At 50.2% G+C, this 57,671-nt stretch carries 9 protein-coding genes (2 of these 9 cut by a window edge); 3 read left to right on the top strand and 6 right to left on the bottom strand.

Annotated elements, in window-relative coordinates:
* The 6 genes from QGP82_RS01620 to QGP82_RS01595 all read right to left on the bottom strand — a co-directional run.
* On the bottom strand, positions 1-6,844 hold the 5' portion of the coding sequence (locus QGP82_RS01620) for an amino acid adenylation domain-containing protein (protein WP_499056779.1). The gene continues 758 nt to the left of window position 1, outside the view; the window shows 6,844 of its 7,602 coding nt (coding positions 1-6,844); its start codon is at positions 6,842-6,844; its stop codon lies off the left edge, out of view.
* A 44-nt stretch (positions 6,845-6,888) separates the two neighbouring features.
* Positions 6,889-11,709 carry an SDR family NAD(P)-dependent oxidoreductase gene (locus QGP82_RS01615; RefSeq protein ID WP_499056777.1) on the bottom strand — a complete coding sequence of 1,607 codons (4,821 nt, stop codon included), beginning with the start codon at positions 11,707-11,709 and terminating at the stop codon, positions 6,889-6,891.
* A gap of 52 nt (positions 11,710-11,761) precedes the next feature.
* The gene (locus QGP82_RS01610) at positions 11,762-25,324 is read right to left on the bottom strand and encodes an amino acid adenylation domain-containing protein (RefSeq protein ID WP_499056775.1); all 13,563 of its coding nucleotides are present in this window, start codon (positions 25,322-25,324) and stop codon (positions 11,762-11,764) included.
* A 3-nt stretch (positions 25,325-25,327) separates the two neighbouring features.
* Complete coding sequence (locus tag QGP82_RS01605; protein WP_499056774.1) at positions 25,328-43,210, bottom strand: SDR family NAD(P)-dependent oxidoreductase; 17,883 nt, start codon at positions 43,208-43,210, stop codon at positions 25,328-25,330.
* A gap of 495 nt (positions 43,211-43,705) precedes the next feature.
* Positions 43,706-44,995, bottom strand: coding sequence for a lysine 2,3-aminomutase (kamA, locus tag QGP82_RS01600; RefSeq protein WP_163665656.1), 1,290 nt, complete (start codon positions 44,993-44,995; stop codon positions 43,706-43,708).
* A gap of 55 nt (positions 44,996-45,050) precedes the next feature.
* Positions 45,051-50,999, bottom strand: coding sequence for an amino acid adenylation domain-containing protein (locus tag QGP82_RS01595; RefSeq protein ID WP_499056773.1), 5,949 nt, complete (start codon positions 50,997-50,999; stop codon positions 45,051-45,053).
* 460 nt (positions 51,000-51,459) lie between these two features.
* Between QGP82_RS01595 and QGP82_RS01590 the strand changes: the two genes are divergently transcribed.
* The 3 genes in view from QGP82_RS01590 to QGP82_RS01580 are tightly spaced (at most 48 nt apart) and all read left to right on the top strand, a layout consistent with a single transcriptional unit that may run on beyond the window.
* Entirely contained in the window at positions 51,460-53,556 is a 2,097-nt protein-coding gene (locus tag QGP82_RS01590) for an AMP-binding protein (RefSeq protein ID WP_499056771.1), read from the top strand.
* 3 nt (positions 53,557-53,559) lie between these two features.
* Positions 53,560-54,786: a cytochrome P450 gene (locus QGP82_RS01585; RefSeq protein WP_499056770.1), complete on the top strand. Its 1,227-nt coding sequence runs from the start codon at positions 53,560-53,562 to the stop codon at positions 54,784-54,786.
* A 48-nt stretch (positions 54,787-54,834) separates the two neighbouring features.
* Positions 54,835-57,671: the 5' end (the start) of a choline/carnitine O-acyltransferase gene (locus QGP82_RS01580; protein WP_499056768.1), read on the top strand. The gene runs 4,321 nt beyond the window's last position; only the first 2,837 of its 7,158 coding nucleotides appear in the window; its start codon is at positions 54,835-54,837; its stop codon lies off the right edge, out of view.

Below are 57,671 nucleotides of genomic sequence, written 5' to 3'. Positions count from 1 at the left end.
AGTCTGCCCCTAGCTGCTGACTCAGGGCGGCATAGCAAAAAACATTTCCACCGATGGGGTGGATACAGAACAGCGGTGTTTTGTTCCCTTGTGCCTGAATCGGAACTAGAACCGTATCTGAAACGTTATCAATCCCCCCATCCCGCTCAAGATACATGGCCAACTGTTCAATCGTGGGAGATTGGAACAGGATAGCCAAGGGCAGATCGGCCTGAAATTCTTGCTGTAGCCTGACCATCAGCTGAACTGCCAGGAGGGAGTGCCCGCCCAAATCAAAGAATGTACTCTGCACACTTATGGGGCGAATCTCCAGGATTTCTGACCAGATTTTGGCCAGCCGCAATTCAATCGGCGTGCGGGGTGCAATGTAGGTTTGGGAGGAGAGAGACTGTGCTAAAGCCCCATCAGGAGCCCTTAAGGCATGGCGATCTACTTTTCCGTTAGGGGTGAGTGGCAGGGTATCCAAGGGGACTACCAACTGAGGGACCATATAGGGGGGTAAGGACTGTTTCAGATAGTCTTTTAAGGCACTGGTCTCAATCGCTCCATTTGTTTCATTTTTTGCTTCATTGTCTGTCTCGTTACTGATAGCCTGGACAACAACATAGGCGATCAATGTCGAGTGACCCAGGGAATCAGTCTGGGTAACAACAACACATTGCTGCACCTGGGGGTGGCTATGGAGCACCGCTTCAATTTCCCCTAGCTCAATACGAAAGCCACGAATTTTTACCTGGTCATCCAGACGACCCAAATAGTCAATATTGCCATCAGGGCGATACCGCACACGATCGCCTGTTTTATAGAGTCGTCCTGTGCCAAAGGGATGGGGTATAAAGTTCTCTTTTGTTAATGCTGGCTGGTTTAGATAACCTCGGGCCAGTCCGGCTCCGCCAATGTACAATTCACCAGGAATGCCCATGGGCATCGGTCGATGGTGAGCGTCCAGGACATAGGTTTGGACATGGGCCAGGGGTCGCCCTATGGGTACTTCGACTAACCGGGTTCCTTCAGAAGTCTTATTGGTGGAAAAATTGTAAGTGGTGGCCACAACGGTGGTTTCTGTGGGGCCATAGCTATTGATCAGCTGGGGAAACTGCCCGACATTTTGCTGCCAATGGTTAACCTGCCTGGGGTCTGCCCGTTCTCCTCCAATAATGACTAACCGCAGAGGCTGCAAAGATTGGGGGATAAATTGGGAAACCAGTTGATGCCAGTAGGCCGTGGGTAAATCGAGGACGGTAATTTGCCAGTTCTGGCATTGGGACCAGAATCGGTCTAAAGCCAGCATTTCCTCAGTTCTTAGCACCAGGGTGGCTCCGACGCTCAAGCAGGGATAAATTTCTTCGACAGCAGCATCAAAGCTAATGGAGGCAAACTGTAGTACCCGGTCTGTGGGGGAAAACCCATAGGTGGTGATGGCCGTTTGGGTAAAGGCTATCAAGGCCTGGTGCTCAATCAAAATGCCCTTAGGTTGGCCAGTGGAACCGGAGGTATAGATGACATAGGCCAAATTCTCAGCACCCACCTGACTGATGGGATTGTTAGAGGGGCAGGTGGCAATGGTTGACCAGTCGCTATCTAAACACACCGTTTTTGCCCCGTGGTCTGGCAATGCTGTCAGCAAATGGTGCTGGGTCAGCAGAAGAGATAGGCCAGTATCCTGTAGCATAAAGGCAAGGCGAGCTAGGGGATTGGTGGGATCGATGGGAACGTAGGCTGCGCCAGCTTTGAGGATGCCCAATAGCCCCACTACCATGTCGAGGGAGCGGTCTATACAAATGCCCACAAGGGTTTCGGGACCTATGCCCAAGTCTTGGAGATAATGTGCTAGCTGGTTAGCTCGCTGGTTTAAGGCTTGATAGCTCAGGTGTTCCGATTCCAGGCTGACGGCGATCGCATCTGGTGTGCGTTGCACCTGGGCCTCAAACAGGTGATGAATACAGTCGTAGGTCTCTCGGGTTTGAGCATCAGAGACCAACTCACTGACTAACTCACTATGGGCACCACTCCATTCCATCAATAGCTGGTGTCGTTCTGGCTCCGTCAGGAGGGATAGCTCACTGATGGGGCTGGATGCACTGGTCACCATGCCCTGCAGCAGGGTGATAAATTGCTGGGCCATGCGCTCAATGCTGTCGGGGTTAAATAGGTCGCTGTTGTATTCCCAATGGGTGACCAGGGCAGGGGTGGTGTCTGTGATCGACAGGGTGAGGTCAAATTTTGCGATCGCACTATCCACAGCCAGAGGCGTCAGGGTAAGTTCCGATGGGCCAGCGGGCAACGAAGCCAGGGGAGCAATCTCAGCATCCAGGGCAAACATCACCTGGAAAAGGGGAGAATAGGCCAGGCTACGCTCAGGCTGTAGGGCTTCCACGATTTGTTCAAATGGCACAGTTTGATGGTCGTAAGCCTCCAGGGCCATCTGTTTCACCCTGGTTAGAAAGGCAACAACCGTATCTGTTTCATCCACACCAAGGCGAAGCACCAGCGTATTTACAAAAAAGCCGATCAAAGGTTCCAGTTCAAACCGCTGACGATTTGCCACAGGGGTACCCACTGCAATATCCCGTTGCCCACTGTAGCGATGGAGCAGAAGTTGGAAGGTGCCTAGCAACAGCATAAATAGGGTGACATCCTGCTGCTGGGCAAAAGCACGCACCTGCTGGCTTAAGTCTGGCGGCAAGCTGATCCTATGGGTCCGCCCCTGAAATGTTTGGACGGCAGGACGGGGGCGATCGGTAGGCAATTCTAACAACGGTGGTAGATTGGCCAACTGTTGTTGCCAGTAGCTTAACTGGGTGGCTAAATCTTCCCCCTGTAACCACTGGCGCTGCCAGAGGGCATAGTCAGCATATTGAATTTTTAACGGCGGCAGGGTCGCAGGTTGGCCCTGGGCATAGGCTGTGTAGAGGGTGCTCAGTTCCTGAATCAGCACCTGCATGGACCAACCATCGCTAATAATGTGATGTATTGTTACCGCTAGCACCGCAGCCCCGTCATCGAGATTGACTAACGCCATCCGTAGTAAGGGACCTTGTTCCAGGTCAAAAGGTTGTTGTGCCCTTTGCAACAACCAATCCTCCAGGGGAATCTCCAACGTTGGGATAACCACTAACGGAATTTGCACTGTAGGCTTAACCACTTGCCTGGCCACACCCTCAACAACGGGAAATCGAGTACGCAGACTCTCGTGACGATGCACCAGGGTATCCAGGGCCCGTTGCAAAGCGGCGGCATTGGGTCTGCCACTGATGCGAACGGCTGCAAAAATGTTATAGATGGCCAATGGCTCCGCCTGTTGTTGTACCTGATTTTCCTGCTGCTCCAGCTGAGCCAAAAACCATAATCGTTCCTGGGCAAAGGAGAGGGGGATAGGAGAGTCATTCTGGGATCGAGGCGTAATGGGAGGGACAGACCGAGAAGGGTAGGCAGCCTTATCCAGAGCAGCATCCAGGGCATCTATAGTAGGAGATTCAAACAGGGTGCGCAGGGGCATTTCCAGATCTAATGTGCTACGAATACGAGCAACTAACTGGGCCGCAAGGAGAGAATGACCCCCCAGGTCAAAAAAGCTATCGTGGAGACCAATGGTATTAATGGGTCGGGATAACACATCAGCAAAGAGACTGGCCAGGTGTTTTTGTCGCTCTGTAATCGGGGCAATATAGGTGGCTGCGGGACTCGCTCCATCAAATACAGGCAGGGCCTGACGGTCAATCTTGCCGTTGTCAGTCAAGGGGAATGCGGTAAGAGACATGATCCCTGTTGGCACCATATAGTCAGGCAAATGCTCCTTCAAATAGGCTTTCAGAGCATAGGTATCTATATCGCCCGTCTCTGTTGCATCAGTCTCTGTTGCGCCAGAGTTTAGATCGCTATTGGGCACCATATAGGCCACCAGACAGGGATCGCTAGAGGCATTGGCCTGGGAAATAACAATACATTGTTGTACTTGCGGGTGCTGACTGAGAACCGTTTCGATTTCACCTAGCTCGATGCGAAAACCGCGAATTTTTACTTGATGGTCCAGCCGTCCCAGATACTCAAGACTGCCATCGGTGTGATACCGCACCCAGTCGCCTGTTTTATACAGTCTCCCTGCTCCAAAAGGGTTGGCAATAAATCTCTCTGCCGTTAGCTCTGGTCGATTGAGATAGCCACGAGCAAGACCGGCACCACCAATGTGTAATTCCCCTGCCACCCCAATGGGCACTGGCTGTAGACCATGATCCAATACATAAATTTGAAGGTCAGCTAAGGCTTTACCAATGGAATTACAAGATTGTTGTGAGTGCTCAGCCGTTAACGCTTGATGGGTAACATGGACCGTTGTTTCGGTGATGCCATACATGTTGATTAATTGGGGCTGATTCTCACCATGGCGATTAAACCAGGGTAGGAGACTTTCCACCTGTAGTGCCTCACCGCCAAAAATGATGTAGCGCAGCCCAAGGGAATCAACAGCGTGGTCTTGATCAACCTGCATCAATTGCTGAAAGGCTGAAGGGGTTTGATTAAGCACTGTGACCTGATGACGCACCAATAAATCATAAAAGTCTTGGGGAGAGCGACTCACCCAATAGGGCACAATCACCAAGCGACCACCGTGGCATAATGCCCCCCAGATTTCCCACACTGAAAAATCAAAGGCATAGGAATGGAACAGGGTCCAACAGTCTTGTTGATTAAAGTGATAAAGGTCCTGGGTAGTCCGTAATAAGCGAATAACATTGCGATGGGGAATGATTACTCCCTTAGGGTTGCCAGTGGAGCCCGAAGTGTAGATCACATAGGCGAGATTCTCGGCAGTCCCATTTCTGGGAAGATTCTCTGCAGGATACTGGGCAATTTTCGATGTATCATCCTGCCCACAGTTATCCAAACAGACTATCTTGCCGTTATAGTCTGAGAACAACTCCAGATGCTGGTTTTGAGTCACCAGAACGTTCACCTGTGAGTCCTGAAGCATAAACTGCAGACGTTGGGACGGATAGGTGGGGTCCAGGGGAATATAGGCCCCACCCGCCTTCAAAATTGCCAACAGCCCTACCACCAGGTCTATTGAGCGCGACATACAGAGACCCACTAATGACTCAGGGCCAACTCCCAGGCTGCGGAGATAATGGGCCAGTTGATTAGCCCGATTGTTTAACTGGCGATAGCTGAGTTCTTCTCCCTCAAACACCAGTGCGGTGGCATCGGGTGTGCGGGTGACCTGGGCTTCAAATAGCTTATGAATACAGGGATAGGCTTCTATCTCTGGAGGCACAACCGCAGGCTGATTCCAGTCCACTAACAATTGATGCCGCTCCGTTTCACTAAGCATGGGCAGAGCGCTCACCGGTTGGGATATATCTGCCACCAGGCCAGTCAACAAGCGCTCAAAATGGCTGGCCATCTGTTTAATGGTGGTAGTTTCAAATAGATCACGGTTATACTCCCAGGTTGCCATCAGCCCCTGGTCTGTCTCACGGATTGAGAGAGTTAAATCAAACTTTGCGATCGCAGCATCCACAGACAACGGTGTCAGACTCACCTGATCCAAAGCCAATGTTGTTAGCGGAGTATTTTGCAACACAAACATCACCTGGCAAATGGGGGAATAGGCCAAACTGCGTTGGGGTTGCAACGCCTTCACCACCTGTTCAAAGGGCACATCCTGGTGGGCATAGGCCTCTAATGCCATCGCTTTCACCGTTTGCAACAGCTCGGTACCTGTGGCGGTCTCATCAATGGGTGTGCGCAGCACCAGGGTATTCACGAAGAACCCTAGTAATGACTCCAACTCAGGACGCTGGCGATTGGCAATGGGGGTGCCCACCAGGATATCGGGCTGACCGCTGTAGCGATGGAGCAGAATCTGAAAGACTGTTAATAACAACATAAACAGGGTTACCCCCTGCTGCTGGGCCAGGTCTCTCACCTGGGCACTTAAAGCAGGAGACAGATGAACCGTGTGGGTGCACCCGTTAAATGCTTGCACTGGGGGACGGGGATAATCGGTGGGCAATTCCAACAAGGCTGGAGCCTGGGCCAGTTGTTGTTGCCAATAGTCCAAATGCTGGTTAAGCCTGTCTGTTTGTAGCCAATGGCGTTGCCAGCAGGCATAATCCACATACTGTAGGGAGAGCGGTGGCAGCTGGGGGGATTGTTCCTGGCTATGGGCGCGATACAGGTGGGCTAATTCCTGGCTAAAGCAGCCCATGGACCACCAGTCCCAAATAATATGGTGCAGATTTAACACCAACAATGCGTCGGTGGGCGATCGCTGCATCAGGCTGGCCTGCACCAGTGGCCCCGTGGCTAAATCGAAGCACCTGGCAGCTTCTTGCTGAATCCAGGTTTGCAGACCTGGGGCAAGGTCGGCAACAGAGTTTAGGGGGGCAGGCTTGTCATTCTGAAAATCTGAAGTTGTTTCCCCATGGGGCCAGTTTTCCAGAGAAAGGGGCCAGAAACCGCTGGCATGGATCACCTGTCTGGGTTCACCATCAATGGATTTAAAGGTGGTGCGCAAAATCTCATGGCGCTGCACTAGCGTATTGAGTGTCTGCTGCAGTGCATCAATCTTTAATGGCCCCTTCACCTGCATCACCACCAAAAAGTTGTAGGTGGGGCTGGGACCTGCTAACTGATCCACTAACCAGAGCTGTTCCTGGGTCCAGGAGAGGGGGAAATGGTTGGTGGTGCGATCGCAGGACCAGATCGGCAAATTAGCCGGGTCAATCCCTTGCTTTTGCAGCAGCGTAAGCACAGCATCACGCTTTTGTGGCGGTAGATTTGCGAGCCGTTTGACAATGTTCTTGATGGTGGCCTGTTGCTGAAGCTGATGGTTCTCTGGCATGGGTCTTTCCCCTCTCTCTGGCTAGTGCTGGTGTTGATGGCCCATTAAGACCCACTTAATGCATTGAGTTCTGCATCGGATAGGGCGTCTACCTGGTTTAAAATGTCTTCTAGCTGATCCAGGTCGGCGGTGGAGGAGCTAGCTATAGCAGACGGCTGCTTAGCCTTAACTACAGTGGCCAGTTGGGCAATGGTGGTGGCTTCAAACACGGTGGCAATGGATAGATCGATGGCAAAGGTTTGCCGCAGGTGGGCTAAAAACTGCATGCCGATAAGCGAATCTCCCCCCATTTCAAAGAAGTTGTCGTGGATGCCAATGGTGTCGCGGCCCAGCAGGGCCTGGAGAATTCCAATAATTTTATTTTCCACTGGGTCATCAGACACATTGACCACGGGAAATTTGATCGAGGGGGTAGCGGCTGGCTGATGGTGTTCTGGACGGTCACCCATCCGCCGTTGGGTCGTCAGGCGGGAAGTTAACTCTCGTGTGGAAACGATCACCTGGGGTTCCGGTTGCCCCAACAACTGCTCTAGCACTTGACCACAGTCAGTGGGGAAAAGACCAAGGGCTAGCTCTGAGCGCATCTGGTTCAGCAGCCAGTGGTTGGATGGATCGCCTGCGAGACGTTCAGACAAGGTTTCCATTGCCTTTGCTGCCATGCCCACCTGTTGTAAACTCTCCCAGTTAATGGCCAGGTAACGGGTGGGGGAGTTTACATTACGAGCCTGGGCATAGGCATCGAGAAAGGCGTTGGCGGCACAGTAGTCGATTTGTCCTACGGCCCCCGTAATGGCGGTCACAGAAGAACAGAGCACCATAAAATCTAGGGGGTGATGGTTTAAGTCCTGCAATGTTTGGTCTAGAGTTAGGGTGCCTTGCAGCTTGGGCTGGAAAACGGCTATTGTCTCTGCCTGGGTACGCAGATCGATTACCCCCCCACCGGGAATACCTGCTGCGTGAATAACGCCGTGGATAGGACCAAATTGTTGAATGGCTTTGGTTATCTCTTGCTGGAGAGCTGTGCGATCGCAAACATCCGCCGTGACCACTAAAACCTTTGCCCCCGCTTCCTTCAAAGCCTGTAGGGCAAGAATTTTAAGGCTAATGGAATCATCTGAAGGGTGGGTTTCCAGCCAATTTTGCCAGTCTGACTCCTGAGGAAAGAAGGACCGACTCATCAACACCAGCCTGGCTTGCCAATGTTGAGCCAGATGTTGAGCTATAGTCAGTCCTAACCCGCCTAAACCTCCCGTGATCAGATAGATACCCTCTGGTCGCAACAGCGTCTCTCCCTGGTTTTCTAATTCCATCGGAAAAGACTGAAATTGTTGGACCCAGCGATAGGGACCCCGATAGGCAATTGCCTGGTTTTCGGGTTCTCCTGCTGGTGCTTCCATCTCTGTAACGAGTTGATGGATAAGGTTTGATGATGGCTCTAAAGCAAGGTCAGGCTGGGATGCTGAATCAGGCAACAGGATATCCACACAGCGACAGGTTAACCCAGCGATTTCTTGAGGGATAGTCCGGATGGCTCCCCACAGGGTGGCCTGGTTGGGAAGCAGATGTTCTTCTCCAGTGACCCTCTGGAGATGCTGAGTAATCACAACGAGATCACAGGAATGGTCAAACTCCTGCTTGTTCCAAGCTTGAGCTAAGAAGAGAAGACCATAGAAGCCCAGGGCCAGAGACTGATCCGTAGATTGAACTGGTTCAGATACCTGTGGAACTAACGTCCAAAGATGGAGAATTTTATCGGGCTGTTGTTCCAAACGTTGCAACGCCTGGAGTAGATGGTCATAGTCCTCTCGCTGCTGGGGATTAAGGCTGTAATGATTCTCTCCTAGAGATTGAAACGTTTCGCCAATTTGGACTTGGATAATCGTGCGATCATTTCGCCCTAGCTGCTTAATCAGGGGAGTCGCCACATTGAGATCATCAACAAAGACAAGAATCGTATCTGTAACAGTCTGGGTTTCTCGCTTAACTGGGGGAATGGGACAACGGCTCCAAGAGGGGACATAAAACCAATCTTTAAACTCTCTTCGATGTAAGCCTTGGGACTGATTTGATTGGGCAGCCAGAGAACCAGAGGTCCCCATGGGCGCATCAGACGCCTCGATCCAGTAGCGTTGATGTTCAAAGGGATAGGTGGGTAGGGCCAGACGATGGCGACGTTCATGACCATAGACGGCAGGCCAATCAATCTCCATCCCTTGGAGCCAAAGCTGTCCCAGGGCAGATAACAACGTAGCCCTATCAGATTTATCTTCCCGAGGGTGGCGCAGGGTGGCAATCACTGCCTGACCCTGACCGGCTGGATGCCTCTGGACCAGGGAACTAAGGGCACGACTAGGGCCTACTTCCAATAGGGTATGTGGTGGGTCCGCATCCTGACAAAGCTGGGTTAGGGCCTGGGAAAATTGGACGGGTTGGCGCAGATGTTGGACCCAGTAGTCAGGATCCGTTGCTTGGGCGGTGGTGATCCAGGTGCCGGTGAGGTTGGACAGGTAGGGGCGTTGGGGAGGTTGGAAATCAACCTGCTGGCACTGCTGGCGAAACGCATCCAGGATGGGCTCCATCATGGGGGAATGGAAGGCATGGGAGGTGTGTAGACGACGGCCTTCGATGTCCTGACTGGTAATGTATTGTTCAAAAGCTGATATGGCTGTCTTGGGGCCTGATACTACGCAGCGGTTGGGTTCATTGATAACTGCGATCGCAATCTCTTTAAACCTAGAATCTTTATCCAACAGAGATTGCACCGCCTCTGCTGCCAGAGGTACCGCCACCATTGCCCCTGGCGACAATTGTTGCATCAGTTGCCCCCGCTTAGCCACCAGGGCCAGTCCCGCCTCCAGGCTAAATACTCCGGCAAGGCAGGCCGCCACATATTCTCCAATGCTGTGGCCCACCATGGCCGTGGGCTGTAACCCCCAGGTTAACCAGAGTTGGGCCAGGGCATACTCCATCACGAAGAGAGCTGGTTGGGCAATTGCCGTCTGCTGCAGCTGGGCCGCAGCGGTGGCCTCCTGTTCTGGAGCTGGATAAAGAATTTGGCGCAAATCTAGTTTTAACAGGGGTTGTAACAGGTCAGCACAGCGATCTATCTGTTCCCGAAAAATGGGTTCGGTTTGATAGAGGTCTCGACCCATGTTGACATGTTGGGAGCCCTGGCCTGGAAAGAGAAAGGTCAAAGATTTCCCCTGTGGTTTACCCGATCCAGTAACAACCTGAGGCCCGCTTGGCAGAGCTAGCATCTCCTCAGCGTTCTCTGCAACTGCCCGTAATGCCTGGATGGCCTGGTCAATGTCCTGACAAACCAGGATACGGCGATAATTAAATGCCTGCCGTCCACAGCTCAGGGTATAAGCAATATCGGCCAGATTTAATTCAGTTGCCGATTGTTCCTGGAAGAAATCAGCCAGGTTGGTGGTCATCTGAGCCAAGGCCGATGGGGTTTTGGCCGACAGTAACAACAACTGCCAGGGGCGCGCAGGACCTGATGGTTCTAATGGCGGTGCTTCTTCGAGAATCACATGGGCGTTGGTGCCACCAATGCCAAAGGAACTTACCCCCGCCCGTCGGGGCTGGAGCGCATCAGCACGGGACCAGTCCTGCAGTTTGGTGTTGACGTAGAAAGGCCCCGTTCCAAAATCAATATTGGGATTGGGGGTTTCAAAATTAAGGCTGGGGGGAATGGCCTGGTGCTTCAAGGCCAGGACAGTTTTGATTAGACCCGCCACACCCGCTGCCGTATCTAAATGGCCCACATTGGTCTTAAGGGAGCCGATGGCGCAGGTGGGTTGTTCAGGGTGCTCAGGGTGGCAACGAAATACCCGATTGAGGGCGGCAATTTCGATGGGATCTCCCAGTTCTGTGCCGGTGCCGTGGGCTTCTATATAGCCAATGGTATCGGCGTCCACATTGGCCACTGCCAGGGCTTCATTGATCACCGCTGCTTGACCGGCGACACTGGGGGCCGTGTAACCCACCTTCAGGGCACCGTCGTTGTTAATGGCTGAGCCACGAATTACCGCATGGCAAGGGTCGCCGTCTGCGATCGCATCTTCCAACCGTTTCAGCAGCACCACCCCTACACCGCTACCGCCAACGGTTCCTTTGGCCTGGGCATCAAAGGCCCGACAATGGCCATCGGGGGCCAGAATCATGCCCTCTTGATAGAGATAGCCCGTACCCTGGGGAATCGCAATAGACACCCCGCCCGCCAGGGCCATATCGGTTTCTCCATTCAGGAGACTTTGGCAGGCCAGATGGACCGCCACCAGGGATGTGGAACAGGCCGTTTGTACCGCCACCGCCGCCCCGGTCAAATTGAGCTTGTAGGCCACCCGACTGGGCAAAAAGTCCTTGTCATTGGCAATAAAGAGGGGATACAGACCCACCGTCCGCAACAGGTCTTGACGCTGGGCCAGATGATGCAGCAAATACCCATTCACCCCCACCCCAGCGTAAACACCCATCAGTCCCTGATAGCGTTGAGGGTCATAGCCCGCTGCTTCAACCGCCGTCCATGCACATTCCAGAAACAACCGGTGCTGGGGATCGAGAATTTCTGCTTCCCGAGGAGAGATATCAAAAAATGGAGCATCAAACCCAGCCACATCATCTAAAACAGCCTTGGCCTTGACATAGTTTGGGTCGGCCAATAGCGCTGGATCCACCCCTGCCTGCAACAGTTCCTGATCTGAGAATTGGGAAATGGATTCCACCCCTGCCTGCAGATTTTGCCAGAATGATGCCACATCCGGTGCTCCAGGGAACTGGCCAGCCATGGACACAATGGCAATATCCGCACTAATATCTCTGGCGTCAGGATTAAAATTGTCGTGATTCTGTTGCACCATTGTTTTTCCCCTGTTCTGCTTGCATTAATCCACATGTAGAGAGCGTGAATGTCTAACGTTCTCGATGTCGCCGTCGGGCCTGTCGTCGTTGCCGGGTCGCCGTCTTTACCTGATCTCGCTGATCAGAATTTAATCGTTCAGGAGGTGACAGCTGGCCCTGAGATAGATTCGTCAGATAATCTCCCAGAGTCTTGATGGTGGGATAGGCAAATAGATCCACCAGGGGAACAGAAAGCTGTAAATCTGTCTGCAGAGCATGGTATGCCTGAATCAGCAGCAGAGAATTCCCCCCCACATCAAAGAAATTGTCGTGGATGCCCACCCGTTCCATCGATAACACCGACTGCCAGATAACCACCAGTTTTTTCTCCATCTCACTTTCGGGCTTAACGTACTGCACATCGCTCACCCGCAGTTGCCCCGGTGCAGGCAAGGCGCGACGATCTACCTTGCCATTGGGAGTTAAGGGTAATTTTTCCAAGGGGACAAAGGTACTGGGTACCATGTAGGCTGGCAGCCGCTGATTTAGATAGGCTTTTAAGTCACTCAGGGCTAGTTCCGGTGCATCACCCACAATATAGGCCACCAGGCGCTTATCACTGGGGGTATCACCATGGACAACCACCACCGCCTGCTGCACTTGCCCATGGTGACGCAGCACCGCCTCAATCTCTCCTAGCTCAATGCGGAAGCCACGCACCTTAGTCTGATGATCGAGACGTCCTAAATACTCCAGATTGCCGTCTGCACCATAGCGAGCCAGGTCTCCAGTTTTATAGAGACGGCCTTCACCAAAGGGATTAGAGATAAATTTCTCTGCCGTTAAATCCGGCTGATGCAAATAGCCCCGAGCCAGCCCAGCACCACCGATGTGTAACTCCCCTGGCACACCGATGGGAACAGGCTGGAGATGGTCATCCAAAATATAAACCTGGGTGTTGCCAATGGGACGACCGATGGAGACTAGAGAGTTGCCTCCATTAGATTTGACCTGATCAAAAGTCTCCACCCGAAAACGAGTGGACCAAATCGTCGCCTCCGTCGGGCCGTACAGGTTCCATAGGTCTGCTCCTGACGCTGACAGCTGTTGCGCTATAGTTGTCGGCAATCCTTCACCGCCACAGAGCATGGTCATGGGTGCTGACTCCCCAGACCAGCCCGCCGCTAACAACAGTTGCCAGGTGGCTGGAGTGGCCTGCATGATGGTCACTGGTTGGTCAGATTCCTGATGTGAGGCTGGGTTTAGAGGCTGTAATTGGCGCTGTAATTGCTGACCATCCCGAGTTACCGCTGTGGGCAGAATGACCACCTCTGCGCCGATGGTCAACGGTAGGTAAAGCTCCAGGGCAGCAATATCAAAGGCCAGGGTGGTGACGGCGGCTAAGCGATCGCATTCCCTCAATCCAGGTTCATCCTGCATCGTAGTGAGGAAATTCACCACAGACCGATGTTGAATTTGCACCCCTTTAGGAGTCCCCGTGGATCCAGATGTGTAAATAACATAGGCCAAATTCTCCGCCGTCACGTCCGTAGGACAGCTATCGACACTGGCCTGGGCGATAGTCTCCCCATCCCGGTCCAAACACACCACCTGTTCCGGCGCAATCTCTAACCCTAACGCCTTAAAACAATCGGCCTGGGTCACCAAGAGAGCAATTTGGGCATGGTCCACCATAAACTGCAGCCGCTGTTGCGGGTAGCCAGGATCCAACGGCACATAAGCTGCCCCTGCCTTCAAAATCCCCAACAGACCCACCATCATATCCAGGGAGCGTTCCACACAGAGACCAACTAAAACCTCAGGTCCCACCCCCAACGTTCTCAAATGATGGGCCAGCTGATTGGCCCTGGTATTTAATTCCCGGTAACTCAGCTGGTTATCTAAATAGGACACTGCCACCGCATCCGGCGTACGCTCCACCTGGGCCTCAAATAAGTCATGGATGCACTGGTGTTCGGGATAGGGCATCGCCGTATCGTTCCACTCCACCAACAGCTGATGCCGCTCTGCCTCACTCAGCAACGGCAGGGTGACCACCCGTTGAGACTCATCCAACACAAATCCGGTCAACAAAATCTCAAAATGGCTAGCCATTCGTTCAATCGTAGCCATCTCAAACAGATTGCTGTTGTACTCCCAATCCGTAATCAATCCTTGTTCTGTTTCTTCCACTGAAAGGGTCAAGTCAAATTTGGCCGTAACTGTTTCCGTGGCCATGGGGGTGAAGGTTAATCCAGGTATTTGGGTAGAGGCAACGGGGACATTTTGGAGAGAAAACAGTACCTGGAAAATGGGGGAGTGGGCCAAACTTCGTTCAGGCTGTAGGGCTTCAACAATTTGCTCAAAGGGCACATCCTGGTGGGCATAGGCTTCTAGAGCAACCTGTCTCACCTGATGCAGTAATGTGGCCACCGTGTCTTCCGGATGAATTTGGGTACGCAGGGCCAGGGTATTGACAAAGAATCCAATCAGCGGTTCTAACTCTGGCTGTTGACGGTTAGCGATGGGTGTGCCCACCACGATATCGGACTGGTTACTGTAGCGAGATAACAGCAGCTGAAAGGCCGTCAATAAGACCATAAACAGGGTTACCCCTTGCTGTTGTCCTAGCTGGTTTAGCTGCTGACTTAACGCCAGGGGTAGAGTGAGGCGATGACGCTGCCCTTGGAAGGTTTGTACGGCAGGCCGAGGATAATCTGTAGGTAGCTCTAAACGGGCTGGACTATCGGCTAACTGCCGTTTCCAATAGCTGAGCTGGGACTGTAGTATCTCTCCCTGGAGCCATTGCCGCTGCCACAGGGCATAGTCAGCATACTGAATTGTCGGTTCGGGTAACGGTGAAGGGTGCCCCTGGTCATAAGCAGTATAGAGCGCCGCCAACTCTTGCATCAGCACCCCCATGGACCAGCCATCGCTGATCAGGTAATGGGTAGTAATAGAAAGAACTGCAGTCGGCTCAGAATTCCGCCTTCCGCCTTCCGCCTTCCGTCTTCCGCCTTCCGCCTTCCCTAATCTGTTGATATCTGTTGAATCAAAACAGATTAGCTTAATCCTAAATAGGGGACCTGCAACCCAGTCAAACGGCTGCTGGGCCTCTTTCACCAACCAATCAGATAAGGACAATTCCAGGTCATCGGCCTGAACAATTTGCAACGGTGTTGGGGGAACGGGATTAATCTGTTGTACCGCCATGCCATCTTTCCAAGGAAAGGTGGTGCGCAGGGCTTCATGCCGTCGGACGATTTCACGGATCGCCTCCGTCAGGGCAGTAAGATTTAGATTCCCCTGAATGCGCAGGGCTGTATGGGCATAGTAGGCGGTAGACAGACCCTCTAGCTGGGTGAGAAACCACAGCCGTTCTTGGGCATAGGAGAGGGGGATGGGGGCATGATCCTGTAACCTTGGAGTGATGGCAGCGATCCCATGGGTTGTCAGGTTCTGATTGAGAACAGCATCTACTCCAGCCACCGTGGGAGCTTCAAACATTGCCTGGAGGGGAAGTTCCACCTCAAAGGTTTGGCGCAGGCGGGCCACCAGCTGAGTTGCCAATAGAGAATGGCCGCCCAACTCAAAGAAGCTGTCGTAAATACCAATCTTTTCCAGGGGCAGGGATAGCACCCCAGCAAAGAGGGTGGCAATCAATGTTTGTCGCTCGGTTTGAGGGGCAACAAAGAGGGCGGATATGGCGGACTGTTCCTGGTTTAGATCCAGGGCGAGTAAGGCCCGACGATCTATTTTGCCATTGGGGGTAAGGGGAAATTTCTCCAGGCAGGCAAAGTGGCTGGGTACCATATAGGCTGGCAACTGAGCTTTTAGGAATTGCCGCAGTGCGTCAGGTGTGGTAGCGGTATCCGTTATCGCTTGTTGTTTCGGTTTCTTTGATGGGTGGGCGGGGGCGGGGGCGGCATGGGATCGCGATGGATGTACCGCGTATACCATATACACCTCCAAATCAGATTCTGATTTCGTTGTTTGTAAGGTTGTTAGGGAATGACTCCCATTGTCCTCCTGGCTATTTTCATCACTGAAATAACGACCAGCCATGGGAGATTGTGCATCCGAGGAGACAATATAGTCGTCAATTTCCAGACCATAACCATGGGACTCTAGTAGTTGACAGACCTGTTGTAGCATTTCGGCCCCTTCCACCTCCAGGGTCAGTTGCTTAATCTTCGGCCAGTCTTGAGGTTGGATTCCTTCCAGCACCAACAGTTCACTCTTTTCCACATCGACCTTGAGCAAATCAATTTGGTCTACCTCATAGTGTTGAATTAGGTCTGATAAGGTGGTCAGCTGACAGGCATAGGTTTCAGACCGATATCGCTCGTCTACAAACTGACGCACGTGATCAATGTCATAGTTCATCAGTACGGCTTCAGCCACCTGTTTATCCTGGTCTGGATCCGCAAACCGCCCCGAAACACCCGACATTTCAGGGTAGAAGGTGAACTCCAGTGTCTCCGCCTGATTAGACAGACCCTGGGGGATGACAGTCACCTGATCACCATAGGGTTGCACATTGGCCTGTAGGCGCTCGAATGTGGGGGGAATTGGTTCAAAGGCATAGACTGTCGTTTCAGGGCAGGTTTGTTGAACAAATAGGGTAAACATACCAATGTTGGCCCCCACATCAAACACACAGTCCCCCGGCTGAATCGTAATGCCGTGGCGCAGGTAAATCTGTTGCTCAAAAATCTCGTCATAAATGGCGCGGGTTTGATGGGCACTAAAGTGGGCCACCGTGAGACCATTGGGCAACTGCATCCTGGGCAAGGTGGGCGATGGCACAAAATAGGCCACCAGTTGTTGTTGGGCAGCCACCATCACTACTGCTTCCTGTACACCAGGATGGTGACTGAGGGCTGTTTCAATATCTCCTAACTCCATTCGGAAACCGTTGAGCTTGACCTGATGGTCGATCCGACCCATAAACTCCAAATTGCCGTCCGGTCGCCAGCGGGCTAAGTCCCCTGTTTTATAAAGACGTCCTGCCCCAAAGGGATTGGCAATAAATTTTGCTGTCGTGAGTTCCTGTCGATTCCGGTAGCCCCTGGATAAACCATCTCCACCGATGTGTAGTTCCCCTGGCAGACCCATGGGTACCGGCTGAAGATGGGTGTCTAGAATATAAATTTGGGTATTGGCAATGGGGCGACCAATGGCAACTGCTGGGGCTGTTGAGCCAGCCTCCTGCTCAATCGCCTCAATACCGAAACTGGCGGACCAAATGGTGGTTTCAGTGGGGCCATACATATTGTTGATTTTGCCCTGCATTGCCCCTCGAATTTGCTGAGCTAATGCTGGAGGCAGGGCTTCTCCCCCCACCAACAGATGCTGCAGACCACTCAGGTGATTTAAACCATCGGGCGTTGTCATCAGCATCCGCAGCCAGGAGGGAGTACATTGTAGATGGGACACTTGATGGGTCTGGATCTGATTGAGAACGGTTTGTTCCGGTTGTCGAGATTGATGGGCTAAGTTACTCCGATCTTTCAGGGTTTTGAGATATTCCAGGCTAGCAAGCACCGGATCCACATCCACCCCAAAATCAATCAGGCAGGCCACTTCATTCACTCCAGTCATCTGCAGCCGATCAAGCATCTCCAGGCATTTCTCTGGGGTACCCAGCAAACCACTGGTCTCAAAATAGCGATCAAAGGCAGCGGACAATAACGCATCTCGATCTGCCTCGTCAAACGAGTCAGCCTGGACCGTCACTTCAGCCTCTGGCAAAACTTTGAGCATGAGTTCCAGAGAACTGTTTAGATAGGCGCATAGGGGCTGACGCACCTGCTCCCGTACGGTGTCGAGATCCTCTCCGATAAAGGTGTGAAGCATCAGGGTGACCTGGCCAATGCCTGAATGTCCCTGCTGTTGCCAAGCCTGACGATAAATTTTAATGTTCTCGGCCAGGTCTTCAATGGTTTGGCCCAGCAGATGGGTCAAGAGATTTGTGCCCAATTCCCCGGCCAGGCGAAATGTTTCTGGATTGCCTGCTGCGGTAATCCAGAGGGGGAGTTCTGGCTGGATGGGTCTGGGATAGGTGCGAACCTGAATGGTGTCATCGGTGCCGTTGGGGCGAGGGATCGCCTCCCCTTGCCAAAGTTGTCGTAGAGTGGTGATACTCTCGGCCATAATGGCTTTGCGATCGCAATAATTCTCCGGAGCCAGCACAAAATCATTGGGATGCCAGCCGCTAGCCACCGAAAGACCGACCCTGCCGTTGGATAGGTTATCCACAAAGGCCCACTCTTCCGCCACCCGCAACGGATCATGGAGAGGCAGCACCACGCTCCCGGCCCGGATTTGAATCCGTTGGGTGGCAGTGGCAATCGCCGCACTGGTCACCGCCGGATTGGGGTAAGTCCCGCCAAATTCATGGAAGTGGCGTTCTGGGGTCCAAACAGCGGTAAATCCATTGTTATCAGCATACTTGGCCCCTTCCAGCAACAGTCGATACTGGTCTGCAGCATTAATGGTCTGACTGTTGTTGGCAAAGTAAAACAGACTAAAGTCCAGGGGCTGGGACGGAAGACTCGGGCTAGCGGCAGCTGAGATATATTTAGAATCGGTTTGCAGGATGACCTGAAAGCCCGCCGTCAAGGTCCAGAAAATTTCTAGCACCGAAATATCGAAGGAAATGGTGGTCAATGCCAGCCAGATCTTGCGATCGCCTGACTCCACCAGATCATCCATCGCCATGAAGAAATTAATCACCTGGCGATGTTCAATCATCACTCCTTTGGGTTTCCCCGTAGAGCCTGAGGTGTAAATCACATAGGCTAAATTGTTGGCGGTTACCGGTGTTGCCTTAGACAGTTCGGAACCATGCAGGGAATTTTCTGCATCAGAATTTTCTGCATTAACCGTCGCCTGTTGAATAGTATCCCAATCTCGATCTAAGCAAATTACCTGTGTTTCAGGATTTTGCGCCCCCTGGTTGGGTAACACAGACAGCAGCCGTTCCTGGGTTAAGAGCACCGATATCTGCGCATCGTCCAGCATACAAGCAAGGCGTTGCTGCGGATATTCAGGATCTAGCGGCACGTAAGCGCCACCCGCTTTGAGGATCCCCAGCAGCCCCACCATCATCTCCAGGGAGCGTTCTACGCAAATGCCCACCAATACCTCCGGCCCCACCCCTAACCGTTGCAGGTGATGGGCCAGTTGATCGGCGCGGGTATTTAAGTCCCGATAGCTCAGTTGTTCTAGGCCAACGACGAGTGCGATCGCATCCGGTGTACGTTCTACCTGGTCCTCAAACAGCTGATGAATGCACGTATGCTGGTCATAGTCCACCGCCGTATCATTCCACTGCACCAACAGTTGATGTTGTTCTACCTCAGTCAGTAGCGGGAGCTGGTGAATGGGCTGCTGGGGATTGGTAGCGATCGCCGCCAACATAGTTTGAAACTGTCCCAACATGCGCGTGATTGTATCTTCCTCAAACAAATCACTGTTGTACTTAAATGCCCCCGTTAACCCCGCACTGCTTTCCACCATTTCCAGGGACAAATCAAACTGTCCCTCAAATTGCGGCAGATCATAGGGAAGCACATTAATCCCGCCCCAGTTTTGGAGACTATCGCCATCCAGGGCAGCCAGCACATGTCCCTGGGGGAAATTTTGCAAGATAAAAATCGTTTGAAAAATAGGAGAATAACTAGGATCTCGCTGGGGCTGTAATCGCTCCACCATCAACGCAAACGGAAAATCTTGATGGTCTAACGCCTGCCCCAATGTGCGTTGGGTCTGGGTTAACATTTCCGTAAAACTGGCCGTTCCCTGTAGCACCGTCCGAATGGGCAACAGATTGAGAAAATAGCCAAAGATCTGCGTAAAGTCTGAACGTGTGCGCCCGGCCACTGGGGAGCCCACAATAATGTCCTCCTGCTGAGTATAGCGGTGAAGAAAGACTTGATAGGCCGTTAGCAGCAACGTATACAGGGAAACTTTTCGGGTCTCCGCCAGGGCCTTTAGCTGGCCCGTTAGTTCTGCGGACAAGTGCAATGGACATGAGCCGCCACGGTAGGTTTGCACTGGCGGTCGGGGCCGATCCAACGGCAGCTGTAGCACCGGCAGTTGCCCCTGAAGTTGAGTTTGCCAGTAGTGCCACAGTTGTTCTCCCTTAGCACTGACCAGTAGCTGTTGCTGCCACTGCACAAAGTCTTGATAGGTATGACTGGGGGGAGTTAGAGAAAGCGATTGCTGAGTTTGTTGAACTCGATAAAGAATGGGCAACTCATCGAGCAACAGACTGAGGGACCAGCCGTCATAGACAATATGGTGCATGGAGATCAGCAGAAGGATTTCCTGCTCCGCCAACTGAAAGCACCTGACTCGGAACAGAGGACCCGCCTTTAGATCAAATGGGGTGCGATGGGCGGCAGTCACCTGTTGCCGCAGCTCTAGTTGATCCCAACCCGTGGCATCCATCACCTGGAAGTCCAGGGTATTTGCATCCAGTATCTGTTGCTGGGGCTGGTCATCTAAGCTGGGAAAACAACTACGGAGAATGGCATGGCGCTCCAGAAACTGTTGAAATGCACCGCGCCAGCTGGAAATGTTATTGGCATCCATTAGCCGCACTGGAAAAGACACGTTATAGGCATAACTGTCGGGGGCCAGGTTCCAGATAAACCAGAGCGCCTGTTGATTGAAGGATAGGGGATACTGTTTCTGGGTAAGGGCATCAGATGTCAATGTCTCACCAGAGGCATCAGATCGGGTCGCAATCGCCAACTCAGGCTGTGGTCCTGCCGTATCCACATTTAAATCAAGTAAATCAAGGTCTTCCCACTGCTGACGAATAACATCTTCTAAAGTGGCCAGGTTCACCCCACCCATAAATTTAGAAACCGGAATCTCCACCCCAAGTTGTTGCTGGAGCCGATTTCTTAGCTCTACAGCCATTAATGAATCCATACCCAGTTCAAATAAATCCTGGGTAGGCTTTAGCTTTTTGCCATCCGGCAAACCCAGCACCTGGGCAATGCCCTCTGCCAAGTTTTGTTGTAGGGATTCATCGCGCTGGGCTGCAGGTAAGGCCCGTAGGTGTTGGATTAAATGTGTACGGGATTGGGGTGTACTTTGTGCAACCGGTTTCGCCACCAGCTGCTCTAGCAATTTTCGGGGTCGCCCAACTTGATATACGGCATCAAATTTCGACCAATCCACAGCGGCTACCACCCGCTGAGTGCCGCTACTGCCCAGCAATACTGATAAGGCAGCGGTCATCTGTGGCAGTGTTAAGGGGGTGACCCCTAACTGGGATAGTCGCTGGATAAGCTGGTCTTCCACATCTGTTAACATGCCTGCTCCTGCGATCGCAGACCAGTTCACCGTCAGAATCGGCAAACCCTGCACCCGACGGTAATGGGCCAACAAATTCTGAAACTCATTAGCGGCCCCATAATGGGCCTGTTGAGCTGAGCCCCACACCGAAGCAATGGAACTAAAGTTAACAAAAAAGTCCAGATCCCACTTCAAACTTAGCTGGTGCAGGTTCCAGGTACCGGCTACCTTGGGGCGCAATGTTTGCTGCAGTGTGGTGGGTTGCAGCTCAGCGATGGGATGGGCTCCGCCCCCGATACCGGCGATATGAATCACACCCTTTATTGAAGAGAACTCAGGCAGTTTCTGTAACGCTAAAGTGAGAGCCGCTTCATCTCCCACATCTGCGATAGGCGTGACAACGTTTGCCCCGGACGACTGCAACTGGGCCACTGCCACTTGTTTTTGGGGTGTATCCGCCCCCCGCCGACTCAGCAGGATCAGGTGTCGGGCACCCTGCTCTACTAACCATTGGGCAACAACAAGACCCAATCCCCCCAGTCCGCCTGTAATCAGGTAGCTACCCTCAGATGAAATTGAGAGTTGCGTCGTTTTCTCGGGGATACTCTGACTCAAACGAGCCACATAACGAGTCCCAGTGCGATAGGCAACCTGTTCTTCTGTTTGATTCCCTAAGACTTCTGAGATCAGAATATCAGCCTGCTTTGCCACAGTCATAGAACCATCCAGATCCACCATGCCCCCCCACTGTTGAGGATGCTCCAGGCCAAAAATTCGGCTCATCCCTCGCACAGGGCCTTGGGCCAATGTGGGTAATTCTGTTCCCAGAGAAACCGCATTTTGGGTAATCACCCAAAGCTTGGCATTGGATAACGCCGGTTGCTGCGTCAGGCTCTGCATTAAAAATAGCAGGGGCTGACAGAGAGAATTGATGGCCGATTCCAATGCATTAAGATTTGGGGTGTCTCCCGTTGTATCCCCAAGCCAGATAACCCCTGCAATGGGATGAGAATCTATCTGTTTCACCTGATCCCAGAGCGATTCGAAGTCAGCAGGATTCTCAGGCTGCAAGGTGTAGACTGAGTTGTTGTCCTGGTTTGCAATGGTGTGGTCTAAAACAACCCGACTACAGGTTTGACCCAAGGTTTGCAATTGCTCCACTAAGGCAGCGCTTGACTCTGTTGAATCGCTAACAATGATCCAATGACGGGGTGAGATTCCATCATTGGGCAAGTCCTGGCTATTTAAATCTTTGACAACCCACTGTAATTCATACATTAAATCCTGAACAGATTGAGCCGCCAGCTGTTGTTGATGGACCTGCACCAGGCGTTCCAAGATCCCGGTATCTGAATCTGGCTGGCCAGCCAATAGCTGAGTCAGCTGAGCCACATCGCCTTGATGCAGTAGCTCTGTTATCTGTGACGTTAGGACGGGACTAGCCTGGGGAGTTGGTTCTATAGTCTCTTCTACCCAGTAGCGTTGTCGTTGGAAAGGGTATGTGGGCAACGCCACCTTACGCCGCTGGGGATAGTCTTGATCAAACCGTTCCCAATCAATATCGACACCCCTGATATACAGATCACTCAGGCTGCTTAGCATCTGTTGCCAATCCGTTTGATTGGGTCTCAGACTAGGTAGCCACAGGTTACTTTTATGGTCGGGAAAACATTGTCGCGCCATGCCCATCAGAACCGGCTTAGGACCACATTCTAAAAAGATACCGTCTTGTTGTCGTAAGCACTGTTGATGAAGAGACTCTATCCCTGCTACAAGGTTGACAGGGGCGAGAATATGCCGACACCAATAGTCTGGTGTGGCAATTTCTTCGTTAATCACCTGCCCGGTGACATTGGAAATTAGTTTGAGTTTGGGTAGGGAGTAGGAGATTTGCTGCGCGACTTGTTTGAAGTCGGCCAGCATAGGCTGCATTAAGGGAGAATGAAAGGCATGGGAAACCTGTAACTGTTTGGTTTTGATCCCCTGGTCTTCAAGCTGTTGGGCAATGGTTTGAACGGCGGTTGCGTCACCTGAAATCACAGTGCTTTCAGGCCCATTGATGGCGGCAATGGTGACGTCGGCCTGATCTGCAATTACAGCCTTAACTTGCTTAGCTGAGGCCATCACTGACACCATAGCTCCCCCTGCAGGTAGCTGCTGCATTAGCTTGCCCCGCATGGCAATAAGTTTCAGGCCATCTTCCAGGCTGAAGACTCCAGCAACACAGGCGGCGACATATTCACCGATGCTGTGGCCTATAACAATGGATGGCTTAATGCCCCAGGATTGCCAGAGTTGCGCAAGGGCGTATTCGAGGGCAAATAGGGCTGGTTGGGTGTAGGCAGTTTGGTCAAGGGGTGAGGTGTAATCAGACTGTAGGGGCTGGCCTTGTGCCTGCCCTGGATCAATGCGTAGGGGCTGGCCTTGTGCGGTTCGGCTGAGCTCACCGTCGAAGCCCTGCCCTTCTTCCGCAATATCTGGGTAGAGAATATTGAGAATATCTAGATCCAGATAGGGGCGGAGAATATTGTTACAGTGGTCGAGGATTTGTCGGAATAGTGGCTGGGTTTCGTATAGCTCTCGGCCCATATTTATGTACTGTGCTCCCTGGCCGGTAAACAGGAAGACAATTGCAGGTGGGTTAAGGGAATCCCGTGATGCTTCAATATCCCTAATTGTTATCTCGTTGTTTTCTAGTTGATAGAGCGTTTGACTGAAGTCATCCACTGACCTACCTACAAGCGCAATACGCTCGTTGAAGTGGGTGCGCCCTTGGTTGGTGGTGTGGCAAATATTGGCAATGGCTAGCTCTGGATGGTGATCTAAGAATTTTCTGTAGTGGGTGATCAGCGATCGCAACCCTCCTCTAGTTTTGGCTGACAAGGTCAGCACATGCCAGGGCCGCTCTGGCTGATTAGATGTTTGATCAGAGATGGGGACAGCCGGAGCTTCTGCCACAATCACATGGGCATTGGTGCCACTTACTCCAAAGGAACTCACCCCTGCTAGCCGAGGCTTGTCTCCCCGTACCCAGGGCGTTACTGACGTAGGAACGGTCACCGGCATTTCTTCCCAGTCAACCCGTGGATTAGGCTGCTTAAGATGGAGATGGGGAGGGATTTTCTCCTGTTGCAACGACAGAATTACTTTGATTAACCCAGCAATCCCGGCAGCTCCTTCGGTATGGCCGATATTGGTTTTGACCGAGCCAATCATCAGGGGAGAATCTTGAGGACGCTGGGAACCATAGACATTGGCCAGGGCCTCCACCTCAATCGGATCGCCCAGGGGGGTGCCGGTGCCATGGCACTCGATATAATCCACCTGGGATGCCTCTAGCTTGCCGCTGCCTAGGGCCTGACGGATAACAGATTCCTGGGCCAATCCATTGGGCACCGTCAACCCACTACTGGCCCCGTCATGGTTAACGGCTGATCCTCGGATAACAGCAAAAATTTGATCGCCATTGGCCTGGGCATCTGATAACCGCTTGAGTACTACTACACCGCATCCTTCACCCCGGCCATAGCCATCAGCCGATTGGTCAAAGGTTTTACAACGACCATCCACAGAGTTCATGCGGGTTTGCGCCTCAAACACACTGACCTGGGGCGTCAGCATCAGATTCACCCCACCCACCAGGGCCAGGTTACATTCCTGGTTGCGTAAGCTCTGGCAGGCCAAATGACAGGCCACAAGAGAAGAAGAACAGGCTGTTTCCAGGGTTAACGTGGGTCCATTTAAACCTAAGGTATAGGCAATGCGTCCAGCTGCAAGGGGAGCACCGGTACCAAAGGCAGATTGCAAATCAGTAGAATGGGCCACCAGCTGTTGATAGTCATGGGTCATCATGCCGATGAATACACCGGTTTGACTTCCTTTTAACGCCAGGGGCGACAACCCTGCATACTCAAGACTCTCCCAACAGACTTCAAGCAACAGACGATGCTGGGGATCCAAGTTTTTAGCTTCCCGAGGAGAGATTCTGAAAAACTCAGGATCAAACTGATCCACATCGGTGATGAAGCTGCCATGGCGGGTATACATTTTTCCAGCCACTCCGGGCTCTGGATCATAATATTGATCAATATCCCATCGCTCCTTAGGTACCTCGGTGGCGGCATCAACACCCTGTTCAAGTAACTGCCAAAAGGCTTCTAAATTAGGAGCTTTGGGAAAACGACACCCGACACCAACAATGGCAATGGGTTCTATCCTGGCCTGCTCTGCCACCTGTAACTTGGTTTGCATCCGTTTCAACTCAAGCAGAGAATTCTTGAGCAAGGAGCGATGGTTGTTTGTCGATTGTTGTTGGTTCATCCCCTATACCTCCGCTTGAATTTCGCTGAGTGTTTGGCCGAGCATGGCCGCCAGTTCGTCTTCTGAAAGATCATCCAGCGCCTCAGCATAGTTGTCTAAGTCATCTGGCCCCGCTGCAGCAGGTGGTGGATCGTCGGGTATCTCATCCTTCGCCAATACCGGTAGCTGTTGGGTCAGGTATTCGACTAAATCCTCAATAGTGTTGTAGTTAAACAGGGCTGTTGCGGACAGTCGATAGCTTAAGCCTGTCTGTAGCCATTGTCTGAGTTCGGCAATCATGAGTGAATCGATGCCTAAATCAAACAGGCCGGCCTGTGGTTCGATTTGGGTGGGATCTGATATACCGAGGACCTGGGCTAGTTGCGATCTCACCCGTTCAATCAAAAACTGACGACGCTGGGCCCGAGGCAACGCTTCCAACTGCCGAATCAACCACCCTTCCTGGAGACCTGGAGACTTAAGCGGGGCTACATCCTTAAGCACGGGCATTGTTGTTCCCACTGTTGCTCCCATTGAGGTTTGGCCGAACCATTGGGACCAGTTCACAGAGATCACCCCAACTTGAGGCTGATTCAACTGGAGGGCTATCGCCATGGCTCCCATGCCCCGATCAATATCAATGGACTGGAATCCTAAATGCTGTAAACGGTCTAGTTGAGGTTTTTCCAGATGCTGTGCCATGCCCCCCGTCGCCCAGGGTCCCCAATTCAGGCTTAAGGCAGGCAATCCTTGACCATGGCGATAATGGGCCAACCCATCCATAAAGGCATTTGCCGCTGCATAATTTCCCTGACCAGGGGCACCCAAGAGGGACGCCGCCGAAGAGAACAGAATAAAAAAGTCCAGCGGCTTATCTTGAGTTAAACAATGGAGATGCCAGCTGCCTTTCACCTTGGCCGCCATCACCTGTTCAAAACGTGACCAGGTTTGATTCTGTAGCAAGCCATCGTCCAAAACTCCAGCGGCATGAACAATACCTCGTAAAGGTGGCAGCTGTTGATCAATCTCACCCAGAATATTCGCAAGAGACTCTTTCTGAGCAATATCTCCCTGCACAATAGATACTTTAATGCCAGTTTTTTCCAAATCCTCAATCATCGCTTGAGCCATCTCCGATGGAGACCGTCGCCCCATCAGCACCAGCGACTCTGCCCCCTGCTGTGCCAACCACTGGGCCACTTGCAACCCCAGAGCTCCCAAGCCTCCTGTAATTAAGTAACTGGCTTGGGGTTGAAAAATCTGAACTGCGCTGTCAGGCGATTTCGCGTTTAATTGCCTCAGTCTTGCCCCATGGCGCTGTCCCTGGTGATAGGCAATGCGGTTTTCGGAGTCAGCATTTAACAATTCCTGAATCAGCACAGACCAATTGCCTTCTTTTAACGAAGCCGTTTCTAAATTCAGCAGTCGACAATGCAACTCGGGCTGCTCTAACGCAACCACCTGTCCCAATCCCCACAGTGGAGTCTGCTGAACTTGATGGGTATTGCCCAAACTTTGAGCATTTTGAGTCACTAGCCATAGTGGGGGCGGCTCATCTATCAATTCAGATGCTAGCGCCTGCACCAGATACAGCGCACTTTCACAACTCAACTGTAGACTCGCAAATACATCTTCTGAATCCTCAAGGTTTTCTAAATCACTCTCTAAACTCCACAGGTGGACAACCCCTTTGAGATTAGGGTTAGCCTGGGCAATCGTCCTTAGTAACTGTTGAAATGACTTAGCCTGGGTTGGGCATACCTGATAGTGGTCTGTTGCTAACTGCTGAAAATCGTCTCCTGGTGAAACACAAATACAGTGCTGTTGCTGTTGCGCCATCACAGCGGTCAACTGTTCTCCCCAGGTTCCTGCAGGCACAAACATTAGCCAGGTCCCTGACTCTTGGCTAACAGTAATCTCCTCTATCTTTGACGGTTGCCAGTCGATTTCATAGAGCCAGTCCTGAAGATTGTCTTGTAACGTTCCCAGAATCACCTCTCGGCTGGCTTGCCTCACCTCAAATCCGTTGATGCGAGCCACCACCTGCCCACTGGTATCCAACAGCTGCAAATTCCAGACCTGCTGATCAGCCGATATCTCTTTTTCCGGATCCAACTGACCATGACACCATAACCGCTCTCCCTGGGGACGGGCAAAATAGGAGAATCGCTCCATCTGAAATGGCACCCACGTTCCTTGCATAGTTTCCTCCGCACCTTCAGCGATGCCAACGGCAACCAATGCCTGGAAACAGGCATCCAGCAATCCTGGATAAAGCTCATAGCCATCATCCTGCACTCCGTCGGGGCGGACTAACTGCCCTAACACCTCACCCTGGCCTACCCAGGCTGTTTCCATCCACTGAAAACGTGTTCCCAACTGAATATGTCGTTGATCCAGGCTTTCATAGATGGCAGCCCCGGCTACCTGCTGGGTACATCGGTCCTGAATAGCCTGAATTTCAATCCAGCTAAATTCGCCATTGGTACTGGACGTCGATAAGATTCCGGTTGAATGAATCCCATGGTCATCGCCCTGTAGGGCACTGGGGCTATCGCTGGACGAAGGGTTAAAGCTAATGACTTGAAACTCCCAACCTTCCTGGTGAGGCGTCAAAACAGTTTGCACGGTGCGCGCTTGCTCCTCAGCAATGGCCAGGGCTTGGGGAAAGAGCACCTGGGTCATCTGGAATGTTCCTTGGGGAAATGTGAGGCGGGCAGCCGCTAACAGGAGTGAGAGATAACACGCCCCAGGCACAACCACTTGCTGAAATACTCTGTGGTCAGCTAGGAAAGGAATTGATTCAACACTAAAGTGCGATTCGAAGAAGATATCCTTGCTTAAGGGAGATTGGAATTTTTGAGCAATTAGCGGATGGTGTGTCCCTAAAGAAGCCGCTGATTGAGATAGTGAACTGCCATGGACAGTCGCATTTATAGCGGTCTCTACCCAGTAACGTTGTCGTTGAAATGGGTAGGTGGGTAAGGATACTTTGCGCCGTTGGGGATAGGCTTGATCAAAGCCTGCCCAATCGATGTCCCAACCTCGGACATACAATTCTCTCAGACTGGCTAGCATTTGCTGCCAATCACTTTGGCTAGATCTAAGGGATGGCAACCAAACCTTCGCACTATCGTCCGACAAGCATTGACGTGCCATCCCTAACAGGATCGGTCGAGGTCCACATTCAAGGAAAATATCAATCTCCTCTTGCCGTAAACGCTCCATGCCAGCAACAAAGTTGACGGGGACCAGGACATGGTCACACCAGTACTCAGGGGTAGCGACGTCATCAGTAACCACCTGGCCAGTGACATTGGAAATTAGTTTAAGCTTGGGCAGCGAATAGCTGATCTGCCGGGCCACCTGCTCAAATTCAGTCAGCATCGGAGCCATTAGTGGGGAGTGGAAAGCATGGGAGACCTGTAGCTGTTTAGTCTTAATGCCCTGGGTTTCTAACTGGTGCGCAATGGCAAGAACAGCTGACTCTTCTCCTGATATCACCGTACTCTCCGGTCCATTGATGGCGGCAATGGTGACATGCTCCACCATCAGTTTATTCACCTGTTCGGGAGAGGCCATCACCGAAACCATGGCCCCACCTGAAGGCAACTGCTGCATCAACTGCCCCCGCATTGCAGTCAGCTTCAAACCATCTTCCAGGCTAAAGACATCCGCAACGCAGGCGGCCACTATCTCACCGATACTATGGCCCATCACCACAGATGGCTTAATTCCCCAAGATTGCCACAGTTGATACAGGGCATATTCAATCGCAAACAGGGCCGGTTGAGTATACGCCGTTTGATTCAGCAAATCATTGTCTTGAGCATTGTCTGGAATATTGCCCTGATCCGGATAGAGCACATTCAATAATGGTCTCTCTAAATAGGCATTAAGAATTTCACTACATTGATCAAGACTTTGTTTGAATGTCGGTTGAGTCTCATATAGCTCACGAGCCATATTGACAGACTGTGCCCCCTGGCCAGTGAACAACATGGCCAACCGTGAAGCCTTACTATTGCCAGATTGTCCTAAACGGATATCGTCTCTCTGATTTGATTCTCTCAGCTGTTTCAGTTGATCAGACACCTCAACTAAAGACGTCCCAGCTACAGCCAGACGGTATTTGAAATGGGCTCGTCCCGTGTTCACCGTGTAACAAATGTCTGACAGTGTTAACTCTGGACGATGGTTGATATATGTCTCATATTGTCCAACCAGGTCCTGTAAGGCTCTCTCTGTTTTGGCTGCCAGGGTCAGTATATGCCAAGGGCGCTCCATGGATTCTGACACGGGCACAGTATCAGGTGCTTCTTCCACAATTACATGGACATTGGTACCACTGAGACCAAAGGAACTCACCCCTGCTAGTCTAAATTTCTCTCCACGCTGCCAGGACTGTATTGTTGTTGGTACAACAACAGGGATTTCGTCCCAGGCAATGCGTTGATTGGGTTGCTTTAGATGTAGATGGGGCGGAATCTTCTCATGCTGTAAAGAGAGAATCACTTTGATTAACCCAGCAATGCCCGCTGCCCCTTCGGTATGGCCAATATTGGTTTTAACCGAACCAATCATTATCGGAGAGAACTGGTCACGATGTTTGCCATAGGCTTTCACCAACGAATTGATTTCAATGGGATCTCCTAACGCGGTTCCGGTCCCATGGCATTCCACATAGTCGACTTGAGTGGCTTGCACATTGGCATTGATAAGGGCCTGTTCTATCAACGTTTTTTGAGCTAATCCGTTGGGTACCGTCAAACCACTGCTAGAACCATCGTGATTGACGGCAGAGCCCCGAACTAGAGCCAAAATTTGATCGCCATCCGCTTGGGCATCACTCAGGCGCTTAAGAACAACAATGCCGCAGCCTTCACCACGCCCATACCCATCGGCACTATTATCAAAGGTTTTACACCGACCATCCGGTGAATTCATCTGGGCTTGGGCTTCGAGCACACTCATCTCGGGTGTCAGCATCAGGTTAACCCCACCCACTAAGGCCAGGTTACTCTCCTGATTACGTAAACTCTGACAAGCTAGATGACAGGCCACCAGAGATGAAGAACAGGCTGTTTCGACGGTCAATGTGGGGCCATTGAGACCCAAGGTATAGGCAATCCGACCTGCCGCTAAGGGTGCACCGTTGCCAGAACCAGTATGAACGTCTACGGTCTGAGCAGCCAACTGGCCATAGTCATGGGTCATCATGCCAATGAAAACACCGGTTTGAGTCCCTTTCAATGAGATCGGCGACACTCCGGCATCTTCTAGACTTTCCCAACACACTTCCAACAGCAATCGATGTTGAGGGTCAAGACTCCTGGCTTCACGGGGAGAGATTTTGAAAAATGTGGCATCAAATTGATCGACATCGGAGAGAAAGCTGCCATAGCGGGTATACATTTTGCCAGGGACATCCGGGTCAGGATCGTAATATTGTTCAATGTCCCACCGATCTACAGGCACCTCAGTGACGGCATCAATTCCCTGTTCTAGCAACTGCCAAAAATCAGCTGGATTGGTGGATTGTGGGAACCGACACCCCAAGCCAATGATGGCAATGGGTTCAGTGCTATAGTGTGCCGCACCATCAGATGCGGCCACATCTCTCCTGGATGTCTCGGCTGAAGTCTGACGTTGATTCTCCAGGTTATCCTCACTCCATTGCAAAACATCTTGAACGAGATAATTTACCAGGTCATCCAGGGTGTTGTAGTCAAACAGATCTGTCGCCGACAATTGACAGCCCAAGCAAGCCTGTAGTCGATTGTTCAGTTCCAGGATCATCAGGGAATCTATCCCCATGTCAAATAAGCCGGTGTGAGAATCCAGGGTGGTTGAATCGGTAATACCGAGGATCTGAGCTACTTGTAACTGCACCTGGTCCATCAACAAAGCACGACGCTGTTCCATGGGGACAGTCTCTAACTGCTGACGTAACCATCCTGTCTGAGAGGATTTTGAACTGTTAGGAAGCACTGCTCTCAGCAACGGCATCTGAGTAGCCGTTGTTCCCTGGGCTGACCACTGCGACCAATTGATGGGCAGTACGCCCACTTGAGGCAGCTCAAGCTGAAGACACTGTTGCAAAATGGAGATACCTACCTCAAAGTTCAAGGGTTGGAATCCGGCTTTCTCGAAGCGGCTTAGCTGTGAATTGTTCAGCTGAGCGGCCATGCCATCCCCTGCCCAGGGTCCCCAATTAATACTCAGGCCCGGTAATCCCTGGGCACGACGATAATGGGCTAAGCCATCCATAAAGGCATTAGCAGCAGCGTAATTCCCTTGCCCCAAGGAACCGAGTAACGAAGCGGCTGACGAGAAGCAAACAAAAAAGTCTAACGGTTTATTCTGAGTTAATTGATGGAGATGCCAACTGCCCAACACTTTGGCCGCCATCACTTGTTCAAACTGTGGCCAGTTCTGATTTTGCAGCAGGCCATCGGCCAATACCCCAGCTGCATGAACAATTCCTTTTAGTGGGGGTAACTGGGTGTCAATTTCATCCAGCACCCTGGCCACATTTGCCGCATTCGCCACATCTGCCTGGACCACCGAAACAGTTACCCCGACTTGCTTGAGATCATGGATGATGGCTGCAGCCGTCTCCGAGGGCGCTCGTCTTCCCATCAGCACCAGGGAGGTGGCACCGGATTGTTTCATCCATTGGGCAACCTGGAGACCCAATGCGCCCAAACCTCCAGTAATCAAGTAACTGGCATCCGGTTGCACCCAATTCTCTTGACTAGAAGCAAGGGCGGTTTCTACATCGGCAGCATAGGGTTTCAATCGAGCAACATAGCGCTGGTTCTGGTTATAGGCCACCAGATTCTCTGCGTCAGCACTCAATGCTTCTTTCACCACAAGTTGCACCGCTTCCGCAATGGCAGACTCCTCATCCAAATCAAGTAAATGACAATGCAGTTCGGGATGCTCTAGCGCAATCACCCGCCCCAGACCCCACAGTGGAGTTTGCTGGATTTGAGGAATCTGTTCTCTGCTCAAACATTGACTACCCTGGGTAACCAGCCATAGGGTAGGAGATTTCTCCTGTGATATCAATGCCTGCAACAACTGTAGAGTACTGCTGCAGGTTATCTTCAGGCTGTCGGCTAAGTCCTCCATGTGGCTGGTTAAGCTCCACAAATGCACAATACCTTGTAGCGCGATACTTTGCTCATTAAGCTGTTGAAAGAGTCGCTCAAACCCATCGTCTTGGTTGGGACAGACCTGATAGTGATGGTCATCCAACTGCTGGAACGTTGTGCCAAGGGAGACCACTACACAGGACTGACCTTTGTGAACCAGTGTTTCTTTTAGTTGTTCTGCCCACTGCGCAGTAGGTACCAACAATAACCAGGTACCCGCCTCAGATAATATTGATTGAGGTTGAAGGTCTAACGCCTGCCATTGCAATTGATAGAGATATTGACTGGTATCCGCTTGTAAGTACTTTAAGAAACGCTCCCGTGGCGCACGCTTGAGGGTAAACCCATCAATACGACCAAAAGCCTGACCAGTCTCATCGAGCAGATGAATGTCATAGGCACGGGTTTGCAACTGTTCATTGATGCGTGTGGCCTGATTCACATAGGCATAGAAACGTTGAGGGGCAGGACGCATCAGGGTTACCTCGTCTACCTGCCAGGGAGCCCAGAACACTCCAGGCTCATGGTCAACATCAAACAGGTCTGCGGTTAGACGGGTACAGGCATCGAGCAAGACCGGATGAATCGGTTCATTGGCTAGGTGGGAAGCTAGAACCTCTGGCACCATAATTTCAGACAGGGCGATGCCATTCCCCACCCAGGCCTGTTGAACTACCGCCAGCATCGGACCATAGGTTACAGAGATACTGCCATAGAGTTGATTTAGAGTATCCGCTGTAATCGGGGCTAATTGTTCCTGCAAATGGGCAATATCCACACGCAGAGGAGAGAACAATTGAGGGGTATCCTGCACGGTCAAACTGGCATGCTGATGCCACTGGTCTTGTTGAGTTGCATCCCGACTAAACACATCAACCCGACAAGAGTTCATTTTCTCAGCCGGTTGTATCACCAGTTCTGTTTCCCGTTCACTGTTGGGAGAGGCTAGGAATAAAGGCTCAAGGAAATGAACAGATTCAATCGTGGCTGGCAGTTCAAGGGTTGCCAGGGTCATGGCAATATAGCTCACCCCTGGAATGACGGCTGTATCATAAACCCGGTGGTCATTAATCCAGGGATATTGGATGAGATTAATGGTTTGATGGTAAATCGTTTGTCCGGTGGAGGCCAACTCTAATTTGTTGCCCACTAGCACATGATGGGGCTGACCGAGCAGACTTTGATGTTTAGGTACGTCAACCCAGTAACGTTGCCGTTGGAAGGGATAAGTGGGTAAGGCAATTTTACGGCGTTGGGGATAGTCTTTATCAAAACCAATCCAATCAATCTTTACCCCACGAACATGGAGCTGACTCAAGCTAGAGAGCATCTGTTGCCAATCATTTTGGCCTGCTCTGAGAGACGGTAGCCAGATTTTCTCGTTATCTTCTGGTAAACATTGTCGTCCCATGCCCAACAGAATCGGCTGAGGTCCACATTCCAGGAAGATATTAATTTCCTCCTGCTGCAAGCGCTCCATGCCAGCCGCAAAGTTGACGGTCGAGAGAATGTGCCGACACCAATAGTCAGGGGTCGTGACTTCTTCAGATACTATCTGTCCGGTGACATTGGAAATTAGTTTGAGTCGGGGCGGTGAATAGCTAATCTGTCTGGCCAACTGCTCAAAATCGTCCAGCATTGATTCCATCAAGGACGAATGGAAGGCATGGGAGACTTGCAGCTGTTTGGTCTTGATGCCCTGGGTTTCAAGCTGTTGAGCAATGTCTAGCACCTTAGACTCTTGACCTGAGATAACGGTACTCTCAGGTCCATTGATAGCGGCAATGGTGACATTGTCTGTCATGAAAGTACTAAGTCTTTCAACAGAGGCCATCACCGAGACCATCGCTCCCCCCGCAGGTAATTGCTGCATCAGCTTGCCCCGTGTGGCACTGAGTTTCAAACCATCTTCTAGACTAAAGACTCCAGCAATACAAGCTGCAACAAGTTCACCAATACTGTGACCCATCACAACAGAAGGGACAATGCCCCAGGAATGCCACAGTTGATAGAGGGCATACTCAATGGCAAATAGGGCCGGTTGAGTATATGCCGTTTGATTCAATAGAGCATCGCTTACTTCTGTACTCTCATCTGGATAGAGTATTTCTAATAAAGGTCTATCCAGATAGGTATTGAGAATCTCGCTACATCGGTCTAAAGTTAGTTTAAACGTGGGCTGATTATTATAGAGTTCTCGGGCCATATTGACATATTGTGACCCTTGACCGGTGAACAGTATGGCAACTTTAGGTGTTTCAGCTGTCTTGAGAGTCCCCTTAACCAATTCCGATTCCACTTGTCCTGCAGCAAATGCGCTGAGTTGCGCTGCCGCTGCTGTTCCGGTTTCTGCTACCACAGCCAGTCGATGGCCATGAGCCAATCGTCCTGTACTGGCACTGAAGCATACATCTGCCAGGGATTGTTGAGGGTGACTCTCGAGATACTCATGATAGCGCTGGGCTAACTGCACCAAACTCTCTTCAGTCTTGGCTGATATTGTCAGCACCTGTAATGGGCGGTCTACGGGGGTCTGAATTATTTCCGTTGGCATCGGCGCTTCTTCGATCACCACATGGGCATTGGTCCCCGTAAAACCAAAGGCACTTACCCCCGCTAACCGTTGCCCTGGGCTGTTCCAGGGTGTTAATTCTTGGGGCACTTGTAGCCAGTCTTGCCAATCAATCTTTGGATTGGGCGTATTCAAATGCAGGTGCGCTGGAATTTGCTGATGCTGCAATGAGAGCACCACCTTGATCAATCCTGAGATACCTGCCGCTGCTTCCAAATGTCCAATGTTGGTTTTAACCGAGCCAATCAACAGAGGCTGTGTTGCGTTGCGATCTTCTCCTAGAACAGCCATGACCGCATTCAACTCAATGGGGTCACCCAGGGAAGTGCCTGTGCCATGGGCCTCTAGATAACTTACGTCTATTGGCTGTACTTTAGCCTGGGTTAACGCTTGTGTGATTAACCGTTGCTGTGCCTGGCCATTGGGGACAGTTAAGCCACTGCTTGGCCCATCCTGGTTTACCGCACTGCCGCGAATCAACGCCAAAATCGGGTCGCCATCCCGTTCAGCCTCGCTCAAGCGCTTCAGCACAATCATGCCACAGCCCTCGCCTCGACCATACCCATTGGCACTCTCATCAAAGGTCTTGCAGCGACCATCTGCCGATATCATTCTGGCTCTGGAGGTGCCAATGTAAGCGTTGGGGGTCAGATGTAATTTCACCCCACCGGCCAGGGCCATATAACATTCGCCCAGGCGTAAACTGTTGCAGGCTTGATGGACGGCGACCAGGGATGAAGAACAGGCGGTATCCAGGGTCATGGTAGGTCCGGTAAACCCCAGGGTATAGGCCAGTCGGCCTGCGGCACTGGAGATATGATTGCCGCTACCTGCGTAGGTCGCCAGGGGACTGTCGGGAGATTGTTGCAGATGTTGCTGGAGCAGTTGCTCATAGTCATGACCATCATTGCCGACAAATACCCCCACCATTGCTTCGGAGAGACGCTCTACTTTTTGTCCGGCGCGCTCCAGGGCTTCCCAACTGACTTCTAACAGCAATCGATGTTGGGGGTCTATGGCAACGGCTTCTCGGGGAGAAATACCAAAGAAGCTGGGGTCAAATTGGTCCACACCTTCGACAAAGTGGCCATAGCGAGTGAGTATCTTACCAGTGGCTTCCGGGTCCGGATCATAGTAAGCATCAATATCCCAGCGCTCGAGGGGAATCTCATTGCGGGTATCTTCACTGGCTTGGAGCAGCTGCCAGAATTGCTCAGGTGAATCAATTCCACCGGGTAGGCGGCAGCCCATCCCTACAATCGCTATAGGTTCATCTAATGCTTGGCGCTGTGGGGGTAACGTTGTTTTATCCTGGGACTGATCAGTGAGTTGTAGTACCTCTATGGATAGGTAACGGCTGAGCTGTTCAATATTGGGAAAGTCAAAGGCCACCGTAGTGGGCAAGGTTACCCCTATTAATTGAGTGAGACGGCTGCGCAGGTCCACCGCCATCAGCGAATCCATTCCCAATTCGAAAAAGCCCACTTGAGGATCGGGCAGAGACGTGGAAGAGAGTCCCAATACACGGGCCACTTCTTGTTGAACGGTGTGCTTTAGACGCTCAAGTTGTTCTGCTCTTGGCAATGACAGAATTTGATCCATCCAATCCGTCTGAACCGGGGGCTCGGCTGCTAACGACTCTGGTTCAACCAACGGGTCTAATAAGCTTCGATGCCGACCGGTCTGATAAACCGCATTGAATTGTTGCCAGTCCACGGCGGCCACTACACATTGCTGCGCTGAAGTGCTGAGCAACTGTCCTAAGGTAGCTGTCATTTGGGGCAATGACAGAGGAGTAATGCCAATTTCAGAGAGTCGTTTTACCTGGGAGGCGTCAGCCTGGTTCACCATGCCACTGCCTGCGATCGCAGACCAATGTACCGTCAGACTGGGTAACCCCTGACCCTGTCGATAGTGACTTAACAGATTCTGAAATTCATTGGCGGCCCCATAATGGGCCTGATGCGCCGACCCCCAAACGGCAGCAATCGAACTGAAGTTGACGAAAAAGTCTAAATCCCATTCCAAACTGAGTTGATGCAGATTCCAGCTGCCTTTTACCTTAGGAGCTAACGTCTTCGCCAGTGTGGACTGGTTCAATGACTCAATGGGATGTAAGTCACCATCAATCCCAGCGGCATGGATCACCCCTCGCATGGGTGGCCATGACTCGGATAATGGGGACAAGGTTGTTTGCAGCGCCATGGCATCATTAATGTCCACGACAGGCATAACAACCTGACAACCTTGCGATCGCAACTGGGCAATGACGGCTTCTTTTTCTGGGGTATTGGCCCCCTGTCGACTTACGAGAACCAGATAACGAGCCCCTTGTTCCACCAGCCATTGGGCCACAGTCAGCCCCAAACCACCCAGCCCGCCACTGAGCAAATAGCTACTCTCCGGATCAATTGTTAATGGGGTATCTGGTTTAGGCTGAGTGCGTACCAGCCTGGCCACATAACGTTGATGATTCCTGCGATAGGCAACTTGTTCTTCAGTGTGATTGGTTAAGACTTCGGTGGTCAGCCATTGGGCATGGTGCTCCATCGTAGCCTGACCATCCAGATCGATCAGGCCGCCCCATTGATGGGGATGCTCCAGGCCAAAGATGCGCCCCATGCCGCGCACAGGAGCCTGGACAAGAGCAGGTCGGTCAGTCTCCAAGGCCACTCCATCCTGGGTCAATACCCACAACTTGGTTTGGGAGAGTTCAGGTTGCCCCACCAGGCTTTGCATTAGATGTAGCAATTCGGTACATTGCTGGTTGACTGTTCTAGATAGAACATCTGCAGTAAGGTCTGTTAAATTAATCTCTTCCAGACTCCGGAGCCAAAGAATACCGGCAACTGGCAAGGTGTTGGTCTGGCTTAGGTGGGTCCATAGTCGGGCATAGGCATCAGGACTATCCGGCTGCAGAACATAGTTAACGTGGTCATTGTTCTGGGGCAGTTCCTCTGCTAAAGTCACCAACGTACTGGTTTGGCCATGGTGGTGTAATTGGGATGCGATCGCATCCCCTAGCTCCACAGATTGAGTAAAAATTAGCCAGTGGTGAGGCTGATATTCGTCTATAGCAGGAGCTGCTTGCTGCTGCCACTGGACTTCATACAGCAAATCCTGGACCGATTGAGCAGCCAGTTGTTGCTGATGGACTTTGACCAACTGTTCTATTGTCTCTGTAGCAATAGGAGAATGATTCTGGGTTGAGAGCAGCTGGTGGAGTTGAGAGATATCTCCTTGGTCTAACAGTTCAGTGACCTGGGAACTACTGTTTGAAGCAGTTTGAATCTGCTGTTTGGGAGTATCAACCCAATAGCGTTGCCGTTGGAACGGATAGGTGGGCAGAGAGACTTTGCGACGTTGGGGATAGTCCCGGTCAAAGCCAGGCCAATCAATATCTACACCTTTACTATAAAGCTGTCCCAAACTGGAGAGTAGCTGCTGCCAGTCACTTTGACCAGATCTAAGGGAAGGTAGCCAGGCTTTCTCCCCATCCTCTGATAAACATTGTCGGCCCATGCCCAACAGAATCGGTTGAGGCCCACATTCCAGGAAGATGTTGATCTCTTCTGACTCTAAACATCCCATGCCAGTAGTAAAGTTGACCGGGGCAAGAATGTGACGACACCAGTACTCAGGCGTTGCCACGTCATCCGTGACCACCTGGCCTGTAACATTGGAAATCAGTTTGAGTTGAGGTAATGAGTAACTAATCTGTCTGGCCACCTGCTCAAACTTATCCAATATCGGTGCCATTAAGGGGGAATGGAAGGCATGGGAGACCTGAAGCTGCTTAGTCTTGATTCCTTGGGCTGCCAACTGTTGCGCGACAGCTTGAACCGCAGATTCTTCCCCTGAGATCACCGTACTCTCAGGACCATTAATGGCGGCAATTGTCACGTCATCCTTAGCCGCCAACACAGATTTAACCTGCCCCACAGCCGCCATTACCGAAACCATGGCTCCACCAGCGGGCAACTGCTGCATCAGCTGACCTCGCATGGCACTGAGTTTCAAGCCATCTTCTAAGCTAAAGACGCCAGCGACACAGGCGGCGACAATTTCGCCAATACTGTGACCCATGACTACTTTGGGTGTAATGCCCCAAGATTGCCAGAGTTGATACAGAGCATATTCCAGGGCAAACAGAATGGGTTGGGTATAGGCAGTTTGGTTAAGGGGAGATGTGTAATCAGACTGTAGGGGCTGGCCTTGTGCCTGCCTTGGATCAATGTGTAGGGGCTGGCCTTGTGCCTGCCTTGGATCAATGTGTAGGGGCTGGCCTTGTGCCTTCCCTTCTTCCGATATATTCGGGTAAAGGATTTGGAGAATATCTAGATCTAGATAAGGGCGTAGACTGTTGTTACAGTGGTCGAGAATCTGCCGGAATAGTGGTTGGGTCTCATATAGTTCTCGTCCCATCTCTGCATACTGGGAACCTTGACCAGTAAACAGAAAGGCGACGTTGGGAGTCTGTTGAACGCCTGCTCTGCTTCCATTCCCTACTGTCGCTGATGCCTGGCTGTTATTTCTTAATTGCTTTACCAGCTCGGGTACAGAGACAGCGGTTAGCGCTAACCGCTGTCTAAAGTGAGATCGACCTGCATTAGCGCTAAAGCAAAGATCGGCTAAATTAATCTCTGGATGAGTGACAAGATAGTCACAGTACTTTTGGCATAGCTCTGATAACGCTTCAGGGGTAGCAGCAGATAATCCCAACAGGTGTAACGGACGGTCGATACCTGGGGAAGTGATACTAGAAGGCTTTTCCGAAACCGCTTCTAAAACAACATGGGCATTGGTCCCACTAAAGCCAAACGAACTCACTCCGGCTTTCCAAGACCCGGTCTGATGCTCCGGCCATGGTCTCGTTTGAGTCGGTACTTGTAAACCATTCCAATCGAAATGGGGTGTGGGTTGCTGTAGATGCAAATGAGCCGGAATCTGACCATGTTGCAAGGATTGCACCACCTTAATCAACCCAGCAATCCCAGCTGCCGCCTCCAGATGACCTAGATTTGTTTTCACTGACCCCACCCATAGGGGCTGCTGTTTTTGATCCGATGCTTGATCCGATGTTTGATCCGACGATTGCCCGGCAGCCATGACTGTTTGTATAGCAGTTAACTCAATGGGATCTCCCAACGCTGTTCCAGTGCCATGGGCTTCAACGTAATCAATCTCTGCGGGCATTACGCCTGCATCCAACAAGGCTGACTGGATCACCTGTTGCTGAGCTAAACCATTAGGGGCCGTTAATCCATTGCTGCGACCATCCTGGTTCACCGCTGACCCACGAATAATTGCATGAATTGGATCGCCATCCTTCAATGCATCCGACAATCGCTTCAGGAGAATCACGCCGCAACCTTCTCCGCGAACATATCCATTGGCGTCAGCATCAAAGGTTTTGCATTTACCATCAGGCGTTAACATTTGTGCCTCAGAGAGGGCAATACTGTTCTCAGCGGTCAAAATTAGATTGACACCGCCTGCCAGAGCCTGTTCACATTCTCCCAGACGCAAGCTTTGACAAGCATTATGAACGGCCACTAAGGATGAAGAACAGGCCGTGTCAATTGCTACACTAGGGCCTGTCAAGCCCAAACTATAGGACAGTCTTCCAGCAGCGGTACTAAAGGCGTTCCCGGTGCCAAAGTAGGGGCCCACTTCTCCAGCTTGTTCTAGCAGCCGGGTATAGTCATGGGTGCTAATGCCAATAAAGACACCAATCTCTCTCCCGGAGAGTCTGCTAGGAGCTTGAACAGAATCTTCAATGGCTTCCCAACTCACTTCTAGCAACAGTCGTTGCTGCGGATCTAGACTGATCGCTTCTCGGGGTGCAATACCGAAAAACGATGCATCAAATATGTCTACTTGTTCAAGAAAACCACCATAATGGGTGGTACCAGGGTAACTGTCAATCGCCCAACGGGTGGATGGTACGGTTGTGATCACATCGTCAGCCCCCTGCAACAATTGCCAGAAGTCTTCGGCATTATTGATGTTGTTGGGAAATCGACAGCCGATGCCAATAATTGCGATCTCAGATGTGAGCGTCTCCGTTGCCCCTTTACTCCCCCTAAGCTTTGTAGGAACATTGCCTTTTTCGGACGTTGGTTCACTTAGATATTCGGATAGAGCCGCAATGGTGGGATAGTCATACAACAGAGTGACCGGTAACGGTCGCTGCAACCAGTCCTGCAATTCTCCTGATACTCCCACAGCGGTTGCCGAATTGAGACCATATTCTGCCAGTGGTCTGTCTCCACTGATTTGACCAGGCTCAAGGTTTAGGTGTTGAGCTAACTGAGTAACCAACCATTGATGAATCTGTGACGCGGTGGGATGAGAATTATTGTCTTGGGTCGTTGGGGCAGACGTGTGCCACTCGGCATGGGGGGCTGCCATTGGTTGAGTCTCTTTAACATCCTCAAACTCTTCATGGGCCATCGCCGTCAAACTTCCATTTAAGAATGCGCTGCGGCAGGCGCGTCGCTGAATCTTGCCGCTTGACGTCTTTAAAATACCGTTGGGTTTGAGCAACAAAACACTTTGGACCTGCAGGTCAAAGGTTTCTGATATGGCCCGCCGCATCGCATTGATCACCTCAGGGCCATTGAGCTGACGCAGGTAACTGCGTTTTACTTCATGGAGAACAACCAGCTGCGCCTGTTCTCCCACCTCAACAGAAAATGCCGCCCCACCACCAGGTTGCAGTGCTGGATGACTCGCTTCAGCAACTTGCTCAATATCTTGGGGATAGTAATTTTGTCCCCGAATAATGATCAGGTCTTTTAGACGTCCAGTGATAATCAGTTCCCCTGCCACCAGACCACCCAAATCACCCGTTCGCAAAAAAGGCCCTTCCTCGCTCTCCTCTAGATAGGCCTGAAACGTTAGCTGAGTTGCGTCTGATTGTTGCCAATACCCCTGGGCAACACTTTCACCCGCCAGCCAAATCTCACCGATCTCTCCCTCAGCACAACGTTGCCCAGTTTGGGGATTAACAATACGCACATTCAAGTCTGAAGGAGGAATACCGCAGCTCACCAATGATTGAGTCTGAGTCTGAGGTGACCCAGTCTCGACCACTACCTCAATCTGTCCCGCAGTCAAACTTGAGGTACTGACGGTCAAAGCCTTTGGTACCTGGTCAATGGGGTGCCAACTGACCCCTAATGTCGCTTCCGCCAAACCATAACAGGGCATAAAGGCCCGTTGCTGAAACCCACAATCCTTAAAAGCAGCAGCAAACTCAGCCATGATTTGCGCTCGAATGGGTTCAGCGCCATTGTAGGCTACCGTCCAGCTACTCAAATCCAGCTCTGCCTTTTGCTCAGGTCGAATTTTTTGTACACAGAGTTGGTAGGCAAAATCCGGTGCCCCCCCATGGGTGCCCCGAAACTTACTGATTGCCTGCAGCCAGCGCACGGGCTTCTGCAAAAAGGCAGTGGGTGACATTAAGATTGACTGACAACCCACATACAGCGGCTGAAAAATACCGTTAATCAACCCCATGTCGTGATAAACAGGCAGCCAAGACACGGATCGACTGGCAGCAGAACTATGGGTAACCGCTTGAATCAGTTTGCTATTGTGGAGCACATTCCCATGGCTAACCATCACTCCTTTGGGTTGCCCGGTGGAGCCTGAGGTGTATTGCAAGAACGCCAGGGTATCGGCAGTGATGGCAGGGATTGCCAAGGAACCCAGCGATTGAGAAGGCTTGATATCTTCCGTGATTAAAACCGCTAAATGGGTAATGTGAGAATAGTCTGCACTTTGTTTTTGGAGCTGTTGCCAAATGTTGGTTGTGGTGAGTACAACTGCAGGTTGGGCATCGTTTGCGATCGCACCCAAGCGCGACCGCCGCTGCTTTCGTCGCGGCGGATTGGCAGGCACCGCAACAATACCTGCGTATAAACACCCCAAAAATGCTGTTATAAATTTTAAACTTGGAGGATATAAGAGTAAGGCGCGCGCTCCAGGTTGCGTAATTTGCAATAATTGCCTTGCGATCGCCTGGGCCTGTTGTTCTAATTCTTGATAACTGAGCTGGTCAGACTCTACTTCCCCATCCTGCAGAAACGTATATGCCGTTTGACCTGGTTGATAGGCAGCACGATAGCTTAGTAATTCAATAAGATTAGAAGAACCTGGGAGTTCCATGGGTTTATCAGAATGATCTACAACAGCGTGCCCTATCCATCGTTCTCAATCTGAGAACGAAACAACAAACTATAGAATTTCTAAAATTTTCAACTTAAAACTCAAGATTGGCCAGCGCACAGCTTGCAAATACTAAATTTTTTTAAGACTGGATCGTTCCTGTCTTAAAAACTTCAGTATGTAATTATGTAACACTGAATGAATCACACTCATCGTTCAATGTTGTGGGCGAAAAACAAATAACAACATGTGTGATGACTGTAATCAAGAGCTTTAGAACCTCACATGGATTCTAAGGTTAATTAATGGCCCAATATGCAATTTAGCATATTGGATGTCTTAATATGTTTGGTGTCGCATTAGAGATAAGCATCCATCTTTGTAATTATTATGGTTCTATTATCTTAAAGATGTCCGACAGAAAACATCCCGAAAAGTTCAGGTTTATTCAGATAAAAGTTCAGATTTATTCAGGTGTTTGGGAAAATAGTCAGACTAGCCAGATGTGACTGTTTTATCTTTGATGTTCATTTTCCTATCATGGGCTTGATCAAAGTTTTCTGGTTTAATGTGCTTTTGATGTCCACTCAATAAACTGGATACGCCGGTAGTTTCAGGGAGTGGAGCTTCCTGATTGAATGAGAAATAGTTTTCAGGTTCTTGATAAACGGTGATGTAGCCCTCGTAGTTGCGTAAGGCAACTTGATGAACCCCTTGACTCAAAAGATATTGGGGTGCAATCGGAATTTTACCGCCACCTCCTGGGGCATCCACTACATAGGTTGGAACGGCATAACCACTAGTATGTCCCCTCAGGCCTTCCATGATTTCGATGCCCTTAGCGATGGGCGTTCGAAAATGGCCTGATCCCTTTACCAGGTCACACTGGTATAGATAGTAAGGACGAATGCGATTTATCACTAACGTATGCACAAGTTCTTTTTGAATGGCTAACGAATCGTTGATCCCTGCCAGTAAGACACTTTGATTGCCAAGGGGAATACCTGCATCCACCAGTTTTGCCAGGGCATTGCTAGCCTCAGGGGTAATTTCTTTCGGATGATTAATATGCACATTCAGCCAGAGGGGGTGGTATTGCCGTAGCATGTTGCACAACTTATCGGTAATGCGCTGGGGTAAAAAGATAGGAACTCGGCTACCAATGCGAATAATTTCAATGTGGGGAACTGCCCGCAGGCGAGACAGCACATAATTTAGAAAAGTAGTAGAGAGCGTCAGTGGATCACCACCACTAATGAGAACATCTCTAACCTGAGGTGTGTTCTGTAAATACTCTATCTGAAGATCTATTCCTTGTTTGTTGACACTGGCTTTCGGATCACCCACCATCCGGCTTCGGGTACAATATCGACAGTAACTGGCACAGTGCGTGGTAACCAACATCAGAACTCGATCTGGATATCGATGCACCAGACCAGGCACAGGACTATGCTGATCTTCTTCCAGGCTATCAACCTCCATCCCTTCAAAGGCGAGAAGTTCTCTCCCTAACGGTATAACTTGTCTGCGAATCGGACAATTGGGGTTATCTGCGTCTATCAAGCTCATAAAGTAAGGGGTAATATCAACCCGAAACCTATGATCTGAATTTAGACCTGCTTTTTCCTCTGGGGTAAGTTGGAGAATTTGTAAGATTGTTTCTAAATCACTAATCCGATGCTTGAGCTGCCATTGCCAATCATTCCAATCATGGTCAGGAGTCTCAACCCATTTCTTCGGACGGGGCGTAAAGTGTTGGGTGGTGTTGGGTGGTGAAGTTGCCATGGCAGGTATTGGATTTTGGTGGTGATAGTGAGGACAATCAGATGGATGACAGGACTTAAGATATTTTGATCTGTTCGATAGATTTAAGAATTTTCTGAGCCAACATTTCGATATGGGGTTCAACCATAATGGAGGCATGGCTACCAGAAATGGTATATACGTCAATCTCTTCTGCTGCGAAGGGTTGCCATCCCATAGCCAAATTTTCGTATGATTCTGATAGGCCATACTGGGATAAACTTGCCTCTTGAGCCTGAAATAGGGTGATGGGAGTCGGAGATGTATACCTGGGACTATAATCCAGCTGAAACTGAGTCCGAAATACTTGAAACAATCCCCGGACTATTTTGCTATCCGATTGAGGGGGGAGCACTTCGGCCATTTCAAGCCGTTGTTTTAAGGTGTCGATTTGTTCTGATTCGGTGAGTAAGTGGAGTTTATCGACATCGATTTGGAGACTATCACCCAAAAGCTCCTCAATCATGCCAATTAACAGCTGCATCCACGTGGTGTGATTCCAGTCAGCATAGGTTTTCTGGCGACTTACATCTGATGATGTCGTATTAGTTGCTGAGGGTGCGATCGCATCGATCATAAAAACCCGACCAATGGACTGTCCTTGACGCTGAAGCTGCTGCGCCATCTCAAAAGCCACCTGAGCACCAAAGGAATGTCCCAAGAACACATAGGGGCCTACAGGTTGAACTGTCTGAATCGCTTGAATATATTGTTCCGCAATGCTTTCAATACTTTGGAGAGGAGGTGTTTCCCCATCCAGACCTTGAGCCTGTAGTCCATACAGGGGTTGATCGGTACCCAGGTGTCTGGCAAGGGGGTAAAAATAGAGCACATTGCCGCCAGCACCGGGGACACAAAATAATGGAATCGCTGAACCGTTAGGTTGAATCGGTACCAGGGGAGACCAATTTGGTTGAAACGAGGTAGATCCTAAAACAGCTGCGAGTTCTTCAAGGGTGGGATGCTGAAATAATGTGGCTAGGGGTAAATTGATTTGAAAATATTGTTGAATTTGAGCCATTAAACGCATGGCTTTTAGAGAATGCCCGCCTAGTTCAAAGAAATTATCTTGGATACCAATGCTCTCTTTGCATAATAAATCTTGCCAAATTTTAGCCAATGTTTGTTCTATAAAATTACGAGGGACTGTCTCAGGCTGGTTGTGGGTGCCTTGACTTTGACCTATGTCCAATAAAGAGAGTTCCTTCCGATCTATTTTTCCATTTTGGTTGAGGGGAAAATCCTCCAGGGTTACGAATGTACTTGGAATCATATAATCCGGCAGCTTTTGTTTGAGAAAATTTCGGAGGTCGGTCGGTGAATGCTCTGGAGGATAGAGAGAGGGACAGATATAGGCCACTAGTCTTTTATCCTCAGGCATCTCTTCTTCTACAGTAATTACCACTGCTTGGTTGACTTGAGGATGGCTACTCAGGACGGTTTCGATTTCACCCAGTTCTATTCTAAATCCTCGAACTTTAACCTGATAATCCACACGACCCAGATATTCAATATCGCCATCCTGGGCATATCGGGCGAGATCTCCTGTTTTATAGAGTCGTCCGGAGCCAAAGGGGTTAGGAATAAACTTCTCTGCGGTCAGTGTGGAACGGTTTAAATAACCTCTGGCCACGCCCATTCCCCCAATGTATAACTCACCAATCACTCCTTTGGGGACAGGGCATAATTCTGCATCCAGGATATAAACCTGAGTATTGGCGATGGGGGAACCAATGGGAATCGTTAATTGAGTATGAGCCTTTCCATCTAAGCTAGAGTGTGAAACGCAGAACTGGCTTGACCAGACAGTTGTTTCTGTGGGTCCATATAAGTTCCACAGATTTTTGCTACGGGGCAAGAGCTGACGGGCAATCTCAGGAGGCAGGGTTTCACCACCACATAAGATCATCATATCTGTTGAGATTGCATCCCATCCAGCTAACAACAACATTTGCCATGTGGCGGGAGTTGCCTGCATAATTGTGGGCTGGATTTCAAGCAGTTTATGCTTAAGTTGTTGTCCATCTTGTGCCACATTCTGGGGAATAAGCCATAGTTGAGCGCCACTAATGAGGGGCAGATAAATCTCCAATGTGGCAATATCAAAGGCTATGGTTGTTACTGCAGCTAGACGGTCGGAATGATCTATTCCTAAAGTCTCCTGAAAACTGCATAGGAGATTGGCCACCGATTTGTGTTCAATTTGAACCCCCTTAGGCTGTCCTGTTGAACCCGAGGTATAGATAACATAGGCTAAATTGTGTGAAGCTGCGCTATTATCTAGATTTTCAGGCGATTGTTTGGCAATTATCGATGCCTGGTCATCCAGGCAAACAACTGAGCTTTTAAGGGAGAGAAATTGTTTGTACAATGAGGCTTGAGTCACCAGTAAAGATACCTGTGCATCAGTCAGGATACTGTGAAGCCGCTCTGAGGGATGGTTTGGGTCGAGCGGGACATAGGCCCCACCCGCTTTCAAAATCCCGAGCAACGCCACGACCATATCAATTGATCGGTTTACACATATCCCAACCAGAACCTCTGGTCCTACGCCCTGTGCTTGCAGATAATGGGCCAGCCGGTTGGCCTTTTGATTCAGCTGCCGGTAGGTGAGCTGCTCTTGCTCAAATACAATGGCTACAGCATCGGGGGTTTTAGCAACCTGTGCCTCAAATAGCCGGTGAATGCATTGTTCTTGCAAAAGGTGGCATTGGGTATCGTTCCAGGTAACTAGAGCCTGATGACGTTCAATTTCATCGAGTAAGGGCAATTTGCTAACAGAATTTTGAGGGTCCATCACTACAGCAAAAAGCAAATTACTGAAATGAGCCGCCATCTGTTGGATCGTTAAGGCATCAAACAAGTCTGTGTTGTATTCCCATTCACAGGTTAATTGGTTCTCTCTTTCAGTGATGGATAGGGTGAGATCAAACTTAGAGATTGTGTTTTCTATCGTAGACTCACTCAAGGTTATCCCTGGAAGTACCAGGTCGTCCAGCGGTGCATTTTGCAATGCAAACATTACCTGAAATAGAGGAGAGTGGCTCAAACTCCGTTGGGGGTTCAAGGCCTCTACTACTCTTGCAAAAGGGACACCTTGGTGCTCATATGCCTGGAGGGCTGTTTCTCGAAAACGAGTTAATAAGGTCTCAAAACTAAGGTTGTTCTCAAAGCGAGTTCTTAAAACCAGAGTATTGACAAAGAAGCCAATTAACGGCTCTAGTCCAGGATGATTGCGATTGGCAACAGGAGACCCAATTAAGATATCGGTTTGTCCACTATAGCGGTAGAGCAATGTGGCAAATGCACTGTGCAAGATCATAAATAGGGTGACCTGCAGCTGTTGCGATAACCGCCTTAGTTGTTGAGTCAGGTCCCTATCCAGGAGAAACTGTTGACTGGCTCCCTGATAGGTTTGCACCGCTGGACGAGGGCGATCAGTTGGCAATAATAATAGGTCCGGCGCATCTGCAAGCTGATTTTGCCAGTACTGGAGTTGCGTTTTAAGGGTTTCGGATTGTATTTGCTGCTGCTGCCATACTGCGAAGTCTGTGTACTGAATCGGTAGGTCGGTCAGCGGTGAAGGGGCTCCTAAACAAAATGCCTGATATAGGGCCGAGAGTTCTTGCATCATAACCCCCATTGACCAATCATCAGAAACAATATGGTGCAGGGTAAAGAGAAGGGTATAGGATGATGTACCCAGCCGAAACACAGAACATCGCAGCAGGGGAGCGACTTCTAAATTAAATGGAGTCGCAGCCGCTTGCTGAATCTGCTGGTTTAAAGTTTTTGCTTGTTCATCACCTGTTAAAGTTTGCAAGTTAATTTGCTCAATATTTATGGTGGTTGATGCTTGTATTACTTGAACAGGGACACCATTCACGGTTTGAAAGCTGGATCGTAAGATCTCATGTCGATTAACTATTGCTGAGAGTGCCTGTTGCAAAGCATGAAGATCCAACGATCCTTGGAGCAAAAATGCTTCAGATATATTGTAAGTTGCACTGGAGCCTTCAAGTTGATCTAAAAACCATAATCGTTCTTGAGCCCAGGATAACGGATACTGCTGTCGTGATTTGTCAGCACCAGAGAGATCAACACGAGGTATGGAGAAAGCCTGATGGTTACTGGCAGCATTTTTAAGCTGATGTATCCTTTGGTCTAGCTGGGTAACAGTCGGCGCTTCAAAAATGGTTCTAATGGAGAGATTGGCCTCAAAAGTTCGTCTGAGGCGTGACACTAACTGAATGGCCAATAAAGAATGTCCACCTAGGTTAAAGAAATTATCGTATATACCAACTTTGTCGATGTCTAACACCTCGGCAAAGGCTCTAGCGATGATTTCGCCACGAGGAGTATCGGGGGCAATGTATTGCTCTTCCGGCAGACTGTTCCTATCAGGTAGTGGCAGTGCTCGGCGATCTACTTTTCGATTGGGGGTGAGAGGAAAAACATCTAAGGCCACAAATGCGCTTGGGATCATATACTCCGGTAGCTTCTGTTGGAGAAACTCACGCAGTTGCAAAGGAGATGGAGACGGCTGAGAAGCAACAAAATAGGCAATTATTTTTGTGTGATGGGCAGCCTGACGGGTTGTAATCACCACTGCTTGTTTGACTTGAGGGTGACAATTCAAGACCGTTTCGATTTCACCCAGTTCTACCCTAAACCCTCGAACTTTGACCTGATAGTCTACACGACCCAGATATTCAATATCGCCATCCTGGGCATACCGGGCGAGATCGCCTGTTTTATAGAGCCTTCCAGGCCCAAAGGGGTTAGCAATAAACTTTTCTGTGGTTAGCTCTGGTAAATTGAGGTAGCCCCTCGCCAGGGTAATACCGCCCACATATAATTCTCCCTTCATCCCCTTAGGGACAGGTTGTAGCGATGGATCCAGAATATAGGTTTTGATATGAGCTAAGGGTTTACCAATCGAGGTTTCACTCCCTTGCCAGTTAAGAATTTGCACCTTAGAAAGGTGACAGGTTGTGGCTACCACAGTCACCTCTGTAGGACCGTAACTGTTGACAAGCTGAGGATAATCACCGCAATGATCGAGCCAGCGTCGAACTTGTTCTGGATCAGCACCTTCTCCACCAATAATCACGAGTCGAAGCGATGGATTAAGGGTGATCTGAGATTCGGAAAATTGAGAACAGATGTGATGCCAGTAAGCTGTTGGCAAGTTTAAAACAGTGATCTGCCAATCATGACACTTTTGAATAAGTGTCGCGATGTCATTCATATCCTCTGTGCGCAATACCAGAGTTGCTCCTGCGTGCCAACAGGGGTAAATTTCTTCAACAGATGTATCGAAGCTGACTGAGGCAAATTGTAGAACGCGATCCGACGACGAAAGACAATATTTTGCTGTAATAGATTGGGTGAAATTTCTCACAGTCTGATGTTCAATCATCACCCCTTTTGGCGTTCCAGTCGATCCAGATGTATAGATAATATAGGCTAAATTGTTAGGGGTAACTTGAGTGAGAGGGTTAGACTGACTCTTCTGAGAAATGACCGTGCTATCGGTATCTAAACAAATGACGACTGCCGAATGCTCAGGTAATCTGGATAACAAATGGCTGTGGGTTACTATGACTGATACCTGAGTATCGGCAACCATAAACTGGAGTCTTTCTTGAGGATAGCTAGGGTCAAAGGAGGCATAGGCTCCCCCAGCTTTCAAAATCCCCAACAGTCCAACCATCAAGTCAATGGATCGCTCTAAACACAATCCTACGAGCACTTCTGGTCCAACCCCCTGGTCTATTAGATAGTGGGCTAATTGATTAGCTTTGTCATTTAATTGCTGATAGGTTAGTTGCTGTTGCCCAAACACCAATGCGATCGCATCAGGTGTCTTTATAACTTGTGTTTCAAATAACTGATGAATACACTGATTGCACGGGTACTCCCTGGCTGTATCATCCCAACCCACATAAGAAAGATCTAAATTCTCATTTTTAGATACAGCCATATTTACCCTTTTTTGATTCTTGATTTTTTATTTAGATTTCTGTAACTTTTCTGCTAGCGACTGTAGCATCGGCTATGTGTGTGAAGTGACTAACAATACCCTTAAGCGGAAAGGTAACAGATAGAGTGCATAAAAGCAATCAAATACAATTCAGTGAAAGTACAGTTGTAACCGTACCAGCTCTAATTAGAGTAGTTCTGTTGGTGTTAGTACTGATTATCCCCTGAAGGTAAGAATCTTTCTTTAGAAAAGTTTTTGGGTGATTCTCAAACGGTCTCGGTGTGACGTTGCACCGCGTGATCTGCATAGGCCTGTGGGGTAACCTTAATCATCTATTTCTCAAACACCTGAATAAACCTGAACTTTTATCTGAATAAATCTGAACTTTTCGGGATTTTTTCTGCCAGGGATCTCCGAGATAATAGAATTGCAACAATGAAAAGATGGATGCTTATATCTGATGCAACATCAAAATTTCGAAGACATCCAACCGGTTAAAACGGATATTGAGCCGTTTCCTCAATCGGTGTCGAAGGCTAATTTGCCTGAAATTTTCCTGTCGCATGTTCATCAATTTCCCAGTCAACGTGCCTATACTTTTCTAAATAATGGTGAAGCCGAGACGGCGAGTCTAACCTATCAGCAACTGGGCGATCGGGTACAGACGATCGCGGCTAGATTACGCTCACTCACAGCCCCTGGAGACAGAGCGCTACTGCTTTTTTCGCCTGGGTTAGAGTTTGTTATGGCATTCTTAGGATGCCTACTGGCTAACGTGATTGCGGTTCCCACATATCCTGTGCGCCGACCACAACATCTGGAGCGCCTGGCTGCGATCGCCCATGATGCAGAACCCACCCTAGTTCTAACAACTCAGGATCAGCTTGAGCAGGTGCGATCGCACTGTCAAGAACTTCAGCTCGAACAAATACGCTGCGTTGCGATTGACCAATGGGCTGACGAGATCGGAGCTGATTGGCCGCCGTTAGATATTGCACCAGAAACCCTGGCATTCGTGCAATATACCTCAGGCTCCACCGGGCAACCCAAAGGCGTGATGATCAGCCATGCCAATTTACAGCACAATCTAACTCAGATTCAGGCTGGTTTTGGTCATACTCCCCAGAGCCAGGGTGTCATTTGGCTGCCTCCATATCACGACATGGGCTTAATCGGTGGCATTCTTCAACCCCTCTTCGTTGGTTTCCCAGTTGTGTTGATGCCAGCCACTGCATTTTTGAAAAAACCAATCCGTTGGTTGCAAGCGATCTCTGATTATCAGGCAACAACCAGCGGAGGACCGAACTTTGCGTACGATCTCTGTGTGCAACGGATAAAGCCAGAGGAGCTACATCATCTCGATTTGAGTTCTTGGGACGTTGCTTTCACAGGGGCAGAGCCAGTACGACCTGCAACAATACAACAGTTTTCGGCTAAATTTTCAGCCTGTGGCTTTCGATCAGAGGCATTTTATCCCTGCTATGGTCTAGCAGAGGCGACCTTGATGGTGACTGGAGGTAATCGGCTGCAGCCACCCAAATTTCATCAGATTAAGTCTAGCGCACCAGACATGGGGCAAGATTTAACCCAGAGTTTAGTTGGGTGCGGCCCAGCTAGAAATGATATGGATGTTGTGGTTGTCGATCCTCAGAGCCACGATATCTGTGCAGCAGGACAAGTTGGGGAGATTTGGGTGCGGGGTCCAAGTGTTGCCCAGGGCTACTGGCAGCAGGAAAAATCACCAGCGTTTAAGGCCCGCTTGAGTGAGACGACTCGTGTAGTGATCGGTAAAAACTCTGAATCACCTTTTCTCAGAACCGGTGATTTAGGCTTTTGGGTAGAGCGCGAACTCTTTGTTACAGGACGCCTTAAAGATCTCATTATCATTCGAGGTCAGAACTATGCTCCTGAAGATATCGAATATGTTGCAACCCGAAGTCACCCAGCCTTGCGCCCTCATGGTGGTGCAGCTTTTTCAGTTGACCTAGAGGGGACTGAGGTGTTAATTGTCCTGCATGAAGTCGAGCGTTCTGCGATCAAAGACCTGGATGCTGAAGTGGTAATGAATGCGATTCGTCAGGCTATTTCACGGCACTATGAGCTACAAGTATCAGAAGTCATTCTCTTGAAAGCTGGAAGTTTACCGAAAACATCTAGCGGCAAGATTCAACGCTACATCTGCCGTGATCGTTTTTTGGAGAATACCTTAAATGTTGTTGGACGATCTCACTTTCCAGTGAACTCTTTGCAGAGTACATCAACCACACCTTGTTCAGAGGAGGAACGGCAGGTGAAAGAGAGTGCGACGGCCCAAGCACCAGTTACAAAAGCAGCGATTGAAGACTGGTTAATCCAGAATTTAGCTCGATATTTAAAGGTAGCACCAAGCACGATCGACCCGCGCCTGCCATTTGCAGATTATGGATTAGATTCATCCGTAGCCCTCAACTTAACAGGAGAATTAGAAGACTGGCTGAATGATGAAATCGAACCTGATGTATTCTGGCGATATCCCAGTATTAGGAAACTAGCGGAATACTTTGTTGAGGGGGATTAGGCCGTGATCGAGTTTAATCCATTTTTACCAGAGTTTCGAGCTAACCCCTACCCCTTTTTTCAACAATTACGAGAGCAGGACCCAGTTCATCAAACCGCCAGTTTTACGGGAGCCTGGGTGCTCACTCGTTATGCTGATGTCAAGGCTATTTTGAGTGATCATCGGGTTCAAGTTGACAATTTGCCAGATCGATTGGGTCAGAAAGCGGCTTATCTAGAGTCCGGACAAAACTTTGCCCATTTGCAACAAACGATTGGGGCCTGGTTATTTTTCCAAAATCCCCCAGATCATACCCACTTTCGGAATCTGGTGAGCAATTATTTTGCTAGTGCTGCGGTTGAGCAACTTCGCACTCAGATTCAAACTATTGTGGATCAGCTAATTGCTAACGTCCTAGATCAGGGGAGAATGGATATTATGTCAGACCTGGCCGCCCCCTTACCCACATTAGTGATCTCTACAATACTTGATATCCCTTCAGAAGACCAGACTCAGCTTACGCAATGGTCGTACACTTTGTTTCGAGTTTTTGATCAGCCCATTTCTTTAAGAGGCTATGGTCGTATGGAGGAGGCTGCTCAGGCCTTTAAAGGTTACTTTCAAACCTTGATTGAACAGAGAAAAAAAAGTCCGGGTTCTGATTTATTGAGTCAGCTTTTGAGAACGCAAACCCACAGTAATGTTCTTTCTGAGGAAGATTTCTTAGGGTTCTGTGTGATGTTATTTAGTGTGGGGCAAGAAACAACGGAAAACATGATTGGGAATAGTATGCTAGCCCTTCTCAATCATCCTCAGCAGCTTAAACAGCTTAAACAGGAGCCAACACTGATCAAAAAGGGGGTAGAGGAACTACTGCGTTATGATAGCCCGGTTCAATTCCTAGCGCGCATGGCTACGAGTGATCTAGACATTGGTGGTAAGACAATCAGAGCTGGCGAAAGAATCTTTTTAGCCCTTGGCGCTGCCAATCGAGATCCACATCAATTCTCAGAACCCGATCGATTGCATTTTCTCCGTCATCAGGGCCAACCCATTCCGTTTGGATCGGGGATTCATTATTGTTTGGGTGCTGCTTTAGCCCGGATGCAGGGTCAGATCGCGATTAACACAATGATTCAGAAATTACTGCATCTTAAATTGGCTCCTGAACCTTTGAAGTGGCGAAAAAACCTGGTTTTGAGGGGACTGAAGTCATTGCCTGTGACATTTGAGGCCAGCCAGTCAACGTAGTCACCGTTGAACAAGAATTTTGGACATCAGATCGGGAGTACTTGTTAAGTGAGTGTTGAGACCAGAAAAGACCCTATCGCGATCATCGGGCTTAGTTGCCGGTTTCCAGGCAGTGAAAATCCAGAAGCCTTTTGGGAGTTACTCAGGCGGGGTGGAGATGCAATTACCGAGATCCCCGACTCTCGATGGGATATTGATGCATTCTACGATCCAGATCCCGCCAAGCCTGACAAAATGAATACCCGTTGGGGTGGTTTTTTGCCCCAAGTGGATCAATTCGACCCACAATTTTTTAATATTTCTCCCCGTGAAGCCATCAACATGGACCCGCAACAGCGGCTCTTGTTGGAGGTGGCCTGGGAAGCTCTTGAAAATGCCAATATTATTCCACAACAGACGTCAGGGAAATCCGTGGGTGTTTTTACCGGAATTAGTACCCATGATTATTCTGTGTTGACCTGGGGCCATACTCAAAATGAACCCCATGCCGCCATTGGCACGGCTAATTCAATTGTGGCAAATCGCCTGTCTTATCTCTTTAATTGGACAGGTCCGAGCATGGCCATTGATACGGCTTGCTCGTCGTCGTTAGTGGCAGTTCATCTAGCCTGTCAAAGTCTCTGGAGGGGTGAATCTCCCCTAGCCATAGCTGGGGGAGCCAATATTCTGTTACTTCCCTCCAGTACGGTTAGCTTCTCGAAGGCTGGTTTTATGGCGGCAGATGGCCGGTGTAAAACGTTTGATGCCCGTGCAGATGGTTATGTCCGCAGTGAAGGGGTGGGGATTGTTGTCTTGAAGCCCTTGAGTCAGGCGCTGGCGGAGGGCGATCGCATCTATGCCGTCATTCGGGGCAGCGCCATCAACCAAGATGGCACCAGCAATGGGATTACGGCACCTAACCCTGTCTCTCAGGAGGCCGTGTTGCGGGCGGCCTATCGGGATGCAGATGTACTCCCCAGTCAAGTGCACTATGTCGAAACCCACGGTACCGGCACTAAGCTCGGCGACTATATTGAATTAAAGTCTTTGGGTAAGGTGCTAGCCGAGGGGCGGCAGCCAGGTGATATCTGTCGTGTTGGGGCGGTAAAAGCCAATATTGGTCACCTAGAGGCCGCCGCTGGCATTGCCGGTTTGATCAAGGTCGCCCTGTTACTCAAGCAGCGTGAAGTTCCGCCTCAGGCACTCTTTGAGTCCCCTAATCCCCATATCAAATTTCACAAGCTGCCGGTTCGAGTGCAACAGAAATTAGAACACTTACCCGAACAAGACGGCCCCATCCTGGCGGGTATCAGTTCATTTGGGTTTGGTGGAGCCAATGCCCATCTCGTCTTAGAATCAGCACCGGTTCAATCTGGAAAACAGCGACCAAACTCTCTCCAGTCGCACCATCCACCAGAGCAACGGCCTCTCAATTTACTCACCCTATCGGCCAAAACAGATCAAGCCCTCAAAGCACTGGCTGTCAGCTATCAAAACTATTTAGAAACGCATCCTGAGGTGGACCTGACAGATATTTGTTACACCACCAATGTAGGCCGATCGCATTTTGATCATCGTCTGGTGGTAACGGCAAACTCAATCAGTGATTTACAACAAAAACTGCAAGATTTTTGTGCTGGAGAAACAGCTCCTGGCATTACTGAGGGTGTGCTGGCAGTCACGGCATCTCAACCCAAAGTTGCGTTTTTATTTAGTGGTCAGGGGTCTCAATATTTTCGGATGGGACAGCAACTCTATAAAACCCAACCCATCTTCCGTCAGAGTATGGAGCAGTGTGATGCGATCTTAAAGCCTCATCTAGACCGGTCCATACTGGAGATTCTTTACTCGGCTACCGATCCTGAAGCAATAAAAGCGTTGCTCAATCAAACGGCCTTTACACAACCCGCCCTCTTTGCAATTGAATATGCTCTCTGTCAACTTTGGAAATCTTGGGGTATTCAGCCTGATGTCGTCATGGGCCATAGTGTGGGGGAATATGTAGCGGCTTGTATTGCTGGGGTTTTCAGCCTTGACGATGGTCTGAAGCTAATTGCAGCCCGTGGCCGTCTTATGCAAGCTCTGCCCAGGGGAGGGGGGATGGTTGCTGTTATGGCCTCTGGTACAAAGATTAACGCTATGCTGCAGGCTGAGGGGTTGGAGTCTGTTGCGATCGCAGCATTAAACAGCCCCAATAATACTGTTATTTCAGGTCCGCTAACCGATCTGCAACAGATCACAGCTGTGTGTGTAGCCCGGCAAATCAAAGTCACCCCCCTGAGGGTTTCCCATGGATTCCACTCAGTGTTAATGGAACCCATGCTGGCGGAGTTTCGCTCTGTCGCCGAGCAAATCAGTTACCAAAAACCTCGGCTACCCATGGTTGTCAATGTGACTGGTCAATACGTCACAGAACACCTGGCAACACCTGACTATTGGGTTAACCATGTGCGATCACCCGTGCGGTTTGCGGAGGGCATGGCCACCTTAGCAGGGCAGGGCCATAAAGTCTTTTTAGAAATTGGCCCTAAACCCATACTCATGGGCATGGGACAACAATGTCTACCCACTGGAGACTATCTCTGGCTACCTAGTTTATATCCAAAGCAAGGAAATGATTGGCAAATCCTCTTGCAAAGCCTGGGTAAGCTCTATGTCAAAGGAGCCAGGATCAATTGGTCTGGAGTCTATCAAGGGTATGACCCTCAAAAAGTTACTCTGCCCACCTATCCCTTCCAGCGTCAACGCTATTGGGTTGAGGTCACCAAACAACGCACACTGCCAGGCCAGGTAATGCATCCTCTCTTAGGTATCAAAACCGAAGTTGCAAGCGGAGCAACACTTTATAGCCAGCAATTCGCACCCAATCAAGGGTGGCTAGCCGATCATCAGGTGTACCAAAACAC

Origin of the sequence: Leptothoe sp. LEGE 181152 (assembly GCF_032906605.1) — a bacterium.
Taxonomy (GTDB): domain Bacteria; phylum Cyanobacteriota; class Cyanobacteriia; order Phormidesmidales; family Phormidesmidaceae; genus Leptothoe; species Leptothoe turfae.
Note: the sequence above shows the minus strand (reverse complement) of the source record. Positions and strands in the feature narration are given on the sequence as shown.

Excerpts from the sequence above, each read along its gene's own strand:
- QGP82_RS01615 (WP_499056777.1), bottom strand. The coding sequence starts at position 11,709 with ATGGTGCAACAGAATCACGACAATTTTAATCCTGACGCCAGAGATATT.
- QGP82_RS01605 (WP_499056774.1), bottom strand. The coding sequence starts at position 43,210 with ATGGAACTCCCAGGTTCTTCTAATCTTATTGAATTACTAAGCTATCGT.
- QGP82_RS01610 (WP_499056775.1), bottom strand. The coding sequence starts at position 25,324 with ATGAACCAACAACAATCGACAAACAACCATCGCTCCTTGCTCAAGAAT.
- QGP82_RS01590 (WP_499056771.1), top strand. The coding sequence starts at position 51,460 with ATGCAACATCAAAATTTCGAAGACATCCAACCGGTTAAAACGGATATT.
- QGP82_RS01595 (WP_499056773.1), bottom strand. The coding sequence starts at position 50,999 with ATGGCTGTATCTAAAAATGAGAATTTAGATCTTTCTTATGTGGGTTGG.
- kamA (WP_163665656.1), bottom strand. The coding sequence starts at position 44,995 with ATGGCAACTTCACCACCCAACACCACCCAACACTTTACGCCCCGTCCG.